General features: G+C 58.0%; 49 protein-coding genes and 1 pseudogene (2 of these 50 running past the window's edge). 24 read left to right on the forward strand and 26 right to left on the reverse strand.

Annotation, left to right across the window (positions count from 1 at the left end):
* From P346_RS06340 to cecR, 5 genes are all read right to left on the reverse strand, one after another.
* Positions 1-424, reverse strand: the 5' end (the start) of a protein-coding gene (locus P346_RS06340) for an ABC transporter permease (protein WP_023310860.1). The gene continues 683 nt to the left of window position 1, outside the view; the window shows 424 of its 1,107 coding nt (coding positions 1-424); it begins with the start codon at positions 422-424; the stop codon falls past the left edge of the window.
* Between the two features lie 97 nt (positions 425-521).
* The gene (locus P346_RS06335; protein ID WP_032661247.1) at positions 522-1,655 is read right to left on the reverse strand and encodes an ABC transporter permease; all 1,134 of its coding nucleotides are present in this window, start codon (positions 1,653-1,655) and stop codon (positions 522-524) included.
* Entirely contained in the window at positions 1,645-3,384 is a 1,740-nt protein-coding gene (locus tag P346_RS06330) for an ATP-binding cassette domain-containing protein (RefSeq protein WP_032661250.1), read from the reverse strand. The genes P346_RS06335 and P346_RS06330 overlap by 11 nt, the downstream gene beginning before the upstream one ends.
* Complete coding sequence (hlyD, locus tag P346_RS06325) at positions 3,377-4,372, reverse strand: secretion protein HlyD (RefSeq protein WP_032661252.1); 996 nt, start codon at positions 4,370-4,372, stop codon at positions 3,377-3,379. The genes P346_RS06330 and hlyD overlap by 8 nt, the downstream gene beginning before the upstream one ends.
* The gene (gene cecR, locus P346_RS06320) at positions 4,369-5,046 is read right to left on the reverse strand and encodes a transcriptional regulator CecR (protein WP_032661255.1); all 678 of its coding nucleotides are present in this window, start codon (positions 5,044-5,046) and stop codon (positions 4,369-4,371) included. The genes hlyD and cecR overlap by 4 nt, the downstream gene beginning before the upstream one ends.
* Positions 5,047-5,253: 207 nt before the next feature.
* On the opposite strand from cecR, the gene rhlE reads away from it, so the two are divergent.
* The 3 genes from rhlE (at position 5,254) to ybiB (ending at position 10,217) form a co-directional block, all read left to right on the forward strand.
* Positions 5,254-6,639: an ATP-dependent RNA helicase RhlE gene (rhlE, locus tag P346_RS06315; RefSeq protein ID WP_029739818.1), complete on the forward strand. Its 1,386-nt coding sequence runs from the start codon at positions 5,254-5,256 to the stop codon at positions 6,637-6,639.
* A gap of 97 nt (positions 6,640-6,736) precedes the next feature.
* The gene (gene dinG, locus P346_RS06310; protein ID WP_032661258.1) at positions 6,737-8,902 is read left to right on the forward strand and encodes an ATP-dependent DNA helicase DinG; all 2,166 of its coding nucleotides are present in this window, start codon (positions 6,737-6,739) and stop codon (positions 8,900-8,902) included.
* A 352-nt stretch (positions 8,903-9,254) separates the two neighbouring features.
* Positions 9,255-10,217: a DNA-binding protein YbiB gene (ybiB, locus tag P346_RS06305; RefSeq protein ID WP_032661259.1), complete on the forward strand. Its 963-nt coding sequence runs from the start codon at positions 9,255-9,257 to the stop codon at positions 10,215-10,217.
* Positions 10,218-10,333: 116 nt separating this feature from the next.
* On the opposite strand, the gene ybiJ is transcribed toward ybiB, so the two are convergent.
* The 3 genes from ybiJ to mcbA all read right to left on the reverse strand — a co-directional run bounded on the left by ybiJ (position 10,334) and on the right by mcbA (position 11,535).
* On the reverse strand, positions 10,334-10,594 hold the full coding sequence (ybiJ, locus tag P346_RS06300; protein WP_023310874.1) for a DUF1471 family protein YbiJ: 261 nt from the start codon (positions 10,592-10,594) through the stop codon (positions 10,334-10,336).
* Positions 10,595-10,879: 285 nt separating this feature from the next.
* The gene (locus tag P346_RS06295) at positions 10,880-11,146 is read right to left on the reverse strand and encodes a DksA/TraR family C4-type zinc finger protein (RefSeq protein ID WP_032661262.1); all 267 of its coding nucleotides are present in this window, start codon (positions 11,144-11,146) and stop codon (positions 10,880-10,882) included.
* A gap of 122 nt (positions 11,147-11,268) precedes the next feature.
* The gene (gene mcbA / locus P346_RS06290; protein WP_032661263.1) at positions 11,269-11,535 is read right to left on the reverse strand and encodes a DUF1471 family periplasmic protein McbA; all 267 of its coding nucleotides are present in this window, start codon (positions 11,533-11,535) and stop codon (positions 11,269-11,271) included.
* A 243-nt stretch (positions 11,536-11,778) separates the two neighbouring features.
* Here mcbA and rlmF point away from each other — a divergent pair, with 243 nt between their 5' ends.
* A complete protein-coding gene (rlmF, locus tag P346_RS06285; protein WP_032661266.1) occupies positions 11,779-12,690 on the forward strand; it encodes a 23S rRNA (adenine(1618)-N(6))-methyltransferase RlmF in 912 nt (303 codons plus the stop codon).
* 48 nt (positions 12,691-12,738) lie between these two features.
* On the opposite strand, the gene ybiO is transcribed toward rlmF, so the two are convergent.
* The 5 genes from ybiO to P346_RS06260 all read right to left on the reverse strand — a co-directional run bounded on the left by ybiO (position 12,739) and on the right by P346_RS06260 (position 18,634).
* Entirely contained in the window at positions 12,739-14,952 is a 2,214-nt protein-coding gene (gene ybiO, locus P346_RS06280; RefSeq protein ID WP_032661268.1) for a mechanosensitive channel protein, read from the reverse strand.
* 125 nt (positions 14,953-15,077) lie between these two features.
* A complete protein-coding gene (gene glnQ, locus P346_RS06275; RefSeq protein ID WP_023310879.1) occupies positions 15,078-15,800 on the reverse strand; it encodes a glutamine ABC transporter ATP-binding protein GlnQ in 723 nt (240 codons plus the stop codon).
* Positions 15,797-16,456: a glutamine ABC transporter permease GlnP gene (glnP, locus tag P346_RS06270; protein ID WP_003858462.1), complete on the reverse strand. Its 660-nt coding sequence runs from the start codon at positions 16,454-16,456 to the stop codon at positions 15,797-15,799. The genes glnQ and glnP overlap by 4 nt, the downstream gene beginning before the upstream one ends.
* Positions 16,457-16,540: 84 nt before the next feature.
* Entirely contained in the window at positions 16,541-17,284 is a 744-nt protein-coding gene (gene glnH, locus P346_RS06265; RefSeq protein ID WP_023310880.1) for a glutamine ABC transporter substrate-binding protein GlnH, read from the reverse strand.
* A gap of 609 nt (positions 17,285-17,893) precedes the next feature.
* On the reverse strand, positions 17,894-18,634 hold the full coding sequence (locus tag P346_RS06260) for an SHOCT domain-containing protein (RefSeq protein ID WP_233456509.1): 741 nt from the start codon (positions 18,632-18,634) through the stop codon (positions 17,894-17,896).
* An 86-nt stretch (positions 18,635-18,720) separates the two neighbouring features.
* Here P346_RS06260 and P346_RS06255 point away from each other — a divergent pair, with 86 nt between their 5' ends.
* A complete protein-coding gene (locus P346_RS06255) occupies positions 18,721-19,452 on the forward strand; it encodes a hypothetical protein (protein ID WP_032661271.1) in 732 nt (243 codons plus the stop codon).
* A 200-nt stretch (positions 19,453-19,652) separates the two neighbouring features.
* Positions 19,653-19,858 (forward strand): annotated as a pseudogene (locus P346_RS23315) (IS4 family transposase); the annotation flags it as partial.
* 45 nt (positions 19,859-19,903) lie between these two features.
* On the opposite strand, the gene dps reads toward P346_RS23315, so the two are convergent.
* A complete protein-coding gene (gene dps, locus P346_RS06250; RefSeq protein ID WP_032661273.1) occupies positions 19,904-20,407 on the reverse strand; it encodes a DNA starvation/stationary phase protection protein Dps in 504 nt (167 codons plus the stop codon).
* 299 nt (positions 20,408-20,706) lie between these two features.
* Entirely contained in the window at positions 20,707-21,594 is an 888-nt protein-coding gene (rhtA, locus tag P346_RS06245; protein ID WP_023334998.1) for a threonine/homoserine exporter RhtA, read from the reverse strand.
* 354 nt (positions 21,595-21,948) lie between these two features.
* Here rhtA and ompX point away from each other — a divergent pair, with 354 nt between their 5' ends.
* Positions 21,949-22,467, forward strand: coding sequence for an outer membrane protein OmpX (ompX, locus tag P346_RS06240; protein ID WP_023310884.1), 519 nt, complete (start codon positions 21,949-21,951; stop codon positions 22,465-22,467).
* A gap of 102 nt (positions 22,468-22,569) precedes the next feature.
* On the opposite strand, the gene P346_RS06235 is transcribed toward ompX, so the two are convergent.
* Both P346_RS06235 and mntS read right to left on the reverse strand, forming a co-directional pair.
* A complete protein-coding gene (locus P346_RS06235; RefSeq protein WP_032661275.1) occupies positions 22,570-24,153 on the reverse strand; it encodes a phosphoethanolamine transferase in 1,584 nt (527 codons plus the stop codon).
* 283 nt (positions 24,154-24,436) lie between these two features.
* Positions 24,437-24,565 carry a manganase accumulation protein MntS gene (gene mntS / locus P346_RS06230; RefSeq protein ID WP_014831181.1) on the reverse strand — a complete coding sequence of 43 codons (129 nt, stop codon included), beginning with the start codon at positions 24,563-24,565 and terminating at the stop codon, positions 24,437-24,439.
* A gap of 183 nt (positions 24,566-24,748) precedes the next feature.
* On the opposite strand from mntS, the gene mntR reads away from it, so the two are divergent.
* The 9 genes from mntR to P346_RS06185 all read left to right on the forward strand — a co-directional run bounded on the left by mntR (position 24,749) and on the right by P346_RS06185 (position 35,389).
* Positions 24,749-25,222 carry a manganese-binding transcriptional regulator MntR gene (gene mntR / locus P346_RS06225; RefSeq protein WP_023310887.1) on the forward strand — a complete coding sequence of 158 codons (474 nt, stop codon included), beginning with the start codon at positions 24,749-24,751 and terminating at the stop codon, positions 25,220-25,222.
* Complete coding sequence (locus P346_RS06220; RefSeq protein WP_032661278.1) at positions 25,219-26,328, forward strand: anion transporter; 1,110 nt, start codon at positions 25,219-25,221, stop codon at positions 26,326-26,328. The genes mntR and P346_RS06220 overlap by 4 nt, the downstream gene beginning before the upstream one ends.
* A gap of 101 nt (positions 26,329-26,429) precedes the next feature.
* Entirely contained in the window at positions 26,430-27,524 is a 1,095-nt protein-coding gene (locus tag P346_RS06215) for an HlyD family secretion protein (protein WP_032661279.1), read from the forward strand.
* Complete coding sequence (locus P346_RS06210) at positions 27,521-29,092, forward strand: DHA2 family efflux MFS transporter permease subunit (RefSeq protein WP_032661282.1); 1,572 nt, start codon at positions 27,521-27,523, stop codon at positions 29,090-29,092. The genes P346_RS06215 and P346_RS06210 overlap by 4 nt, the downstream gene beginning before the upstream one ends.
* The gene (locus tag P346_RS06205; protein WP_032661284.1) at positions 29,092-30,615 is read left to right on the forward strand and encodes an efflux transporter outer membrane subunit; all 1,524 of its coding nucleotides are present in this window, start codon (positions 29,092-29,094) and stop codon (positions 30,613-30,615) included. Before P346_RS06210 ends, P346_RS06205 begins: the two co-directional genes overlap by 1 nt.
* A 102-nt stretch (positions 30,616-30,717) precedes the next feature.
* The gene (locus P346_RS06200; protein WP_032661287.1) at positions 30,718-31,758 is read left to right on the forward strand and encodes an aldo/keto reductase; all 1,041 of its coding nucleotides are present in this window, start codon (positions 30,718-30,720) and stop codon (positions 31,756-31,758) included.
* A 148-nt stretch (positions 31,759-31,906) separates the two neighbouring features.
* Entirely contained in the window at positions 31,907-33,283 is a 1,377-nt protein-coding gene (locus P346_RS06195) for a glycoside hydrolase family 1 protein (RefSeq protein ID WP_032661289.1), read from the forward strand.
* A gap of 51 nt (positions 33,284-33,334) precedes the next feature.
* Entirely contained in the window at positions 33,335-34,657 is a 1,323-nt protein-coding gene (locus P346_RS06190; protein ID WP_032661291.1) for a PTS sugar transporter subunit IIC, read from the forward strand.
* A 15-nt stretch (positions 34,658-34,672) separates the two neighbouring features.
* Entirely contained in the window at positions 34,673-35,389 is a 717-nt protein-coding gene (locus tag P346_RS06185; protein WP_032661293.1) for a GntR family transcriptional regulator, read from the forward strand.
* Between the two features lie 42 nt (positions 35,390-35,431).
* Here the strand turns inward: P346_RS06185 and ldtB are convergent, their stop codons facing one another.
* Positions 35,432-36,352, reverse strand: a complete 921-nt coding sequence (gene ldtB / locus P346_RS06180) for a L,D-transpeptidase (protein ID WP_029740604.1) — start codon at positions 36,350-36,352, stop codon at positions 35,432-35,434.
* Between the two features lie 222 nt (positions 36,353-36,574).
* Between ldtB and P346_RS06175 the strand changes: the two genes are divergently transcribed.
* Positions 36,575-38,170, forward strand: a complete 1,596-nt coding sequence (locus P346_RS06175) for an ABC-F family ATPase (RefSeq protein ID WP_032661296.1) — start codon at positions 36,575-36,577, stop codon at positions 38,168-38,170.
* Between the two features lie 187 nt (positions 38,171-38,357).
* On the opposite strand, the gene P346_RS06170 is transcribed toward P346_RS06175, so the two are convergent.
* Together P346_RS06170 and P346_RS06165 are read right to left on the reverse strand one after the other, a co-directional pair.
* On the reverse strand, positions 38,358-40,721 hold the full coding sequence (locus P346_RS06170) for a glycoside hydrolase family 31 protein (protein ID WP_032661298.1): 2,364 nt from the start codon (positions 40,719-40,721) through the stop codon (positions 38,358-38,360).
* A 17-nt stretch (positions 40,722-40,738) separates the two neighbouring features.
* The gene (locus P346_RS06165) at positions 40,739-42,040 is read right to left on the reverse strand and encodes an MFS transporter (protein WP_032661301.1); all 1,302 of its coding nucleotides are present in this window, start codon (positions 42,038-42,040) and stop codon (positions 40,739-40,741) included.
* Positions 42,041-42,328: 288 nt separating this feature from the next.
* On the opposite strand from P346_RS06165, the gene P346_RS06160 reads away from it, so the two are divergent.
* On the forward strand, positions 42,329-43,402 hold the full coding sequence (locus tag P346_RS06160) for a LacI family DNA-binding transcriptional regulator (protein WP_032661304.1): 1,074 nt from the start codon (positions 42,329-42,331) through the stop codon (positions 43,400-43,402).
* On the opposite strand, the gene P346_RS06155 is transcribed toward P346_RS06160, so the two are convergent.
* From P346_RS06155 to P346_RS06140, 4 genes are all read right to left on the reverse strand, one after another.
* Complete coding sequence (locus P346_RS06155) at positions 43,399-44,655, reverse strand: DUF1479 domain-containing protein (protein WP_032661307.1); 1,257 nt, start codon at positions 44,653-44,655, stop codon at positions 43,399-43,401. The two genes, P346_RS06160 and P346_RS06155, sit on opposite strands and share 4 nt — an antisense overlap.
* Positions 44,656-44,804: 149 nt before the next feature.
* Complete coding sequence (locus P346_RS06150; RefSeq protein ID WP_032661310.1) at positions 44,805-45,620, reverse strand: Cof-type HAD-IIB family hydrolase; 816 nt, start codon at positions 45,618-45,620, stop codon at positions 44,805-44,807.
* 218 nt (positions 45,621-45,838) lie between these two features.
* Positions 45,839-48,271 (reverse strand): formate C-acetyltransferase/glycerol dehydratase family glycyl radical enzyme, encoded by a 2,433-nt coding sequence (locus P346_RS06145; RefSeq protein ID WP_032661312.1) that lies wholly within the window; start codon positions 48,269-48,271, stop codon positions 45,839-45,841.
* 4 nt (positions 48,272-48,275) lie between these two features.
* Positions 48,276-49,175, reverse strand: a complete 900-nt coding sequence (locus P346_RS06140) for a glycyl-radical enzyme activating protein (protein ID WP_032661315.1) — start codon at positions 49,173-49,175, stop codon at positions 48,276-48,278.
* 128 nt (positions 49,176-49,303) lie between these two features.
* On the opposite strand from P346_RS06140, the gene fsa reads away from it, so the two are divergent.
* Complete coding sequence (gene fsa / locus P346_RS06135; protein WP_032661317.1) at positions 49,304-49,966, forward strand: fructose-6-phosphate aldolase; 663 nt, start codon at positions 49,304-49,306, stop codon at positions 49,964-49,966.
* Between the two features lie 89 nt (positions 49,967-50,055).
* Here the strand turns inward: fsa and moeB are convergent, their stop codons facing one another.
* Both moeB and moeA read right to left on the reverse strand, forming a co-directional pair.
* Positions 50,056-50,808, reverse strand: a complete 753-nt coding sequence (gene moeB, locus P346_RS06130) for a molybdopterin-synthase adenylyltransferase MoeB (RefSeq protein ID WP_032661320.1) — start codon at positions 50,806-50,808, stop codon at positions 50,056-50,058.
* Position 50,809: 1 nt separating this feature from the next.
* Positions 50,810-52,042: a molybdopterin molybdotransferase MoeA gene (moeA, locus tag P346_RS06125; protein ID WP_032661322.1), complete on the reverse strand. Its 1,233-nt coding sequence runs from the start codon at positions 52,040-52,042 to the stop codon at positions 50,810-50,812.
* Positions 52,043-52,230: 188 nt separating this feature from the next.
* Here moeA and iaaA point away from each other — a divergent pair, with 188 nt between their 5' ends.
* The 5 genes in view from iaaA to gsiD are tightly spaced (at most 23 nt apart) and all read left to right on the forward strand, a layout consistent with a single transcriptional unit that may run on beyond the window.
* Entirely contained in the window at positions 52,231-53,169 is a 939-nt protein-coding gene (gene iaaA, locus P346_RS06120) for a beta-aspartyl-peptidase (protein ID WP_032661391.1), read from the forward strand.
* An 11-nt stretch (positions 53,170-53,180) separates the two neighbouring features.
* Positions 53,181-55,052 carry a glutathione ABC transporter ATP-binding protein GsiA gene (gene gsiA / locus P346_RS06115; protein ID WP_032661324.1) on the forward strand — a complete coding sequence of 624 codons (1,872 nt, stop codon included), beginning with the start codon at positions 53,181-53,183 and terminating at the stop codon, positions 55,050-55,052.
* A 23-nt stretch (positions 55,053-55,075) separates the two neighbouring features.
* Positions 55,076-56,614 (forward strand): glutathione ABC transporter substrate-binding protein GsiB, encoded by a 1,539-nt coding sequence (gene gsiB / locus P346_RS06110; RefSeq protein WP_032661326.1) that lies wholly within the window; start codon positions 55,076-55,078, stop codon positions 56,612-56,614.
* A gap of 5 nt (positions 56,615-56,619) precedes the next feature.
* Complete coding sequence (gene gsiC, locus P346_RS06105; protein ID WP_032661329.1) at positions 56,620-57,540, forward strand: glutathione ABC transporter permease GsiC; 921 nt, start codon at positions 56,620-56,622, stop codon at positions 57,538-57,540.
* A 1-nt stretch (position 57,541) separates the two neighbouring features.
* A protein-coding gene (gsiD, locus tag P346_RS06100) for a glutathione ABC transporter permease GsiD (RefSeq protein ID WP_024908682.1) crosses the window boundary here: on the forward strand, positions 57,542-57,671 show its start. 782 nt of this gene lie beyond the right edge of the window; the window shows 130 of its 912 coding nt (coding positions 1-130); it begins with the start codon at positions 57,542-57,544; the stop codon falls past the right edge of the window.

Below are 57,671 nucleotides of genomic sequence, written 5' to 3' on the forward strand. Positions count from 1 at the left end.
CCTTCACCACCTGCTGCAGGTAGTTGGCGGCTATCTGGGCGCTGTTGGAGTTACGCCCGTCGAGGATCAGCTGCATCGGCGCGGTCTGGAAGGTATCCAGATTGCGGGAGAAATCCGCCGGGAACCGCACCAGCAGCAGCGCTTTTTGCGTGTCGATGGTGGGCTGGATCTCCTGCGGGCTTTTCAGCAGCAGGATGTGGGTAAAGGCTTTCGCGCGGGCAAAACGCTGCGTTAGCTCGACGGAATGTTTGCCGTTGTCTTCGTTGTAAATGGCGATGGTGGCGTTGGTCACCTCAAGGGTGGCGGCAAACGGGAACAGTAAAACCTGGATCAGCACCGGCAAGACCAGAATGGCGCGGGTTTGCGGCTCGCGCAGCAGGGATTGCAGCTCTTTGCGTATCAACGTCCATAATCGGTGAAACATCGCATCGTCCTCCAGTCGGGTGGCGCTTGCGCTTACCCGACCTACAAATCGTAGGCCCGGTAAGCGTAGCGCCACCGGGCGAAATATTTGCACGGTGTTAATCTAACCGCCGTTTGGTTTTCATCCACGTCAACCCGATAAACATCACCGCCGACGCCATTAAAAACAGCGTGTTGACGATCAGCACCACCGGAATATTCCCCGCCAGGAACAGGCTTTGCAGCGTGCTCACGAAGTAGCGCGCCGGAATGACATAGGTCACGGCGCGGATCACCGCAGGCATACTGTCTATCTGGAAGATAAACCCGGACAGCATAATCGACGGCAGAAAAGCGGCGTTCAGCGCCACCTGCGCGGCGTTGAACTGGTTGCGGGTGATGGTGGAGATGAGCAGCCCCATGCCCAGCGTGCTGAGTAAAAACAGGCTGGTGATAAAGAACAGCACCACCAGCGAGCCGCGATACGGCACGCCGAGGATAAAGACCGAGACAAGCATACAGAGCAGCATCGCCAGCATGCCGAGGAAGTAGTAGGGGATGAGCTTGCACAGCAGCAGCTCGACGCGCGTCACTTCGGTAGAAAGCAGCGCCTCCATGGTCCCGCGCTCCCACTCGCGGGCGATCACCAGCGAGGTCAGGATCGCGCCGATTACCGTCATGATAATCGTCACCGCGCCCGGAATAATAAAGTGCTGGCTGATGGCGGCGGGGTTAAACCAGTAGCGCGTCTGCACGTCGATGAGCGGTTCAAACGTCTCGCCCCGGTCTTCCGCGCGCTGCATCTGCCAGAGCTGCCAGATCCCCTCCGCGTAGCCCTGCACGAAGTTGGCGGTGTTCGGCTCGCTGCCGTCGGTAATCACCTGGATTGGCGCATCGGTATTTGCCCGCGCCATATTGGCGGCGAAATCCACCGGAATGACGATCAGACCGCGAATTTTTCCGGCCTGCATTTTCTGGATCAACTCCTGCCGGCTGTCGCTGATGGTGGCGTCAATATAGGGCGACCCGGTCATGGCGTGAGTGAAGTCCAGCGCCTCTTCGCTCTGCTGCTCCAGCAAAATCCCGACCCGCAGCTTGCTGGAGTCCAGGTTAATGCCGTAGCCAAAGATAAACAGCAGCAGCAGGGGGATCACCACCGCGATCAGCCAGCTGCTGGGGTCACGCACGATCTGCCGCGTCTCTTTAACGCACAGCGCGCGCACCCGGCGCCAGGAAAGGGCATTACTGCGCATGGGCATTCTCCTTATCCCAGTCGTGGATGAGGGTGATAAACGCCTGCTCCATGGTTGGGTCCGGGACCTCATCGTCGGCGGCCTGGTTTTTCAGGTCGTCCGGGGTACCGTGGGCAATCAGCTTGCCGCGATACACCAGCCCGATGCGGTCGCAGTACTCCGCCTCGTCCATGAAGTGGGTGGTCACCATTACGGTCACCCCTTTTTCCACCATGCTGTTGATATGCAGCCAGAACTCGCGGCGGGTAATGGGGTCAACGCCCGAGGTCGGCTCATCCAGAAACAGAATATCCGGCTCGTGCATCAGCGAGCAGGCCAGCGCCAGCCGCTGCTTAAAGCCGAGCGGCAGCTCGTCGGTGGCGTGGGAGGCGATGTTGGTTAAGGCGAAGGCGTCGCTCATGCGGCGGATTTTTTCGTTCTGCGCCCGCCCGCGCAGGCCGTACACGCCGGAGAAAAAGCGCAGATTCTGCTCGACCGTCAGGTTGCCGTACAGGGAAAACTTCTGCGCCATATACCCGAGATGCTGGCGCGCCTTGCCGGAGCTGACCTTCAGGTCCATATCCAGCACCAGCGCCTTGCCGGACGTCGGCACCAGCAGGCCGCACATCATCTTAAAGGTGGTCGATTTTCCCGCGCCGTTCGGCCCGAGCAGGCCAAAAATCTCCCCGCGTTTTACCGCAAAATTGACGTTATCGGTGGCGGCGAAATCCCCGAACTTTTTGGTGAGGGATTTGGCTTCAATCACCGTTTCGCCCGGCGTGCCTTCCACCGTATGCAGAATGGCGGCAAGCGGCGACTCTGACGTACCCGCGCCGCCCAGCAGGTCGATAAACGCGTCCTCAAAGCGCGGCGCGGTCTCTTCCATCTCGATCTCAGGCATGCCTTGCGCCTGGCGAACGTCGTCGGCGGTGGCCTCTTTTTTGAGAATAATGCGCACCGAGCGGCCCTGGATCATCCCGTCGCTGACCTGCGGCAGCCTGAGCACCCGCTGCAGCAGCCTGCGGTTGGACTCCTGCGGGCTGTGCAGCAGGAAGCTGCGCCCGGCCATGCTCTGCGTCAGCGTCGTCGGCTCGCCCTGATAAAGCAGTTCGCCTTCGTTCATCAGCAGCACGTCCCGGCACTGTTCCGCTTCGTCGAGGTAGGAGGTGCTCCAGAGGATCAGCATCCCGTCGCCCGCCAGCTCGTGCACCATCTGCCACAGTTCGCGGCGGGAAATCGGGTCAACGCCGACGCCGGGCTCGTCCAGCAGCAGCACTTTCGGCTCGCCGACCAGCGTGCAGGCCAGCCCCAGCTTCTGCTTCATCCCGCCGGAGAGCTTGCCCGCCAGCCGGTCGGTGAACGGGCCGAGGGAGGTAAACTCCAGCAGACGCGCGAAGGTTTTCTGTCGCGTTTCGCCGGTGACGCTGCGCAGGTCGGCGTACAGGTTCAGGTTTTCCATCACCGTCAGGTCTTCGTACAGGCCAAACTTCTGCGGCATATAGCCGAGCATGGCGTGGAGCGCGCCGTCGTCTTTTATCGGGTCAAGACCGAGCACGCTGGCGCTTCCTTCATCCGGCTTGAGCAGCCCCGCCAGCATCCGCATCAGCGTGGTTTTCCCCGCGCCGTCCGGGCCGACCAGCCCGGTCACGTAGCCTTTCTGGATGGTGCAGTTCAGCGGCGCGACGGCCGGTTTGTCCATTCCCGCGAAGCGTTTGACCAGATTGTTGAGCTGAATAACCGCGTCATTCATGTCGTTCCCCGCTGTCTACTTTTACGGTGACAGGCATGCCCTGACGCAGCGCGTCGTCCGCATCGGTCACGATGATGCGCAGGCGATACACGAGGTCGGTACGCAGGTCCGGTGTTTCAACGGTTTTCGGCGTGAATTCGGCGGTGGGGGAGACAAAGCCCACTTTGCCGTGATACGGCTTGTCCGGGCGACCGTCGGTATAGAGCAGCAGCTCGCGGCCCGGCTGCATCTGGCCGAGGTTCGGCTCGTCAACGTAGGCGCGTACCCAGACCGGGCGGGTCAGGGATAGCGTTAAGACGGTGCTGCCCGCGCTGAGCATGCTGCCCGGCTCCACGGCGCGGGTCATCAGCATACCGTCAGACGGCGCGATTAAGGTGGTGTCGTGCAGATCCAGCTCAGCCTGAGCCAGCTGCGCCTGCGCCTGTTCAAGGCTGGCTTTCGCCTGGGCGATATCCTGCGGGCGGTTACCGGTGTGGTACTGGCTTAATTTATCCTGCGCGGACTTCAGCGTTGCCTGCGCCTGGTCGCGGGACGAGCGCGCATTTTCCAGATCGTTGGCGGAAATGGTGCGGCTTTTCCACAATCCCTGTTGGCGCGCGTAGAAGTTCTGCGCGTAGTCATAGGCGGCTTGCGCCTGCTTAACGGCGGCGGCGGCCTGGGCGATCTCTTCGTCGCGATAGCCTGCCAGCATCAGGTCATACTGCGCCTGGGCGACGGACACCCCCGCTTTGGCCTGCATCAACGCGTTCTCATAGGGCGCTTTATCCAGCATTCCCAGCGTCTGCCCGCTTTTAATGGCATCGCCTTCGTCCACGTTCAGCGAGGCGAGACGTCCGCCCACGCGGAAGCTCATGTTCACCGTGCGAATATCCACGTTACCGTACAGCGTCAGGCCTTTATCCTGATGGCTCTGATACCACAGCCATCCACCGACTCCAGCGGCAAGCAAAACAACAACCACCAGAATGATGGCGACAGGTTTTTTCATGACTTCAGGCTCCTTTGCGTTAAGCCTTGCAGGATCAGATCGACGTGACAGGCGATCACCTTGCTAATCTGCGCGGCTTTATCCTCATCAAATTGTGTCCAGCCGGTGCGTAACAGGATGGTTTCCCTGCCCAGACGAAAGGCAAGGATTTCACCCAGCAGGGCGTGGGTATGCAAAACCGTCTCGGTATCACTGGCGTCCCGCCCGGTATAGGCGGCGATCAGCCGGGTCAGGTGCGAGTGCATTGGCTCAATCACCCGATCGTGTACCCGCTGGTAGGCGACGGTCGGGGAGAGCTGCTCCCGGGAGATAAACTTGCTCAGGTTGAGCGTATCGTCGTGCGTCAGCAGGCGGATCATATCGTGGCAGGCATTGAGAATAAGCTGGCGAACGGCGGCGCGATCGGGCGACGGCTGGTCGAGCAGCGCGGTGGCTTCCTCAACGTGCGGGTGAAACTGCGTGCCGATAAAATCGGCGATCCACTCGGCGCAGGCGAGGTATAAATCCTCTTTTGAGCCAAAATAGTAGGTAATAGCCGCAATGTTCTGCCCGGCCAGCGCGGCAATATCGCGCGTGGTTGCATGCAGCCCATACTCACCAAACTGCGCCAGCGCGGCGGCGATAAGCTGATTTTTGGCCTGTTCACCTTTGGTTGTTGTGGGTGTCGTATTCATGGCGGCATTAAGAATTAATCAATCGATTGATTAAGATTATGCCTGATTCACGCTAACGTCGAGGGAACGCTGAGGGATATTTTATGCGCTACGTCACAAAAGCTGCTACACTCCGCTCCTTCGCGACATTGTGGTTTTTGTCCTCCCCTATTCGTTATATCTCCCTGAAAACTACACCTGTGATGGTCGGGGCGGTTCGGAGTTTTTATGTCTTTTGATTCCCTTGGCCTGAACCCGGAAATTCTGCGCGCGATCGCAGAGCAGGGCTACGTTGAGCCAACCCCAATCCAGCAGCAGGCTATTCCTGCCGTCCTGCAGGGCCGTGACCTGATGGCCAGCGCCCAGACCGGCACCGGTAAAACCGCGGGCTTTACGCTGCCGCTGTTAGAGCTGCTGGTAAAAAACCAGCCGCACGCCAAAGGCCGTCGTCCGGTTCGTGCCCTGATCCTGACCCCAACCCGCGAGCTGGCGGCGCAGATTGGTGAGAACGTGCGTGACTATAGCCGCTATCTCAACATTCGCTCGCTGGTGGTTTTCGGTGGCGTCAGCATCAACCCGCAGATGATGAAGCTGCGCGGCGGCGTGGACGTACTGATAGCAACGCCGGGCCGTCTGCTGGATCTCGAACACCAGAACGCGGTGAAGCTCGATGGCATTGAAATTCTGGTGCTGGACGAAGCCGACCGCATGCTCGACATGGGCTTCATCCACGATATTCGTCGCGTGCTGGCCAAGCTGCCCGCGCGTCGTCAGAACCTGCTCTTCTCCGCGACCTTCTCCGACGAGATCAAAGCGCTGGCGGAAAAGCTGCTGCATAACCCGCTGGAAGTGGAAGTGGCGCGCCGCAACACCGCCTCTGAGCAGGTGACGCAGCACGTTCACTTTGTGGATAAAAAGCGCAAGCGGGAACTGCTCTCCCAGATGATCGGTCAGGGTAACTGGCAGCAGGTGCTGGTCTTTACCCGCACCAAGCACGGCGCTAACCATCTCGCGGAGCAGCTGAACAAAGACGGCATTCGTAGCGCCGCCATTCACGGTAACAAGAGCCAGGGCGCGCGTACCCGTGCGCTGGCGGACTTTAAATCCGGCGATATCCGCGTGCTGGTGGCGACCGACATCGCTGCCCGTGGCCTCGACATTGAAGAGTTGCCGCACGTGGTGAACTACGAGCTGCCAAACGTGCCGGAAGATTACGTTCACCGTATCGGCCGTACCGGCCGCGCGGCGGCAACCGGTGAAGCGCTCTCTCTGGTCTGCGTGGACGAGCACAAGCTGCTGCGCGACATCGAGCGCCTCCTGAAGAAAGAGATCCCGCGCATCGAAACCCCGGGTTACGAAGTGGATCCGTCGATCAAAGCCGAGCCGATTCAGAACGGTCGTCAGGGCGGCGGTGGACGTGGTCAGGGCGGCGGCGGTCGCGGTCAGCAGCCGCGTCGTGCCGAAGGCGGCGCGCCGAAATCATCCGGCAAACCGCCGCGTCGTAACAACGACAGTAAACCGGCGGGGGAAAACCCGTGGCGCAGCGGCGAAGGGAAACCGGCAGGAGAAGGGCAGCGTCGACGCCGCCCGCGCAAGCCTGCTAACCCGCAGTAATCTGGAAGCCCGGTCGTAAAGCCGGGCTTTTCTTTTTGCGGCAGCGAAGAGAAAGTGCCACAATAGTGGCTGTTTATACAGTATTTCAGGTTTTCCGATGGCTTTAACCGCTGCGCTCAAGGCGCAAATAGGCGCATGGTATAAGGCGCTACAGCAGCAGATCCCCGACTTTATCCCCCGAGCGCCGCAGCGGCAGATGATTGCTGACGTGGCAAAAACGCTCGCCGGGGACGACGGACGACATCTGGCGATTGAAGCCCCGACCGGCGTCGGGAAAACCCTGTCGTATCTCATTCCCGGCATCGCGATTGCGCGGGAAGAGGACAAAACGCTGGTGGTCAGCACCGCCAACGTGGCCTTGCAGGACCAGATCTTCAGCAAGGATTTACCCCTGCTGCGCAAAATCATCCCCGACCTGCGGTTTACGGCAGCCTTTGGGCGCGGGCGTTACGTGTGCCCGCGTAACCTGGCGGCGCTGGCCAGCAGCGAGCCGAATCAACAGGATCTGCTCGCGTTTCTGGATGACGAGCTGACGCCAAACAATAAGGCCGAGCAGGAGCAGTGTGCAAAACTCAAAGCCGAGCTCGACGGCTATAAGTGGGACGGCCTGCGGGATCACACCAGCCAGGCCATCAGCGACGACCTGTGGCGCAGGCTCAGCACCGACAAAGCCAGCTGCCTGAACCGCAACTGTCACTACTACCGCGAGTGCCCGTTCTTTGTCGCCCGGCGCGAGATTCAGGAGGCGGAAGTGGTTGTGGCTAACCACGCGCTGGTGATGGCGGCGCTGGAGAGCGAAGCGGTACTGCCGGAGCCTAAAAACCTGCTGCTGGTGCTCGACGAAGGCCACCATCTGCCGGACGTGGCGCGGGATGCGCTGGAGATGAGCGCTGAAATCACCGCCCCGTGGTTCCGCCTGCAGCTGGATCTCTTCTGTAAGCTGGTGACGACCTGCATGGAGCAGTTCCGCCCTAAAACCACGCCGCCGCTGGCGGTGCCCGAGCGGCTGAGCGACCACTGTGAAGAGGTCTATAGCCTCATTTCATCCCTGAACAACATCCTGAATCTTTATCTTCCGGCAACCCAGGAAGCCGAACACCGCTTTGCGATGGGTGAGCTTCCGGAAGAGGTGATGGAGATCTGCCAGCAGCTGGCGAAGCATCTGGAAAAGCTGCGCGGGCTGGCGGAGATGTTTTTAAACGATCTCAGCGAGAAAACCGGCTCGCATGACGTGGTGCGTCTGCACCGCGTTCTGCTGCAGATGAACCGCGCGCTGGGGATGTTCGAAGCGCAGAGCAAGCTCTGGCGGCTGGCCTCGATGGCGCAGGCGTCCGGCGCGCCGGTCACCAAATGGGCGACCCGCGAAGTGCGGGACGGGCAGGTGCACCTCTTTTTCCACTGCGTGGGCATCCGCGTGGCCGATCAGCTGGAAAAGCTGATCTGGCGCAGCGTGCCGCACGTGGTTGTCACCTCGGCCACGCTGCGCTCCCTGAACAGTTTTTCTCGTTTGCAGGAGATGAGCGGGCTCAAAGAGAAAGCGGGCGACCGTTTCGTGGCGCTGGACTCGCCGTTTAACCACTGCGAGCAGGGCAAGCTGGTCATTCCGCGCATGAAATTCGAGCCGCTCATCGACAACGAGGAGCAGCACATCGCGGAAATGGCGGCCTACTTCCGCGAGCAGGTCGAGAGTAAAAAGTACCCCGGCATGCTGGTGCTGTTTGCCAGCGGGCGAGCGATGCAGCGCTTCCTCGAACACGTCACCGATCTGCGTTTACTCCTGCTGGTGCAGGGGGATCAGCCTCGCTACCGGCTGGTGGAAACCCACCGTAAGCGCATTGATAACGGCGAGCGCAGCGTGCTGGTGGGGCTGCAGTCGTTTGCTGAAGGTCTGGATTTGAAAGGCGACTACCTGACGCAGGTGCATATCCATAAAATCGCCTTCCCGCCCATCGACAGCCCGGTGGTGATCACCGAGGGGGAGTGGCTGAAAAGCCTCAACCGCTATCCGTTTGAAGTGCAGAGTTTGCCCGCGGCGTCGTTTAACCTGATTCAGCAGGTCGGGCGCTTGATTCGTAGCCACGGCTGCTGGGGCGAGGTGGTGATCTATGACAAACGTCTGCTCACCAAAAATTACGGCCAACGGCTCCTGAACGCGCTGCCGATCTTCCCGATCGAACAGCCGGAGGTGCCGGAAGTAAAAAAACAGCCGGTCAAACTGACCGCCGGGCGCAAGAAAAGCCTCCGCGCTAAGGGGCGCAGGTAAAGGCCGATCCAGACATAGCGGGGCCTGTGGTAATTGCGGTCCTCGTTTGGATATAGCGTACGCCGAACCCCAGAGCGCTAACCACCGTGCAATGGATTTGCTGAGACGATGTATACGCGGTGACAGGCTGCCTTGCTGGATATCTCATCGTGACCCTTAATGACTTTCCACTCTTTATTTAGACAAATAATGAAGCGTCAAGAATCTACTGTAGAAATCGCAACTAGCTGGAATAAGTCCAGCATGTCTTTTTTGTCATAAAAACAGAACCTTGATTCTGGAGAAAAAACTAACCTCCGGATATTCAACAGGGCTATATTGTTAACAAGATGATTTTTTCAGGAGTGATGCCGTGGATTATCGCAAGATTATCAAAGAGGTAGGCAGAGGCAAAAACCACGCCCGCGATTTGGACCATGAAACCGCTCGCGCGCTTTACACCCGCATGCTTAACGGCGAGGTTCCGGAGCTGGAGCTGGGCGGTATCCTGATCGCGCTGCGTATCAAAGGGGAAGGTGAGGCGGAGATGCGCGGGTTCTATGAGGCCATGCAGGCCCAAACGCTGCGCTTAACGCCGCCGGTGGCAAAACCGATGCCGATCGTGATCCCGAGCTACAACGGCGCGCGTAAGCAGGCAAACTTAACTCCGCTGCTCGCTATCCTGTTACACAAGCTGGGGTTTCCGGTGGTGGTGCACGGCGTCAGCGAAGATCCCACCCGCGTGCTGACGGAGACCATTTTCGGGATGCTGGGCATTGAGCCAACGCGTCATGCCGGCCAGGCGCAGGCGAAGCTGGATGGTCACCAGCCTGTTTATATCCCGGTCGGCACACTCTGCCCGCAGCTGGAAAAGCAGCTCGATATGCGCTGGCGCATGGGCGTGCGCAACAGCGCGCACACGCTGGCGAAACTGGCCACGCCGTTTGGTGAAGATGCCGCCCTGCGTCTCTCCAGCGTCTCGCACCCGGAATACGTGGCGCGCGTGGGGCAGTTCTTTGAGGCTATTGGCGGAAGGGCGTTGCTGATGCACGGCACGGAAGGCGAGGTTTATGCGAACCCGCAGCGCTGCCCTCAGGTGATGCTGATTGATTCTGCAGGCACGCGCGCCATTCTTGAGCGCGGGGAAGAGAATACCGGTGTGATATTGCCTGAGGCAAAAGATCCCCATACTACAGCCCACTGGATTGAGCAGTGCCTTGCCGGAAATGTTCCTGTTCCGCATTCGATCAAGCTTCAGATGGCATGCTGTTTGCTGGCAACCGGAGAAGTGGAATCCGTCCAGGCCGGGCTTGAACGCGTGGCGCAGGCGTTTTAGACAAAAAAAAGCCCGTCCAGTGGCGGACGGGCAAGCAAGGGTAACAACAACAGGGTCAATGAGGGTGGAGCAGCTCACCAGAGGGTATGGCGAGGGTACAGCATTCATTCAGACGATTATTTGTAGATAACCGCGGTACCGCTCAGCTTGTTATTGCCGTTAGCGGAGGTAATGGTGTATCCGCTTGCACCGGCAGCAGCGGCTTTCTCAGCCAGTTTCGCTTCCAGGCCGTCCAGGGTGGTGGCGCCATCAGCACTGACCACACCAACTTTGTTCATGTTCTGTGCCTGAGTAGAAGAGACAGGCTCTACGGCGAAAGCGCCGAAAGACAGAGCGGACAGGGCAACAGCAGCTACAGCATATTTGATGGTTTTCATAATTAATCTCTCGCAGGTGTTTCTGTTAAGGGGACGATGTTCCGTCGATGTGATAAGTATCACGTTATTTTGCGAGAGATAAAATCGAAGAGAATTGACGTGGTTGCTCAAAAAAATTGAATGACAAATAACTTATTGAATATTAATAAATTCGAAGTGCCGCTTTACACTTCTTGCGGATGCGCTTTACAGAAGCGATAACAAGGGCACGTTTTGCTACGCGTCTTGCTAAAAATCGTGAGCGTAAAGGAACATGCGGGCTCGGTTATCTTTGGTAAAGCAAAGTCAACGTAACTGACTATCCTTCGAACCTCTGCGATTATATCCCGAGTGTGATGCGTTTTTTGAATCTTTATGCTGCTGACACGTAATGCAAAACCGCACGCCGGGGATGGCTTTTCGGCGCGCCTCCGGAATGGGTTCTCCGCATTCTTCGCATTCCGTTAGGCTTTCACCGCGCGGAATTTCACCGCGCGCACGCGCAACCGCATCTTCAATTGTACTGTTGATCTGTTCGTTAACAGCGTCGTCATTTGCCCAGCCGGAAGCCATAGCGTCCTCCTGAAATCGGTTTAGGCCATACGTTTACTATGGGGTTAAAAAATGAACAATCAAGGCGAAGGGAGAAGAGAACTGCACCCGTTGGGCAGATGCAGTCTTGTGGAAGAGACAGGTTATTTATAAATGGTCGCAGTGCCGTACATATGGTTATCTCCGCCAGCGGAGTTCACTACGAATCCTTTTGCACCTTCCTGACGGGCTTTTTCGGCGAGCTTAGCCTGGAGATCGTCAAGGTTGCTGGCACGGCTTACCGAAACGGTGCCTGCAGGACGTAGCTGGCTCGTATCGGTACTCTGGGTGAGGGACTGAACGGCCATGGCAGAGAAGGACGCGGTCGCCAGGGCGGCTGCGATAACAGCAAGGGTCAGGTACTTTTTCATAATCACATCCTCATGAGGAAACAACAGGTGATTCCCTTTAAGTTTAGAAGCCTGACGAATGTGACTTAGCGCAAATATTTGATGATGATCTGCTTATTTTTTGAACGATATAAATTGACAATTCGCTGACGGATCATAGACATAAAGGTGTTTGATTTATGGCGCGTTTTTGAGCGTCGCAGAGAAAGATTTACCGTTGGGCCTGCAAAGGGTATCTTACGCCGCTGTTTAAAGGAGAATGCCATGACTGCCCAAAAGCCGGGATTGCACCCGCGAAATCGCCACCGCAGCCGCTACGACATGAACGCGTTATGCCTGAGCTGCCCGCCGCTGCAGGACTATCTTGTTCAGACCCCAGCGGGTGAACCCTCGGTTAACTTTGCTGACCCGCAGGCGGTTAAAATGCTGAACAAAGCCCTGCTGGCGCATTTTTACGGTGTGGCTCACTGGGATATTCCGGAAGGCTTTCTCTGTCCACCTGTGCCGGGCCGCGCTGACTACGTTCATCACCTTGCCGACCTGCTTGCCGAAGGCAATGAGGGTGTCGTTCCGCAGCAGGCCACCATTCTGGATATTGGCACCGGGGCGAACCTGATTTACCCGCTGATCGGGGCGCATGAATATCAGTGGCGTTTTACCGGAAGCGAAATCGGTGACGAGGCCTTTGCCAGCGCCCAGGCGATTATCAGCGCTAACCCGGGATTGAGCCGCGCCATTCGCCTGCGCCGTCAGAAAGACGCGGCGTCGATCTTCAACGGCATTATTCACAAAAACGAAAGCTATGACGCCACGATGTGCAATCCGCCGTTCCATGATTCGGCGGCATCGGCCCGTGCGGGCAGCGAGCGCAAGCGCCGTAACCTGGGTCAGGCTGAAGACGCCGCGCTGAACTTCGGCGGACAGCAGCAGGAGCTCTGGTGCGACGGGGGCGAAGTGGCGTTTATCCTGCGCATGATTGCGGAAAGCAAGCACTTTGGCCGTCAGGTTAAGTGGTTCACGACGCTGGTTTCCCGCGGGGATAACCTGCCGCCGCTCTACCGCGCGCTGACCGAAGCGGGCGCCGTAAAGGTGGTGAAAAAAGAGATGGCGCAGGGCCAGAAACAGAGCCGGTTTATCGCATGGACGTTTATGGACAATCACAAACGTCGCAAATAGCACTCCGTCGTAGGCCGGGTAAGGCGAAGCCGCCACCCGGCAACCAGGTTACAGCGTCGGCTCCTGCGGAGGGAGCGGCGATGCGGGCGGCGGCAATACCTGATACGTCTGCACGGGCATCCGCACGTTCGCCAGATCAAAGTGTTTTTTCACCATGCTGTCGAGGGCAAAGCGCACCGTCCACTGCTTCAGCGGCTGGGTGGTGAACGACACGCGCAGGGTAAACGCCGTGTTCGTCAGCCCGACGATGCCGGCAAATGACGGCTCTCCGATCACCAGCCCGCGAATATCCTCCATCTCCATCAGTTCTTCTACCGCATCGCGCAGCGCCTGCTTCGCTTTGTCCGCATCCTCGTGGCGATCCACATCGTAGTTCGCCACAACGGAACCAATGCCGCGCACAAAGTTGGCGAAGGTGGTGATCGAAGACCAGGGAATGATGTGGTACGCCCCGGTATCCTGACGCACGCCAACCGAACGGATGGACATCCTCTCCACGGTGCCGGTTAACGGCCCGATGGTCACCAGATCGCCCGTGTTCATCCCGTTTTCAAACTGAATAAAGATGCCGGTAATAATATCCTTCACCAGCGTTTGCGAGCCGAAGGAGATGGCCAGGCCCAGGGCACCGGCACCTGCCAGCAGCGGGGCGATATTCACGCCGATTTCCGACAGCACGATCATAATGGTGATGGTACTGATAATCACCGCCAGCGCGTTGCGGAACAGGGTTAACAGCGTTCTTGCCCGCGCGCTGGGCAGGGGCCTGCCGTGAATATCCGAGACCAGACGGTTCTCAATAAGGCTCGCCAGCAGCGTCCAGCCGACGGCGGAGAAGAACAAAATCAGCGCGATGCGAATCAGAATGTCGACCGTTTTTTCACCCGCACCGTTGTGCAGCCAGTTCCAGAAATCAAACAGGCTCCACGCGTTCAGGAGCAGCATAATCGCCACGCAGACGGTGAGAATGCGCGCCACTTTGAGCGATACCGACATCCAGCCGTTTACCCGCTTTTGCAGTTCCGGGTAACTCCGCTGGACCTGCGGCGACAGGGTGATGGTTTTCGAGATCCAGCGCGACAGCAGCCCCGACACGAATGCCGCGATGCCGATAATGGCCAGGCTTTTGAACGTCGCCCCCATCATAAATTTCAGGCTATTGCCCGGGTCAAACAGCGAGAAGAAGCACAGCACGATGAAGTAAGCGCTTGCCAGCCAGTGCCACACCAGGGCGAACGCGCGAATAAAGAGGCTAAAGAACGAGAGGGAGCGATCGGCCAGATTCAGCAGGCTTTGGGTAATGGTTTTTTTATTATGGAAGATAAGGTACAGCGACCAGACGGTAATGCAGATCATGATCAGCACGTTTGCCAGCGCCCCGAACTGGACGTTCACCTGGTTGGAGATGATCGGCACGGCAACCAGCAGGCCGTAGCCAATCAATCCGCTGAGCACGCTCAGGCGCAGCGCCCAGTACTTCGCGCTCGCATCCCGAATGGAGAAGGGACGCAGCTCCGGCACGTGCGGACAAAAGAGTAACCGCAGCAGCGCTTTGAAGAACTCAATCAGGGCAAAGGCGTTCAGGAAAAGTGACTGCTGGAAGGCGATGGTTTTGTTGCCTGCATTCAGCCTGTCGGCCAGCATCTGGCCTAAAAACAGCGTCAACGCCAGCAGCAGTAAATCGATGATAAACGCTGAGGCTATCATCAACGGCAGGTGCAGCCAGCTGCTTTTATGCTGATTCTTCCTGCGTCCCCATTGCCCCATTTTGCGGTACAGCGGCCACGCGCACAGGCGCACCAGCCAGTAAAAAAGAAATACTGCGCCCGCCAGCATCAGGAACTGCGTGGCGGCGGCGGTAAACGTTTGCGGGTTAAATGCCTTATGCGGTGAGCCAATCAGGTTGCGGTAAAGCTGAGCGAAGCGCGAGGAGAGCGCTTCCCCGTAGTGGCGGCTCACGTCGGTGACGTTTTCCAGCACCGTTTTTTGCTCCTCAACCTGCGGAGGGGTGAGGGTTGGCACCGACGCCTGCGGCGGTGTGGCGGCAGCTTTGCGCAGCTGGCCAATGAGCTCCTGCCGGGAAGTGTCGTTTTCAAGGACGTCGGCAAGCGCACCGTAGGCGGCTTTTTTCTGTTCAACATCGGGTTCCGGAGGCGGAGTACTTTGCTGGGTAGCGGTGTTTCCGGTGGTCACTCCGGGGATCGCGACTGCGAACGATGGCGCACTAAACAGGCTTATCAACAGCAACAGGATCCACGGCACGGCGTCCTCCGGTGAAAATGTCGAACAAAATGATAAGTATAGAAGTCGGGGCGCGGCGGGGGATTTTTGGGAACAATCTGGCGTAAAAAAGCCGGGCATGCCCGGCTTACGTGTGAAGCGAACGATCAGGAGACGTGCTGCAGGAACTCCTGCAAACGCTGGCTTGGCGGGTTCGCAATCAGCTCCTGCGGGTTACCGTCTTCCGCGATACGGCCTTTATCAATAAAGATCAGGCGGGACGCCACTTTCTCGGCAAAGCCGATTTCGTGGGTCACGATCACCATCGTCATCCCTTCTTCCGCCAGATCCTGCATGACTTTCAGCACCTCGTGGCGCAGCTCCGGGTCGAGTGCGGACGTAGGCTCATCAAACAGCATCATTTTCGGTTTAACCGCCAGGGCGCGGGCAATCGCCACACGCTGCTGTTGACCACCGGACAGCTCGGAAGGGTAGTGGTGCGCGCGTTCTGCCAGACCGACTTTCGCCAGCAGATCTTTTGCCAGCGCTTCCGCTGCCGCTTTGCTGGCACCGCGCACGCGCAGTGGGCCAAACATCACGTTTTCCAGCGCCGTGAGGTGCGGGAACAGGTAGAACTGCTGGAACACCATGCCCGCTTCCTGACGAATCAGACGGTCGTCCACTTTTGGGTCGTTTACCTTCAGGCCATCGACGATCAGATCGCCGCTGGTGATCTCTTCCAGCTTGTTGATGCAGCGCAGCAGGGTGGATTTACCAGAGCCGGATGGCCCAATAATCACCACCACTTCACCCTGTTTGATGTTCAGATCGATATTGTGCAGCACCTGGGTTGGGCCAAAGTGCTTGGAAACGTTTTTAAATTCAATCACAGGATTTTCATCCTTCTTTCAAGACGACGCAGAACGAAGCTCAGAACCAGAGTAATGATCAGGTAGACAACGGCTACCGCACTCCAGATTTCCAGCGCGCGGAAATTGCCAGCAATGATCTCCTGACCCTGACGGGTCAGCTCGGCCACGCCGATAACAATGAACAGCGACGTATCTTTAATGCTGATGATCCACTGGTTACCGAGCGGCGGCAGCATGCGACGCAGCGCCAGCGGTAGAATAACGTGGCGGATCGTTTCGCGACGAGAAAGACCTAGCGCCAGACCGGCTTCACTGAAACCTTTATGAATCGACAGCACCGCACCGCGGGTGATTTCCGCAATGTAGGCGCCTGAGTTGATCATAATGGTGACGACGGCCGCGCTGAACGGATCGATGCGCAGGTCGGTGAACGCCATAGGCAGGGCGAAGTAGATGAACATGACCTGCACGACAATTGGGGTGCCGCGGATCACTTCGATGAAAACCAGTGCGATGTGGTTTGCGATCCAGCCGCCGTAGGTGCGGGCGAAACCGGCGACAAGACCGATAATCAACCCACCAACCAGACCCAGGACCGAAATCCACAGGGTCATTTTAGCGCCTTCAAGCAAGAGTGGAATGGCAGGCCAGATGGCGCTCCAGTCAAACTGCATGATAATTTCCTGTTACTGTTACCGTGTTTCAAAAATAGCAGGGGCGAAAGGTCGCCCCCGAGTGAACGTCATTTTTACGTCTTATTATTTAGGCTCGGTACCGAACCATTTTTTGTAGATTTCGTTATAGGTGCCGTTCTCTTTCAGCGTTTTCAGCGCGCCGTTAACCTTCGTGCGCAGGTCGTCGCTGCCTTTCGGGAATGCGATACCGTACTGCTGCGCTTCCAGAGACTCGCCAACGGCTTTGAACTTGCCGTTACCGGCTGTCTTGATGAAGTACAGGATGTTAGGCGTGTCGTGCAGAACAGCGTCAGCACGGTTGGTGCCGAGTTCCATGTACGCGTTGTCGATGTTCGGGAACTGACGCAGGTCTTTGGTTTTGATATTTGCTTTCGCGTAATCAACAGAACCGGTGCCGCTCTTCACTGCCACCACTTTGCCGTCGAGATCTTTCACGCTTTTTACGTCGTTATTATCGGCTTTGACCATAACCAGCAGGCCGCTTTTGTAGTAGCCGTCAGAGAAGTCGATCGCTTTTTTACGTTCATCGGTAATGGTGATGCCTGCCAGCGCCAGATCAACGTTTTTGGTTTGCAGTGCCGGGATGATGCCGCTGAAGTCCATAGGCTTCAGGGTGTAATCCAGCTTGAGTTCTTTTGCGACAGCGGCCCACAGATCCACATCAAAACCAACGTATTTATCACCCTGTTTGAATTCAAACGGAACGAACGCCGTGTCGGTCGCCACAACCAGTTTGTCGGCAGCCTGAGAGGACACTGCAAAAGCCAGGGTAAGTGCAGCCAGTGAAACTTTTAATACAGACTTCATAGCATTTCCTTTTATATCCACGGGGCGATCCCCTGCGAGAACAGGTGGCACAATGAAAAAATCGTGCCAACTTTACAAGCTATTGTTTTGCAAAGGGGATGATGTCATGCATTGCACAATAAATGGGGCAATGAGGTGTTATTGCACCAAAGTGGAGCACCGTTTTGGTGCGCTTCGTTTGGCACAACTGACGGGGAGATATTTAGCGTAAATTCTGACGAAAAAACAATCTTCCGTTAACGGTTGTGTGAGGTGATTATTACATTTCGTTCACTTTTGCAGGTGTGCAGGCAAAAACTGTGCACCATAGATGTGCGAAACCCTCACCAATGGCACTGAAGACAGGCAGCTGAAACTGAAAGTGTCAAAACAGGCACGGAAAGAGAAACCTTCACTGCCAGAGTACTGATATATCCGAGGGATATCTTGTGAGGTGCACGACGTGGAGAAAATGGTGCTGACATCGCTCCCGCGGACCGCTATTACGGCGTGAGGCAACAAACGCCCCCGACCAGCAAGGCCGAGGGCGATTAAGATAGCAAAAACCGTTCTCCGGTGAATTGGCTGCGGAATCCAATAATTTCCCCTGTTAAACCGGAGGAAGGAACGTTAAATCAGCTCCATTAATTTGCTTTTTTTGGCCTGGAATTCTTCTTCCGAAATGATCCCGCTCTCTTTGAGTTCGGAAAGCTTTTTGAGCTGCTCATAGGGATCCTGATGGGTCATAGCCGGTTCGGCTATTGGTGTTTCCGTCTTCACTCCGCGGCCAGCTTCAATCGCCTCAATCAGGGCGAGTTCTGCATCCTTGCTGAACATCTTAAATTCCAGATCGTCGTGGGAAGTATGGATCCGAATGACCCGGTGACCCAGCGTGGACTTGCGTTCAATCGACGTAATGGATTTTAACGGGATAGTCTCAATCACCTCGCCGAGAAAACCTTTACGGTAGAATGCCACTCGCTGGCCCGTAACGATCAGTACACCGTTGTGCTGTTTGTCCTTACCCTGTCCCATCACTTTGCCGATATAGCCTTCTCCCCACTGCAGAACGGCTTCACTAGGATTGAGATGGTTTGCTTCGAATTTGCTGACGTGCTTATTTTCTTTCATCAAAAAACTCCCTTTAAGAAGACCGATGCATTTGGCCTGCATCGGATTGAAGTCACTGCAAAATGAATTATCTATCATATTGCATACCCGGGATAACTGCACTTCTTGAAAGGCGATTGTGTACACGGTATTTACCGGATGATCTGCTTCAGACGCGGAGAGGTCAGCGAGCGGATGCGAAGAAAGAATCCTGCCGGCAGAATGAAGACGACCGCCACGTCTCTTCCGGTGCTGGCGCATGAGAGTGAATTACTCCCTAATTAGATCTTATTTTCTGATAATATGACGTTGTTTTTTAATGGATATATACAGTCAAAAGGATAACGATGAGCACTTTTCTTTCTTTAATCGCATTTATTCTGTTTGTGGCCTTTATTATTGGCCTGATTAAACCCTCGCTGGTCAAAATGCCCGGTCGTAAGCAAGCCAGTGCCGTTTATCTGGGCGGTTTTCTGGGCCTCTGCGTAATCAATGCCATCCTGCTACCGGCCGACCGCAGTCCGGCCGTCGTGAAAAAACAGGATCAGCCGCAGAATGCGGATGTCTCTCCGCCGCCTTTCAAATATGCCGATAAAACCCTTACCGAGTATCGTAGGGAGCGTAAGGATACGCGACACAAGATTGTGGCTGCTTATATGGCATATCGTCAGGTGCCCGTCGCGTCAGAAGAGGGGTTTTACGCCTGCGTGAGCCAGAACAGCTACACCACGCAGGGTGACACACCGTTTGGCGTGATAGCGAACTGGTGTTTCACTGAATACCGTTCCAGTCCTGAGATGCTGGCAAAACGCATCAACTTCGATACATTTCAGGATAATTTTAGCGGTTGGAACGGGGCTTATCGTCCGTTAGAGGCCATGATCAAAGCCGACATGCATGATGATTCCTCCTACAAACACCTCTCCACACGGTATCATCTGGTGCTGACCGACGATCCGCATGCCACGATAGATACCACATTCCGTGGCACCAACGCCTTTGGTGGCGTAGTCAAAGAGACTGTCTCTGCGCGGGTAGATCTGCGAACCGGGAATGTTATTTCGATCGTTGAACAGTAAGGGCAGCAAGCTTCCTCGTCTGTTCGGGCGAGTGAAGGGCCAACAGCGAGGCTGCTTTTTTAACATTCATTGAAAATATGATTTGTATCATATGTCTTGCTCTCTTTTTTCGCCGAAAAATTAAGCATTAGCGTTTGGCGGCAGAGCGATTATGCGCTCTGCCGTTTTTTTATCCTCGACCCGACGTTAACACCTTGCTCAAGATCGCCTCCTGGCTTATAGCGACGGACAGGCTAGTGCTGGAAATAGAGCGTCACCAGGAACCATCTCGAAAAAGCTGGAACATCTGCGTGAAAATCTGGAAGCGTTGTTCATAATAAAACGCCCCCGACCATGAAGGCCGCGGGCGGTTAAGATATCAAAAACCCTTTATTCACTGAAACACAGTGCCGTTCCGCTTATGTGAACGGCATCGCGTCATGGCGAGGGGTTAATAGAGCAATTATATGAATTACTCGATGTTAGATTCGATAAACCACAGGAACTGGTCCAGGTCGCGGGACGCGGCGGTGAAAATGTCTGCGGTATCTTCGTCTTTGGTTTCGCTAATGGCTTTGCGCACGTCATTAGCCACAATCGCGTAGCGGTCCGCCAGCTCTTTCAGGTGATCCTGAACGGTATGGATATCCAGCGGATAACTCTTCAGTGGCGTTTTGCTGTTGATCACCTGCGTGGTACCCAGCGCTACGCCGCCTAACTGAACGGCACGTTCAGCCATCGTATCGAGGTGGGTAACCAGTGCTGTACGGAAGCCATCCAGCATTTCATGAACGGCAATAAAGTTTGCACCGCGCATATTCCAGTGGGCCTGTTTGGTGATCAGCGAAAGATCGATGAACTGGATCACCTGGCGATTCAGCAACTCAATGGTCGCCTTTTTGTCGCTATCCGATACATCGTTACGGGTATAAAGCAGATTAGACGCTTTCGTTTTCACCAGTTTAGCGGTACTCATAATCTCATATCCTCTTGATGTTTATGTCCCAGGTAATTACGGAACTAAGTATAGCACCGGATTTTTTGTCTGCGGTTTGGCTGTGCCTATCGGTTTAATAGTGAGAAGATGGTTGAGAATTTAATTTATTGAAATTAATGGGTAATTTTTAAATTGATACAGATCAATCTTAATTGCTGGAGGGGGGCGTAAACGCAGAGGGATATTTCGAAAATAGAACAAAGTGTGTAAAGAATTATAATCTATCTCTTTCTGGCCTTTATTCTGCATGGCGTGGAAGCCATGCAGAATATATGGCCTTAGCTGATATCCACTTTCTCAACTTTAGGTTCGGGGCGCATGGTGAGCGTCGAGCCCATTGATGCCGCGATAATCGAGCAGAGCGCCAGCGTCTGGGTCAACGTGAGGGTTTCGCCGAGAAATACCATCCCGGAAATGGCGGCTAGCGCAGGCTCCATGCTCATAAGGGTGCCAAATATGCGCGTCGGCAGACGCGTAAGGGCAATCATCTCCAGAGAGTAGGGGAGTGCGGTAGAGAGAATCGCGACCGCCAGCCCGATGGGCATGACGGACCATTGCCAGATAGATTCGGTAGCCTGCGCCATGCCGATGGGCACAAAGACGATGGCTGCGATCAGTGACCCCAACGCGACGGTCGCCGGACCGTGCTCTTCTCCCGCACGCTGGCCCGTAAGTATATAGACGGCCCAGCAGGCGCCTGCACCCAGCGCCAGGGCTGCGCCCGTCAGATCGATCTCAGCGACGCTCTGGCCCAGCGGCAGCAGGAACCATAGGCCCAGAACGGCTAACACGACCCAGATAAAATCGACCGGACGTCGCGAGGAGAAAAGCGCCACCGCCAGCGGACCGGTGAACTCCAGCGCGACGGCGATCCCCAGCGGTATCGTCTGAATAGAGAGGTAGAACAGATAGTTCATTGCCCCAAGGGAAAGTCCATAAAACAGCAGGGGTAAACGCTGCTCCTTTTTGAAGCGCAGACGCCAGGGTTTGAAAATGACCACCAGTATCGCCGTGCCCAGCACGATACGCAGGGCGGTGACCCCGGGCGCGCCAACCAGCGGAAAAAGTGATTTTGCCAGCGAAGCACCGCTTTGAATGGACAACATGGCAATGAGTATGACTGCGACCGGCAACCAGACCGACGACGTGCGGGATAACCCAGGCATCCTTTCTCCTGTCAGCTTATGTCAAATGAGGTAAAGGTTGCAGTGTAAAGGAAATAAGCGGCGACGGTTGAGGCGCTGTTGAAAAAAAACTGCGTTAAATCCGTAAAATGATTAAGCGCTGGTGGATTTATCGCCTGATAGATTAGGAATAATCTGGATGAATGTAACGGCGCGTACGCGCAATATGCGCATTTAGTAGTGAAAATTGCATGTGATTTGAAAGAGATAGCTGACGCTGGAAACGTTCTGTTACAGGAAAGGTTTCATTAGACATCACGAATCACAAAGAGTTTCGCAAATTTTTTTGATATATTTAAAACTTACGGACTTACTTGAAGCACATTTGAGGTGGTTATGAAAAAAATTGCATGTCTTTCAGCACTGGCCGCTGTACTGGCTGTTTCCGCAGGTACCGCTGTAGCTGCTACTTCTACTGTTACTGGTGGTTACGCTCAGAGCGACTATCAGGGCGTGATGAACAAAGCTAACGGCTTCAACCTGAAGTATCGCTACGAGCAGGATAACAACCCACTGGGCGTGATCGGTTCTTTCACCTACACCGAGAAAGATCGTTCTGAAAACGGCGCATACAACAAAGGCCAGTACTACGGCATCACCGCTGGTCCAGCTTACCGTCTGAATGACTGGGCGAGCATCTACGGTGTTGTAGGTGTTGGCTACGGTAAATTCCAGCAGACTGAAAACCAGAGCGAAAGCCGCACTGCAAGCAACAGCGACTACGGTTTCTCCTATGGCGCAGGCCTGCAGTTCAACCCAATCCAGGACGTTGCTCTGGACTTCTCCTATGAGCAGAGCCGTATCCGCAACGTTGACGTTGGCACCTGGATCGCGGGCGTAGGTTACCGCTTCTAATCACTCCGGTGATTAAATAAAAAATCCGCCCATTGTGGCGGATTTTTTTTTGGCTTTTCCCCTCTCCCTGGGGGAGAGAGCCAGGGTGAGGGCATCGGACCGCTACTTACTCTTAATATCGAAAATATCCGTACCCAGATGGTTGTAGTCAACTTTCTGTAACTTGAAGTTGGTAACGTACACTGGGGGAGCTTTCTTGTTAGAGACAAACGGGTAAGCCGTTTTTATCTGCTCGGCCTTAATCCCCGTCCACTGCGAGAAGAACTGCAGGAAATCATTTGCCGAACGGCGCGCTTTAATCACGCGATGCGTTTTATCATCACTCGACAGCACCATAAACGGCACCTGGAAGTTCTGCTGGAACTTGTCATCGTGCGCCAGGTACTGCACCTCTTTACCACGCTCTTTAAACGCCAGCCCGTGATCCGAGAAATAGACCATGGAGAAGCTGTCGCCCGTATTGCGTAGCTGATCGTACAGCTTGCTCAGCAGGTCGTCGGTTTGCGTCATGGTGTAGAGATAGCAAGAGGTCTCTTTGGACTGCACGAACTCCGCGTACTTCCCGCCGGTCCGATCGCAGGCCTGCGGGTGCGACCCCATCAGGTGCAGGACGATCAGCTGAGGCTGGGTGCGCGGGGTGGCGAAGACCTGTGCCGTCATTTTCAACAGCGCTTCGTCTTTGGTGTTTTTGTCGGCTTCAAAGTCGCCGTTCTTCAGGAACTGCACTTCGTCGGCACGTTTGGCGATACTGGCGATGGCCGTATCGTATTCGCCAATTTGCCCCTGATTGGAGAACCACCAGGTCTGATAACCCGCGCGGTTTGCCAGGGTGACAAAATTATCCTGATACTGAGGTTTGCCGTCGACGACCCGGTTAAGCGTCAGGCCGAGCGATTTCTGCGTCGAGCCGCTGGCCGCGACATAATCGGTAAACAGCGTGCCTTTGACCGAACTGGCAAACGGTGTGTTATCCCAGTGTCCGCCGAAGGCTCCCATTGCATCGCGACGTGCACTTTCGCCAATCACCACCACATAGGTGTGGTATTTCGGCTTAACGGCCAGCACGTTCCAGGTGTCTTTCATATTGGAAAGCTCAGCCATGCGCGCCTGCTCGTCGAGAACCTCTTTATTATTAACAACGACGTCCTTCACGAAGCGGAAAACCGGATAGCCGATATTAGTGAGCCTTAGCTTACCGTCCCAGGGAATATTCTGGATGGGGGCGACAAACGCCACGGCAACGCTGAACACCAGACAGAGTATTTCGATCTTACCCCAGGATTTTTTCTCGGCCGGCTGACGACGGAGGGCGATAACGCCCAGCGCGAAGATAAAGATCCCGACCACGTAGCTGTACCACGGGAAGATCGTCAGGATCTCCGTCGACTCTTCCATATTGGTCGAGTGCAGCGCCAGCAGGGTATTAAAGTTTGGCGCGCCGTAAGCCTGGCCAAACGGGAAATAGAGTGCAGCGACCAGCGAGCAGATCCCGATTAACGCTTTTTGCACGCGCGGTGCGGCTCGCCACAGCACATGCAGAACGCAGGTGAACGCCACCGCGTAGAGCAGACTAAAGGGATAACCCAGCGCAAAGTTAATCAGTAATGACTGCAAAAAGTAAAAACCCGTCCACGGGCTTAAGGCCCGGCTGCGGGTAACAACGGTATCTATCAGGGTTACATTCATAGGTCACTATCATGGATGAAAACGCCATGTGCTCACCCTGGCGTCAAGGGTCATAACCTGCCTGACAGTGCGTGGAGAGGGAATGAGGGTCCGCTTCAGCGAGCCGCAAATTGTGCAGGGCTGCAAGAAGATAGTGCGAGCGCTAAATAATATCAACAGTTGCTAAGCAGATGTTTTGCGAAGGGGATTGCAAATCCGTAAAAAAGATCGGGAATAAGGCGGCTGGAAGCCAGTTTACAGCGAGATTGTGACGGGAAAATGAAGCGGCGTACCGCAACGCCGCTTAGTGGGAAGGTTTGTCGTCCTGATGCGGTTTGTTGTTAAACATATCGCACAGCATGTTCAACAGCATTAAGCGCACTTTAAAGGGAGAGTGGGTAAACACGGTCATGCACCTCTTGAATTCGTTCATAAGACCTCCTGAGTTTTGATCCCTTCGATCCGTGAAGGGTGACTGCATTACATACAGATATAGCACAGGCTATATTGTATAGCTATGGCTATTTCGTTAATTTTTTGTGCTTGCGGAGCTATGGTTTACAATGTGCGCTCTCCAAACCGGGCGCTGGAAGCGTCACCCCACTGAGGAAGTACAATGAACCGTCGCGCAGGTCATCCGACAATGAGGAAAACGACGCAACTGGTGAATGTTGAAGAACATGTCGAAGGTTTTCGCCAGGTCCGTGAAGCGCACCGGCGTGAACTGATTGATGATTATGTTGAACTCATTTCCGATCTGATCCGTGAGGTCGGTGAAGCGCGCCAGGTCGATATGGCCGCCAGGCTGGGGGTTTCACAGCCTACTGTCGCTAAAATGTTAAAACGCCTGGCCTCCGTGGGCTTAATTGAAATGATCCCCTGGCGCGGTGTTTTTCTGACGCCGGAAGGGGAGAAACTCGCGCAGGAGAGCCGCGAGCGCCATCAGCTTGTCGAGAATTTTTTACTGGTGCTGGGCGTTAGCCCGGAGATCGCCCGCCGGGATGCGGAAGGCATGGAACACCACGTCAGCGAAGAGACGCTGGTGAAGTTTCGTGAATTTACCCTTAAATATGGTCCCTCCGCTGAATGAAAATCCCCGGACTGCAGGCCCTGGCACGCGATCGTTTCTTCCATCTCTTATTAATCATTGGCGCAGCGTTAAGCCTGTTTGTGCCGTTTGCCCCACACGCCTGGCCCGCCGCGATTGACTGGCGCACCATCATTACCCTGAGCGGCCTGATGATGCTCACCAAAGGGGTCGAGCTGAGCGGCTATTTTGACGTTCTGGGCCGTAAAATGGTGCGCCGCTTTGCCACCGAGCGCAGGCTGTCCCTGTTTATGGTGTTCTCCGCCGCGGTGCTGTCGACGTTTCTGACCAACGATGTGGCGCTGTTTATCATCGTGCCCCTCACGCTCACGCTGCGTAAGCTGTGCGAGATCCCGGTCAGCCGCTTAATCATCTTTGAAGCGCTGGCCGTCAATGCAGGCTCGCTTCTGACGCCAATCGGCAACCCGCAAAATATCCTTCTGTGGGGACGGTCCGGGCTGTCGTTCGCCGCCTTTACCTGGCAGATGGCCCCTCTGGCGCTGGTGATGATGCTGTCGCTGTTGGCGGTATGCTGGTTCGCGTTTTCGGATAAAAAGCTGCAGTACCACAGCGGCGCAACCGGCCCGCAGTGGCAGCCGCGCCTGGTGTGGAGCTGTCTCGGGTTATACATCGTCTTTCTGTTCGCGCTGGAGCTGAAGTATGAGCTGGCGGGCGTGCTGCTCGTTGCCGCAGGCTTTGTCGTTCTGGCGCGTCGCGTGCTGGTGAGCGTGGACTGGACGCTGCTGCTGGTCTTTATGGCGATGTTTATTGATGTGCATCTCCTTATCCAGCTTCCGGTACTGCAGAACGTTCTGCACAGCGTCAGCACGCTGTCTCAGCCGGGACTGTGGCTGACGGCGATTGGCCTGTCGCAGTTTATCAGCAACGTGCCTTCCACCATTCTGCTGCTCAACTATGTTCCGCCCGATACGCTTCTGGCCTGGGCGGTCAACATCGGCGGGTTTGGGCTACTGCCCGGCTCGCTGGCAAACCTGATTGCCCTGCGTATGGCCAACGACCGTCGAATCTGGTGGCGTTTCCACGTCTGGTCGATTCCGATGCTGGTTTGGGCTGCGGCGATCGGTTTCGGAATATTCCTTCTCATATAGTGCGCAATTTGTCAGTTTTTCCTGGCAAACGTATAGCAACGTCCTAGCTTTAGTGAACGGCATAGTGTGATGCCGCTCACTGACAGGACCGTTGCTGAACTATGGCTGAAGATCAAAACCCGCCTGCTGACGAGCAGGACAAAAACAATAATGAGCGTAAGCGCCCGGGCAAGAAACCGTTAATTATCCTCGGCATTGTCGTGGTGGTAATGGTCGTCGTGGCGCTGGTCTGGTGGTTCTTAACCCGTAACGAAGAGACGACCGACGACGCCTTTACCGACGGCGACGTGGTGACGATTGCCCCCAAAACGGCGGGTTACGTTACCGAGCTGCGCGTGCGCGATAACCAGCGCGTGAAAAAGGGCGATCTGCTGGTGGTTATCGATCCGCGGGACACCACCGCGCAGCGCGATCAGGCTCAGGCCCAGCTTGGGCTGGCTATCGCGCAGCTGCATCAGGCCCAGGCGCAGCTGGCGCTTTCAAAAGTCCAGTATCCCGCCCAGCGTGACGAAGCCAAAGCGCAGGTGCTGAAAGCGCAGGCCGATCTGGCGAACGCGCAGGCGGAGTACCGTCGTCAGCGCGGCGTCGACCCGCGTGCGACCACCCAGCAAAGTATTGATTCCGCGAACGCTCAGCTGCGTAGCGCCCAGGCAGGGCTGGCCAGCGCTCAGGCGCAGCTGGAAGTGGCAGAGCAGGTCCAGTTGCAAATCCGCCAGCAGGAAACCAACGTTGAAGCGCGCGAGCGTCAGGTCGATCAGGCTAAAGCGCAGCTGGAAACCGCCAACCTCAACCTCTCCTATACCGAAGTCCGCGCCCCGTTCGACGGCGTTGTCACCAAACGCAACGTGCAGCCCGGCACGCTGGTGCAGGCGGGGACGGCGCTGTTCTCGCTGGTTTCCCCGAACGTGTGGGTGGTCGCGAACTTTAAAGAGTCGCAGCTCGAGCGCATGAAGCCGGGCGATAAGGTCACCGTGTCCGTCGACGCGTGGCCGGATATGGAGCTTGAGGGGCACGTAGACAGTATCCAGCAGGGCAGCGGCTCGCGCTTCTCCGCCTTCCCGGCAGAAAATGCCACCGGTAACTTCGTCAAAATTGTGCAGCGCGTGCCGGTCAAAATCGTGATTGATAAGGGCCTGGATCCGAACAAACCGCTGCCGCTGGGGCTGTCGGTTGCACCGAAGGTGACGGTGGAATGACGGATCACAGCCACGACAGCTGGAAGCCCGCCAGCAATCCGTGGGCGGTGGCGATTGTCGTCACCCTGGCGGTGTTTATGGAAATTCTGGACACCACCATCGTTAACGTGGCGCTCCCCCACGTGGCAGGCTCGCTCTCGTCCAGCTATGACGAATCCACCTGGGTGTTAACCAGCTATCTGGTCGCGAACGGTATCGTGCTGCCCATCTCGGCGTTTCTGAGCCGGGTGTTTGGGCGCAAGCAGTTCTTCCTGATCTGCATCGTCATGTTCACCGTCTGCTCGTTCCTGTGCGGCATCGCTACCGAGCTGTGGCAGATCATCCTGTTCCGCGTGATGCAGGGCTTCTTTGGCGGCGGGCTGCAGCCCACGCAGCAGTCGGTGCTGCTCGACTACTTCAAACCCGAAGACAGGGGCAAAGCCTTTGGTCTGTCCTCCATTGCCATTATCGTTGCGCCGGTCCTCGGCCCGACGCTGGGCGGCTGGATCACCGACAACTATTCCTGGCGCTGGGTGTTCTTTATCAACATTCCGGTGGGGATTGTGACGGTGCTGGCGATCTACCAGCTGCTGGAAGATCCGCCGTGGGAGAGCAAATCAAAAGAGAAGCTGACTATCGACTGGACGGGGATCGGCCTGATCGCGCTGGGGCTGGGCTGTCTGCAGGTGATGCTCGACCGGGGAGAAGACGAGGACTGGTTCTACTCGAACTTTATCCGCACCTTCGGCGTGTTGACGCTTGTCGGCATTATCGGCGCCATCTACTGGCTGGTATATGCCAAAAAGCCGGTGGTGGATCTGCACTGCATGAAGGACCGCAACTTTGCCATCTCCAGCCTGCTGATGGCGGGGATGGCGATGATCCTGTACGGCAGCTCGGTGGTGATCCCGCAGCTGGCGCAGCAGGACCTGGGCTACACCGCCACCTGGTCCGGGCTGGTGCTGTCGCCCGGCGCGGTGCTGATTGTGTTAACCATTCCGCTGGTGCTGAAGCTGATGCCGGTGGTGCAGACGCGCTGGATTATTGCCTTTGGCTTTACCTGTCTGGCGGTGTCGTTCTTCTGGTCGCGCACGCTGACGCCGGATATCGACTTCGAAACGCTTGTGCTGTTCCGCAGCGCCCAGTCGATAGGGCTGGGGTTCCTGTTTGTGCCGCTCACGACGATTGCGTTTATCTCGATACCGAGGCGGCTGAATGCCGATGCGGCGGCGCTGTTTACCATGTTCCGCAACGTAGCGGGTTCGGTTGGCATATCCCTTTCGACGGCGGCCATCACCGAACGCGCGCAGGCGCACAGCGCGCATCTGGCGTACCACGCCTCGCCGCTTAACGAGCAGTTCCAGCTGGCGATACGCGAAAGCGCCCAGGCGATCCAGAACTTCACCATCCAGGTGGGCGACCCCACCGGCATCGCCACCGGGCGCATGTACCAGACGATGATCGAGCAGTCGCGCTTCCTGGCCTACATCGACGTTTTCACCATCCTGAGCGCGGTGGCCTTGTTACTGATTCCGTTTTGTTTGTTGCTCTCGCCGGTTAAGAGCGAGGGGAGTGCAGGAGCACATTGATGATACACAGACGTTTACACCCCCTGATGATAATGATGCTGCTGGCGGGCTGCGCCGTCGGGCCTGACTACCAGCAGCCTGCGCCGCCCGCCGTTACGCACTGGAACGATAAGGGCGACAGCGCGGTGAAGTCGCAAACCACCTCCGCCGCGACCAACCCGCGCTGGTGGAAGACCTTCGGCTCGCCGCAGCTCGACAGCCTGGTTGAGCGCGCCATCGCCGGAAACCTGACGCTGCAGCAGACGGTGCTGCGCATCGCCGGGGCGCGAGAGCAGATTAACCAGGCGGGCGGGGCGTTTTATCCGTCGGTGAACGGCAATCTGCAGGCGACGCGCCAGCAGCTTGGTCTGGAAGGAGAGCTGAAATCCCACGGCGTGTATGACCAGGTGGATAGTATCGATCCAAACCTGAAGGGCGCGCTGGGGTCGCTGACGCAGCCGGTTAACCTCTACCAGGGCAGCTTCGACGCCCAGTGGGAAATCGACCTGTGGGGCAAGGTGCGTCGTCAGGTGGAAGCCGCCGAAGCGCAGCAGAAAGCCGCCATCGAGCAGCGTAACGACGCGCTGGTGTCGCTGGAAGCCGAAGTGGCGCGCGCGTGGCTACAGCTGCGCGGGGCGCAGAGCATTATCGCCACGCTGAACACCCAGATTAAAAGCGCGCAGCAGACTCTGGATCTCACCGAAAGCCGCCAGCGGGGCGGGCTGTCGCCGCAGATGGACGTGGAAAACGCCCGGGCGCAGTTAGGCAACCTTGAGGCGCAGCTACCGCAATATCAGGCTCAGGAGCGGCAGGCGATGAACGGCCTGGCGATCCTGCTCGGCAAGCCGCCGGGGGCGCTGGATGCGGAATTGCAGAGCGTGCAGCCGATGCCTGCCCTGCCGGATATTGTGCAAACGGGCATTCCGTCCACGCTGGCGCGACGTCGTCCGGACGTGCGCGAAGCGGAGGCGAACCTCCACGCCGCGACGGCGCAAATCGGCGTCTCGGTGGCGGAGCTGTTCCCGAGCTTTACGCTCTCCGGGCAGTTTGGCCTGCGCAACAGCGAAACCAACTGGCTGACCGACTGGAGCAGCCACTTCTACAGCTTTGGCCCGCAGGTCTCTATTCCCATCTTCCAGGGCGGTCGACTGGTCTCCAGCGTGAAGGTGGCGCGCGCGCAGCAGGGAGCGGCGGTGCTGGACTATCGCCAGACGGTGCTGACCGCGCTCGGGGATGTCGAAAACGCGCTGGTGAGCTATCGCACCGACCAGCAGCGTGAAGCGGGTCTCGCAAAAACGATCGACGCCCTGCAAAACGCCTTTGATTTAGCGAGCGACAGCTACCGGCAGGGGATCGCCAGCTTTATCGACGTGCTGGACGCCCAGCGACAGCTGGCGCAGGCCCAGCAGCAGCGCGCGCAGGCGCAGGTGCAGAGCGCGCTCGATCTGGTGGCGCTCTACAAGGCCCTCGGCGGCGGCTGGGAGCCGTATCAGCAGGTGCAATTACCGGACTACAGCGTCTTTGGCGACGCCCCGCGCGGATAAATTCAGAGGATTGGGCAAGAAACGGACAGGAACGCCACATTCGCGATGGTTGAGGGGCGGGTATAACTATCGGGTACCCAATCGACATGCGAGGAATAACTTATGCGTTATCAAAAACTGGGCAACACCGGTCTGTTTGTTTCTGAACTATGCCTCGGCACCATGACCTTCGGCGGTGAGGGCGGCATGTGGGGCAAGATTGGCCAGCTCCAGCAAAGTGAAGCCGAGCAGCTGGTGGGCCGCGCGCTGGATGCCGGGATTAACTTTATCGACACCGCGGACGTTTACTCGGAAGGGCGCTCGGAGGAGATCACCGGTCAGGCGCTGAAAAACCTGAAAATCCCGCGCGAGAACGTGGTGGTCGCCACGAAAGTGTTCGGCGAAACGGGAACGGCAGGGGTGAACTCGCGCGGCAGCTCGCGCTATCACATCATCAGCAGCGTGAAGGAGAGCCTGCGCCGCCTGCAGCTCGATCATATCGATCTCTACCAGCTTCACGGCTTCGACCCCGCAACGCCGATTGAAGAGATGCTCTACGCGCTGGATAACCTGGTGCAGCACGGCCACGTGCGCTACATCGGCGTCTCGAACTGGGCGGCGTGGCAGATTGCCAAAGCGCTCGGTATTTCTGAACGTCTTGGGCTGGCGCGTTTCGCGTCGCTGCAGGCGTATTACACCATCGCCGGGCGCGATCTGGAGCGCGAGCTGGTGCCGATGATGCAGAGCGAAGGCGTCGGGCTGATGGTCTGGAGCCCGCTGGCGGGCGGCCTGCTGAGCGGGAAATATGGCCGCGACGGGCAGAGCGAAGTCGGTGGTCGCCGTCTGGAGTTCGACTTCCCGCCGGTGAATAAAGACCGCGCCTTCGACTGCGTGGACGTGATGCGCACTATCGCCGAAAGCAAGGGCGTCTCCGTCGCGCAAATCGCGCTGGCCTGGCTGCTGCATCAAAAAGCGGTGACCAGCGTGATTATTGGTGCGAAACGCGTCGAACAGCTGGATGACAACATTGCCGCGACCGGGATCCGCTTAAGCGAAGACGAGCTTAAGCAGCTTGATACGGTGAGCGCGCTGCCGCGTGAATACCCGGGCTGGATGCTGGAGCGACAGGGTGAATATCGCCGCAATCAGCTCGCGCAACAATAACCTTCCTCGCCCCGGTAGTGCATCGCTAACCGGGGCTTTTTTTTCCGCACTGCTCACAAAAAACGATCCTCCTCTTTGATCCCCATTTCATCTTCGCCTATATGACTAGTCATGAAATCTTAAATGACTAGTCATATAGGGAGAGAGCATGAACAATTCGCTGCCGACCAATTTTTTATGGGGTAATTCGGTGTCCAGCATGCAGACGGAAGGGGCCTGGAACGAGGGCGGGAAAGGCATGTCGGTGTACGACATTCGTGAAGCGGGGAAAAACGTCTCCGACTGGAAAGTCGCGACCGACTCCTACCACCGCTACCGGGAAGATTTCGACCTGATGCAGGATCTGGGCATGAACTGCTACCGCTTCCAGATCTCCTGGAGCCGCGTCTGCCCGCAGGGCGACGGCGATTTTAACGACGAAGGCATCGCGTTTTACGACCGTTTTATCGACGATCTGATCGCCCGCGGCATCGAGCCGATGGTTTGTCTTTACCATTTCGATATGCCGCTGGCGCTGGCGCAGGAGTACAACGGCTTCAACGACCGCCGCGTGATGGAGGCCTTTATCCGCTACGGCAAAAAGATGATCGACTGCTATGGCGACCGCGTGAAGTACTGGCTGACCTTCAACGAGCAGAACATCTTCCATATGCCGGAAGCCTTCCGCATTTCCGGCTATATGAAAGGCGAGAAAACCCTGCGCGAGCTGTACGAGCTGCAGCACCATACGATGGTGGCGCACATGGCGCTGACCGAATATCTGCACCAGACCAGACCGGGCCAGCTGATGGGCGGCATGCTGGCGCACCAGCTGATCTACCCGGCCACCTGCAAACCGCACGATATCTTCTGCGCCCAGCAGTACGACGAGTTCCTTAACCAGAACCTGCTGCGCGTCTTCGCTGGGCAGGGCTACAGCCCGGCGGTGATGGCGGTGGTGGAGCAGGAGGGCTTTGGCGATATCTACCGCGCCGAGGATTTAGCGCTGCTGGCGCGCACCAGAAACGACTTTATGGCCTTCAGCTACTACGCCAGCAAAACGCTGGACAGCGATGCGATCCCGGAAGGCACGCCGGTGAACTATTACCTGCTGCACGGCGAGAAAAACAACCCGTACCTGAAGGCCACCGAATGGAACTGGCAGATCGATCCGCTGGGCTTTCGCACCATCATCACCCGCTACGCCAACGACTGGCGCCTGCCGGTATTCCCGATCGAGAACGGCATCGGGGTGATTGAGTCCTGGGACGGCGTGAACCCGATTGATGACACCTACCGTATCGACTACCACCGGGCGCATATCGAGGCCATGAAGGAGGCGATGTTCGAGGACGGGGCGGAGGTGATCGGCTACCTCGGCTGGGGGTTGATCGACATTCTCAGCTCCCAGGGCGACATGCGTAAGCGCTACGGCGTGGTCTATGTCAACCGGGAAAACCACGACCTGAAAGACCTGAAGCGCGTGCCGAAGAAAAGCTACGCGTGGTTAAAACAGGTTATCCATACCAACGGACGCGAGATGTAAGCCGTACGCTGCCGGGCCGTTTTTGTGACTGATTGATGGGAACTATCCGCTATGTCTGAAGCAAAAATAACACCGCACATGCAGTCCTTTGTCGATAAGTTTGTTGAGTTCTCGGCGCGCCTGGCAAACCAGGTGCACCTGCGCTCCCTGCGCGACGCCTTCGCCACGGTGATGCCCATTTTCATCCTCGCCGGTCTGGCGGTGCTGGTGAACAACGTGGTGTTTCCGTGGATTTTTCACGGCGACACGCTCGCGCAGTTTAAGGTGTGGGGCGAGGCGATTATCAACGGCACGCTGAACATCGCCGCGCTGCTGCTGGCGCCGATGATTGCCTGGTCGCTGGCGCGCAACAAAGATTTCGACAATCCGGTCTCGGCAGTGGTTATCGCCGTCAGCAGCTTCATCATCATGATGCCGATGCGCCTGCAGCTTACGCCCGTCGGCAGCGACGCCGCGGTGAACGTCACCCAGGTGCTGATGTTCGCCAACATTGGCTCAACCGGGATTTTCGCCGGGGTGCTGATCGGGCTGCTCTCAACGGAACTGTTTATCGCTATTTCGCGCCTGAAGGCGCTGCACATTTCCCTCGGGGAAAACGTGCCTCCGGCGGTGAGCAAATCCTTTACCGCGCTGATCCCGACCATCCTCACGCTCTCCCTGTTTGCGGTGCTGGCGGCGATACTGGCAAACGTGCTGCACACGGACCTGATCCATCTTATTACCACCTTTATCCAGCAGCCGCTGCGGCTGATCAACACCAGCCTGCCGGGGACGATCTTCATCTACAGCTTCGGTAACTTCCTGTTCACGCTGGGTATTCATCAGTCTGTCGTCAACAGCGTAGTGCTGGAGCCGTTCCTGCTGATCAACACCAACGAGAACATGCTGGCCTTCGCCAACGGCCAGCCCATTCCGCACATCATCAACAACATCTTCGTGCCGACGTTTGGCATGGTGGGCGGCACGGGCAGCACGATCTCGCTGCTGATCGCCATCTTTATCTTCTCCCGTCAAAAATCGGCGAAGCAGGTGGCGCGTCTGTCGCTGGCGCCCGGTTTATTCAACATCAACGAGCCGGTGATTTTCGGCCTGCCGATCGTGTTTAACCTGCCGCTGATGATCCCATTCGTGCTGCTGCCCGCCATCGGCATTTACTTTGCCTGGCTCTGTACCACGCTGGGGTTAATGTCGCGCTGCGTGGTGATGATCCCGTGGACCACGCCGCCCATTCTCAGCGCCTGGCTGGCGACGGCAGGGGACTGGCGGGCGGTGGTGGTGCAGTTGGCAATCATCGTATTTGGTGTATTCTTCTACCTGCCTTTCCTCAAGATTGCCGAGAGAGTGGCGTTGAAAAACAGCGGGATAGAAAACTAACTGAAAGGAAGGACGATGGCGGCGAAGTACATCACCATAGCGCGGGAAATTAAGAAACGCATTATCAGCCAGCAGTACGCCGCCAACGAACCCCTGCCGGACCAGTTTGCGCTGGCGGCGGAGTTCAACTCCAGCCGGATGACCATTCAGCAGGCGATGCGCCAGCTGATCGTCGAAGGTCTGGTCTATACCCGCCAGGGGCAGGGCACGTTCATCCGCAAAAACTTCCTTCAGCTCTCGCAGTGGGATCTTTCCGGCAGCGACTACTTCGGCGCGACCAAAACCTGGGAACATCTGGGCACGGTGACCAGCCGGGTGGTGCATTTCGAGCTGCGCTTCCCGAACGAAAAAGAGCAGGCGTCGCTGATGATTAACGCCGATGCGCCGATCTACGACTTCATTCGACTCCGCTTGCTGAACGGCGAACCGATGTCGCTGGATTCCACGGTGATGCCGATGAATCTGGTGCCGGGCCTGACGAAAAACCATCTTGAAGGTTCAGTGTTCCAGTACGTGCAGGAGACGCTGGGGCTGAAAATTATGGGGTCGTATCGGGTGGTGCGGGCGCTTAAGCCCAACGCGCTGGACAGGGAGCATCTGGTCTGCGAGCAGACCGATCCCGTACTGGAAGTAGAGCAGGTGATTTATCTGGAGGATGGTACGCCGCTGGAGTATGCCCACTGCCACTATCGGTACGACCACGGCGGGATCGTGATCGTGAATAACGGATAAAAAAAAGCGGGCAACGAGGCCCGCTTTTTTAATGCTTCGCTATCAGTTCAAGCGCACCGGCATACCGGAGCGGTTCTGCACGGCCTGGTCAACAATCGCCGTTTCTACGTCTGGCTGAGAAGTCACCGCCTGCACCGCGCTGTTCAGCGTAACAGGGACGATTTCGTTATTGTTGATCTGGTCTTCGCTGGTGGACAGCGGGTTGTGCACTTCGATGTAGCGGCTGCCGTCTGGCTCAGAGGTCGCTTTCACCGGTTCGTTGATGAACTGCACGCGCGTACCGACCGGCACGTTTTCGAACAGGAACTTGATGTCGTCGTTACGCAGGCGCACGCAGCCGTGGCTTACGCGCAGGCCGATACCGAAGTTGGCGTTGGTGCCGTGGATAGCGTACAGGCGGCCAATGTACAGCGCGTACAGACCCATTGGGTTATCCGGGCCTGCCGGCACAACGGCTGGCAGCGGTTCGCCCGCAGCGATGTATTCCGCGTGCATTTTGGCAGTCGGCGTCCAGGTTGGGCCCGCTTTCTTACGCTCAACTTTGGTGGTCCAGTTCATTGGGGTGTCTTTGCCCAGCTGGCCGATACCGATTGGCAGCACGATAACGGTGTTGGTGCCTTTCGGGTAGTAATACAGACGCATTTCGGCGCTGTTAATCACGATACCTTCATGAACGGTATCCGGCAGGATCAGCTGCTGAGGAATATTCAGCACGGTACCCGCTTTCGGCAGATACGGGTCAACGCCCGGGTTCGCTTCCAGCATGTTAGACAGGCCCAGCTGGTACTGCGCAGCGAAATACTCCAGCGGCTGAGAGTTACCTTCTGGTACCGTCACAACCTGGTTCTGGCCCACCAGACGGCTACCGTCTGTTGGCAGGGGATACGTCACCGCAGACGCGGTCTTACAAAAACCTACTACGGCTAACGCCGCCGCAAAAAGCGTTGTTAATTTCATGTTCATGTTGTGCGAGGTATCTAAGCCATTCTGGCGATGAGTTGATAAGTCTGAATCTGTGATGGGAGCGCATTATATGTGCATTCCCGCTCACAGGGAATTCAGATGTGTACGAAATCACATTTTTTTCGATTTTGTTAAAGTTTAGTGGATTGCCGCAACACGGGATCTCAATTCGGAATTGTGGCATAATGCCATGTTTATCACACTTTTCGCAGGAATCTCCCCGTGTTAGTTACCAGCAACGTCACTATGCAGTTTGGCAGTAAGCCGCTGTTCGAAAACATTTCCGTCAAATTTGGCGGCGGCAACCGTTACGGCCTGATTGGTGCCAACGGTAGCGGAAAATCCACCTTTATGAAGATCCTCGGCGGTGACCTGGAGCCGACGCTCGGCAACGTATCGCTCGACCCTAACGAGCGTATCGGTAAGCTGCGTCAGGATCAGTTCGCCTTTGAAGAGTTCACCGTGCTCGACACCGTGATCATGGGGCATGGGGAACTGTGGGAAGTGAAGCAGGAGCGCGATCGCATCTACGCGCTCGCCGAAATGAGCGAAGAAGACGGCTATAAAGTGGCCGAGCTGGAAACGCAGTACGGCGAGATGGACGGTTATTCTGCAGAAGCGCGCGCGGGCGAGCTGCTGCTGGGCGTGGGCATTCCGGTTGAACAGCATTACGGCCCGATGAGCGAAGTGGCGCCAGGCTGGAAGCTGCGCGTGCTGCTGGCACAGGCGCTGTTCTCTAACCCGGACATCCTGCTGCTCGACGAACCGACGAACAACCTGGACATCGACACCATCCGCTGGCTGGAGCAGACGCTGAACGATCGCGACAGCACCATGATCATCATCTCGCACGACCGTCACTTCCTGAACATGGTCTGTACGCACATGGCGGATCTGGACTACGGCGAGCTGCGCGTTTATCCGGGCAACTACGACGAATACATGACGGCGGCCACCCAGGCGCGTGAACGTCTGCTGGCGGATAACGCCAAGAAGAAAGCGCAGATTGCTGACCTGCAGTCCTTCGTCAGCCGCTTTAGCGCCAACGCCTCTAAGTCGCGTCAGGCGACCTCGCGTGCGCGTCAGATCGACAAAATCAAGCTGGACGAAGTCAAAGCCTCCAGCCGTCAGAACCCGTTCATCCGCTTCGAGCAGGACAAGAAGCTGTTCCGTAACGCGCTGGAAGTGGAAGCCCTGGCAAAAGGCTTTGAGAACGGCCCGCTGTTTAAAAAATTCAACCTGCTGCTGGAAGTGGGCGAGAAGATTGCCATCCTCGGTGCCAACGGCGTGGGTAAATCCACCATGCTGAAAACCCTGGTCGGCGAACTGCAGCCGGACAACGGCACCGTGAAGTGGTCTGAAAACGCGCAGATTGGCTACTACGCGCAGGACCATGAGTATGAGTTCGAAAACGACCTCACCGTCTTCGACTGGATGAGCCAGTGGAAGCAGGAAGGCGACGACGAGCAGGCGGTGCGCAGCATTCTGGGTCGTCTGCTGTTCAGCCAGGACGACATCAAAAAGCCGGCTAAAGTGCTCTCCGGTGGCGAGAAGGGCCGCATGCTGTTCGGCAAGCTGATGATGGAAAAACCGAATATCCTGGTGATGGACGAACCGACTAACCACCTGGACATGGAATCTATCGAATCCCTGAACATGGCGCTGGAGATGTATCAGGGCACCCTGATCTTCGTCTCTCACGACCGTGAGTTCGTCAGCTCGCTGGCGACCCGCGTGATCGAAATTACGCCAGAGCGCGTGGTGGACTTCACCGGGAACTACGAAGATTACCTGCGCAGTAAAGGTATCGACGGCTAATTTCCCGTCGTCTTTCACGCTGCAGATGCGTTGGCTTCACCTGTTCACCCCGGTCACTTACTTATGTAAGCTCCCGGGGATTCACAGATTTGCCGCCTTCCTGCAGCGCGAAATACTTAGGGAAAGGCGTCGTGCCTTTATTCCCTCTCCCCGTGGGAGAGGGTTAGGGTGAGGGCATCAGGCCGCACTACACCACCCACTCGCCCCCTTCAGCCCCGTTCACCAGCAGCGTACGTTTTTCCCCTGCAGGCAGCGACACCTTCAGCGCTTTCCACGCCGGACGATAATCCCCGCGCGCGTTGACCTTCAGGTTGATGGTTGCGCCGTCGCACACCATTTCCCACTCCACCCACAGCGCATTGCCGTTCTGGTAGCCCCAGCTTTCGCCGTCGTCTTCAAACAGCATGCCGTTGGTCGTGCCGACGCCCTTCACCGGGAACAGCTTCAGCTCGCGGGTGTTGTCTTTTTCAGCGGACACGTGGGTAATGCGTTCGCTCAGCGGCAGACCGGCACCGGCGCGCACCAGCAGCGGCAGTTTTTCCAGCGGCGCGTCGAGAACGATCGACTGGCCGCCCGCATACCACGCGTGGGTGTAAAAATCGTACCAGCCGGTGGCGTTATCCGGCAGCCAGACGCGGCGCTCGCGCTGCCCGGCTTCGACGACGCTGGCGACCAGCAGGTCGCGGCCCAGCAGGAAGTCATCGCACTCTTCGAAGGTCTGCGCATCGTGCTCGTGGTCAAGGAAGGTCGGACGCAGCATCGGCTCGTCGTCGGCATGCGCCTGCCAGAGCAGGGTGTAGAGGTACGGCAGCAGGCGGTAGCGCAGCTCAACCGCGCCGCGAATGGCTGGCGTGACGCCCGGGTACATCCACGGCTCGTTTACGGTGTGGTCATCGTTCCACGAGTGAATGGTAAAGCGCGGGTGCATCACGCCGTTCTGCACCCAGCGCACGAACAGCTCGGCGTCCGGCTTGTCGCCGGAGAAACCGCCGACGTCGTGACCGACGTTGAACAGCCCGGACAGGCTCATGCCCAGCCCCATGCGGATGTTATAGCGCAGGGTGTCCCAGCTGGTGCGGTTGTCGCCGCTCCAGGTCTGAACGTAGCGCTGCATCCCGGCGCAGCCGGAACGGGAGATGAGATACGGACGTTTTTCCGGCGCGAAACGCTGCTGCGCTTCCAGCGAGGCGCGCATCATCAGCAGCGGCATCACCGGGCGAATGTGCTTGATGGCGATCTCCTTGCCGAAGCCAAAGCAGCGCGCTTCCCCGTCCCATACTTCATATTCGTTGTTGTCGTTCCAGGTAGAGTCGATGCCCATTTCCAGCAGCTGCGTGGTGACGCCGTTCTGCCACCACTGCACCGTCTGCGGGTTGGTAAAGTCGAGGTGCGAGCCTTCGTCATCCCAGAAGCTGGAACGTTCCGGTGCATCGGTTTCTGAATCGCGAATGAACAGGCCGCTTTTCGCCACTTCGTTATAGCGCGGATGGTCCTGCAGCAGGCACGGCTTGATGTTGGCCGCCAGCTTCAGCCCCGCGTCGTGGAACGCCTGGCTCATCACCTTCGGCTGCGGGACCTTGTCGTAGTTCCAGTTAAAGACGTAGCGCTTGCCGTTGATGGAGGTATAGCCGGAGGAGAGCTGGAACGAGTCGCACGGAATGGCGTGCTCTTCGCACAGGCGGATGAAGTTCATCAGCTGGTTTTGCGCGTCCGGCGCGTCGGTGTAGTGCATGGTCGAGCCGCTGTAGCCCAGGCTCCACTTCGGTCCGAACAGCGTTTTCCCGGTCAGGCGCACGAAGGCTTTGGTGACGTCCAGCACGCGCTTGCCGGTAAAAATGTAGTAATCGATGTCGCCCGCTTCCGCCTGCCAGCGACGATAGGCGGTGTGGTAGTTGTCGATTTCGTTACCCAGATCCAGCCAGCAGCTGCTCAGGTTGTCGTAGAACAGGCCGTAGCTGACGTCATCGCGGCGGGCGATAGTGAACGGAATATGCTTGTAGAGCGGGTCGGTGCTGGCCGCGTTGTACCCCATGGCGTCAAGGTTGCGCATCTCATAGCGCTTGCCGTTGCGCTGCAGATCGCCCGCTTTTTCGCCAAGGCCATAGAAACGCTCGTCCTTGCGGCGGCTGAGGTAGTGCGCCACGCCGTCGCCGTGGGCGTTCAGCAGGTAGGCGCTGGTTGGACGGTCGTTGACCAGCGGCTGCCACTCGCCCGCCTCATTGCGGTAGTGCCACTCCAGCCACAGCGGCTGGTGGACCGTCACGCGCAGCCGTTCGGTTGCCACGGCGAGCGTCTCATCCTGCTGCGTCAGGGTCCAGGCCGGGCAGGAGAAACCGCTTATATCGTCACGACGGCGGCCTTCCCACGGCACGTCTTTTTCCGGCGCGATACTCCAGGTGCGGTCCAGCGCCAGCTCGCCTTTGCGTTTGATCAGCACGCGGAACAGGTTCTCTTCCAGCACATACAGGCACAGGCGGTGCTGGTTATCGACCAGCAGTTCCAGATGGTTTGCCGACTGCTTATCTACGGTCCAGTTTTTCAGGGTTTTCATATGCAATACATCCACTATCAGGCGCGCTTGGCGCGACGTTCAGCAATAAATGCTACCAGGAAGACAGCGCCAATCAGGTCAAAGAAGCCCATGGCGATAAAGAGCGGGTTAAAGCCGATTTTGTCGGCGGTCACACCGATTAACAGCGAGAACAGGAAGCTGGCGATCCACGCCGCCGAGCCGCGCATGCCGTTGACGGTCGCCATCTGGCCTTTGTCGAACGACTCCACGACCAGGGCGCTCAGCATGCAGGAGATGATCTGGTGCCCGAAACCGCCGATGGAGATCAGCACGATGGTGATATACGGGTCGCGGGTAATGGCGACGATGCCGAGCGAGATCATCAGGAACGCGCCCGTCACGGAGCTGGCAACGACCGAGTTAACGCGGGAGCAGCCGAACAGGCGGGTGTACAGACGCGTCAGGTAGCCGCTCGCCACGCTGCCGAGGTCGGCGGCGAGAAACGGCAGCCAGGCAAACATCGCAATCTGCTTCAGATCCATGCCGTGCTCTTTGGCGAGGTACAGCGGCACCCAGAAGCTCAGCACCGCCCAGGCCGGTTCGGCCATAAAGGCCGGAATGGCGATACCGTAGAAGCGTTTGTTTTTCGAGACGGTTTTCAGCGCGGTCAGGAAGGGTAGTCTCACCGCTGGCGGCTCATTATCCTGCTTGATAAACGCCAGCTCGTCCTTGCTCAGGTTCGGGTGCTGCTCCGGGTTGTGGTAGAACGCCCACCAGAGGAGAACCCACAGCAGCGCCAGCACGCCGGTAAACATAAACGCGCCCTGCCAGCCGAACGACGCGTGAGCAAAGTAGATGATAGGCGGGGCCAGCATCGCGCCGATGGAGAAGCCCACGCCCGCCCAGCCGGCGGCAACGGGGCGCTCTGATTTCGGGAACCATTCGCCGATGGTTTTGGCGTTCGCTGGGGTAGCCGCAGCCTCAGAGGCACCCATAAAGAAGCGCAAAATAGCCAGGTGCAGCCAGCTTCCGGCGCCCGCGTGGAAAATACACATCAGCGCCCAGATCCCGGCGCAGACCATAAAGCCAATCTTCAGGCCGATGACGTCAATCAGCCAGCCGCACAGGGGCTGGAAAATGGTATAGGCGATCTGGAACGCGCCGACGATCCAGGAGTATTGCTCGGTGGTGATCCCGAGGCTCTCTTTCAGTTCCGGGGCGAGGATCCCGAGTGAGTTTCGGGTGATGTAGTTAACGGTGACGCCAAGTAAGAACAGCACCAGCACGTACCAGCGCAGGTTCTTAATGACGCGACGGGTTTTGCTTGCCGCAACGGTGTTATTGATGTCCTGACTCATTTTACTCTCCACAAGACGGACGGTAAGGGGACGGAGGTTCAGGTGTCACACGGATTTTTATGCCTTTGATTTCTATCCGTTTAAAATGCTTAAGTTGGTATACAACTAGTATGGAAGTTGTGTGACAAGTTCACCTTAAGGAAGAAAATGAGTGGGCAAAAGTGGATTTTGTGCAAAATTTCTCATAACTGACATAAACCCTCTGGCATGATGGCCTTTATGTCAGCTATTGCCTGACCAATACGCTATGAAAATTTTTTCATTTCGCAAATGGAGCCAGATCACAAAATGGACAAAAGGCTAAAAATCACCGAAATCGCGGCCCGGACGCAGCTATCTATCAGCACCGTGTCGCGGGTGCTGGCGGGGAAAGCGAATACCAGTGAAAAAGCACGCGCGAAGGTGCTGGCATGCGCGCGGGAGCTGGGGGTGATGGACGGCATGGCGGCAGGGCGTCTGCTGCTTAATAGCCTGGTGGTTTTTGCCCCGCAGCGGGCGTTTGACGAGCGGTCCGACATCTTTTACTACCGCGTGATCCAGAGCGTGAGTAAAGGCCTGGCCTCACACGATGTACGCCTTCGCTACTGCGCGCTGGAGGAGAACGACAGCGACGCCCAGCTGTTTCTGGCACGGATGAACGAAGCGGACACTCAGGCGGCAATCCTTCTTGGCATCGACGATCCCCATATCCACGATCTGGCAGTGGACGTCGGTAAACCCTGCATGCTGATTAACTGCCGCGACCGGCACATGCGTCTGCCTGCCGTCGCGCCGGATCATCGCGCCATCGGCGAGCGGGCGGCGGAATATCTGTTCGAAATGGGACACCGTGAGGTGATGAACGTGCTGTGCCTGCGTCGCTACACCATGGAGCTGCGCCTGGCGGGGATCCGCGACGCGTGGCAGTCTCACAACCTGAAATTCAACGATAAACGCGATCTGCTGGTGGTGCCCAGCTTCAGCGCGCGCGAAACGGAACAGATGGTCAGCGAGTGGCTTAACCAGCAGAAGGGAAAAGACCTGCCGACGGCGTTTCTGGTCGGCGGCGACTTTATGGCGGCGGGCACCATTAGCGCCTTACAAAACCACGGTCTGCGCGTGCCGCAGGACGTGTCGGTGATGAGCATTGACGGCTTTAACCTGGCGGCAATCCAGGATGTGCCTCTGACGGCCGTGCACGTTCCCCGCGATGAGCTGGGAACAGAAGCGGTTTATATGCTCCAGCAGCGGCTCATGCGCCCTGACGCGCCGGTGGGAACATTGCTGCTAAACGGCACGCTGGCCGTGCGGGAATCGGTACGGCGGATACGTCAGGGGAAACGACGCACCGCCGTGGAGCGGGAAGGGCTGTACGACAGTTAAGCCATGCCCAGCGCGCGCTTGCCGTGGATGTTGAGATCGTTCACGGTAAAGCGGTCCTGCCAGCTCTTTTCATAATCCTCGCGCGGGAAGTCTCCCGGCGACGCGCCGGTTTCCAGCGCTTCCTTGACCTTCTTCGCGTAGGCGAGGTTTTTCTCGCACATCGGCGCGGCAGGAATGTACATCACGTTGCCCCAGCCCTGCTGATTTTCCACCGGCGCGACGGAGTGGATCACATCGCAGTGCCACCACACGGAATCGCCCGCCTCGAGTGCCGGAATGCTGCTTAATGCCTCGATGAGCAGCGGGTGCCACTTCTCGGAAACCGGCAGCACGCGCCCCGGCGCCACGCCGCACAGCTCGTCCTCCGGCACGTCATCCAGCAGCGGACGCAGCAGAATGTAAGCCATCGCTTCCGGGATTGGCACCACGTGCAGCAAGCCCTGTCCGGGGATCATGTCCGACAGCGCCGTCCAGCCCTGGAAGGTGCGGAACACCGAGCATTTGGTGGTGTTATCGACGGTGTACTCTTCCACTTCGGTACGGTGCGCGGCGTTCCACGGATCGTACTCATCGACGTTGCCGTCAAACACGCGGGCAAACACCTGCTGATAGGCCGTAAGCAGCCAGCGCTCCAGTGCGCCGGAGTCGGTATGCGCGCCCAGCCCTTTCGAGGTGGTTCCCGGCGGACGGCGGCGGATACGGTCCGGGTAAATCACGCTCACGTCCGGGTTGAACCACTGCTTGCCGTTGCTCTCGAATGTCCATAAACGGTTCAGGAACGACTGCACCTGCGCCATCTCTTCACTCTGGCGCGCCTGCATCTGCGCCTGCGACCAGTAAATCGGGTAAATCTCCGGACGGGAGGCCGTCAGGGTGCCGAAGAAGTTATCGCCTGGCCCTTTGTACACGTCGTCAAACTTATTCAAATCGAGGTAGTCGAGCATCGACTGATCCCACGCCAGCGCCTGTTCGCGCGGGAAATGACCTTTAATCACCGCGCAGCCGCGGCGCTTAACGGCTTCGCGCTGTGCATCGGTAATGGTGCCGTTTTTCACATCCGCAAACGGAATCACCGGCCAGACGGATTCGCCTTTGTTCTTAAGAGCGTTGATTTCCGCCACGCGGGTGGCAATTTTGTCGCTGAGCTTATTAAACACCGCCTGCACGTCGCCGATCTGGGCGCGCAGCACACGTTTTAACTGACGGATTGCCGCTTTGTGATCCGCTGGCAAAGTTTCACTGGTATAGGTCATAACCGCCTCGCATCTTTCATTCGAAAGTAAAAGTGTCTACAAGTGATACTTTAAGTTAAAAATAAGTTAATGCAAGTTTAAAAACTTGACGCAAGCCACAGGACGGAAAAAGAGTGAGAGGCCGGAGCGATGCTCCGGCGAGGAAAGGATCAGACGTCGAACGGGGAATGGTTGTCGAGCACGGCCTGAATGACGTTCAGCGCGCCCTGATGGTTGTTGTCGTCGGTGCCGTAGCGGCTGATTTCTTTGATGCTCTCTGCCGCGTTGCCCATCGCAAAGGAATATTTCACCAGCTTCAGCATCTCGGCATCGTTGCCGCTGTCGCCAATGGCCACGCACGCCTGCGGGGAGATTTTCCAGCGTTTCAGCAGACGGCTAATGCCGTTGGCCTTGTGCAGGCCGGGGATAATCAAATCGACAAAACCAAAGCCGCTGGTGACCGGCTTCATGATGCCGTCCAGGGAGACATGGAGTTTATCCACCAGATTAGGGATATCGCTGTCCGGCAGGTTCAGGGAGAACTTAAACAGCACGTCGTCAATGTCGCGGTAATCGCTGATGCGCTTTAAGCGGTGATAGTGCTTTGACATCAGCGCCACGAACGCGTCCGGCGCTTTATCGCTGACGTAGGCACTCTCCAGCCCGCAGGCCACGAAGTTCAGCCCTTTATCTTTCAGCAGTTCGCCAATCACGATCTGCGATTCATGACGCGTCAGCTCGCCGTGGAAAATCTGTTCGCCGCGATCGAACACCAGCGCGCCGTTTTCCGCCACGAAGGAGATCCTGTCTTTCAGCTCAGGAAAGAAGGAGATGAGCTGGTAATACTGGTTGCCGCTGGCGACAACGAATTCAATGTCGCGGGCTTTAAGCTGTTCAAACTGTGCCTGGAAGCGGTCACGATCGTACTGCTTGGCATCATCAAGGAAAGTTCCGTCCATATCGGTGACGATAACTTTAACGGTCATACTGTGCTCCTGGGTCACTGCGTTTTGAAACATTCTAATAACAAGGTGACGGAGAGCACAAATTTAATTTCATTCGAAAGTAAAAGCAAAACGGCAACCTGGGTTGCCGTTTTTAGTGTTTTCTCCCTCTCCCTGTGGGAGAGGGGCGGGGTGAGGGCATCAGCGTGCGCATTTCCCCTCACCCTAACCCTCTCCCTCAAGGGAGAGGGGATATGCCGTTACAGCGTATGCTCAGTACGGGCGATAATGTCGTCCTGCGCATCCGGCGACAGGGCGGTGAAGAACGCCGAGTAGCCCGCCACGCGCACCACCAGGTCACGATACTGGTCAGGATGTTTCTTCGCTTCGAGCAGCGTTTCGCGCGAGACGATGTTGTACTGAATATGCCAGCCTTTATGCACCTCGAAGAAGGTGCACAGCAGCACCATCAGCTTCTGGCGATCGCTGTCGTTTTCCAGCGTCGACGGGTTCAGCTTCTGGTTCAGCAGCACGCCGCCGAGAATCGCTTCCGTCGGCAGTTTACCCACTGAGCCAATTACCGCCGTCGGGCCGAGGTGGTCCGTACCGGAAGCCGGGCTTGCCCCTTCCGCCAGCGGGGTGTGCGCCTTACGTCCGTCCGGAGTGGCCATTGTCGCCGCGCCAAACGGCACGTTTGCTGAGATGGAAGAGGTGCCCGCGTAGTAGTTACCGCCAATCGGGCCGCGGCCGTGGCGCGGGTTGTGATACTGCTTCAGCTCTTCGATGTAGGTCCGGTAGGCGCGCGTCAGCAGCATGTCCACGCTGTCGTCGTCGTTGCCGTACTTCGGCGCGCCGTTGATCAGGCGCTGGCGCAGCTGCTCGTGGGTCAGACCGTCGAAGTCATCCGCCAGGGCGGCCGCCAGCTGCTGCTGACCGATAGTACCCTGTTCGAACACCAGCTTCTTCACCGCCGCCAGGCTGTTGCCGAGGTTGGCGATGCCCACCTGCAGGCCGGAGACCCAGTCGTACTTCGCGCCGCCCTGCTTGATGCTTTTCGCACGCTCGATGCAGTCGTCCACCAGCGCCGAGCACAGAATATCGTGGACGTTCTCTTCCAGCATGGTGTCTACCACGTACTCAATCTCGATGGATTTGCGGGTGTAGTAGCGGATCTGGCTATCCCAGGCCGCCATCACCTCGTCGAAGTTGTCGAAGTTACCGGCAGAGAGCGCTTTCTCCTGCGGCAGGAACACCTTGCCGCTGGTGGCGTCGCGCCCGCCTTCCAGCGCGGCCAGCATCACGCGGGCGAAGTTGATAAAGCTCATGCCGGTGCAGCGGTAGCCCCACTTGCCGCCCACCGCGGTTTCGATACAGCCGATGGCGGCGTAGTCGTAGGCGTCGTCGCGCTCAACGCCGAGCTTGATGAATTCCGGAATGACGATTTCATCGTTGTTGAACGCGGGCATGCCGAAGCCGCAGCGGATCACCTGCACGCAGGCGTCGAGGAAGTCGTTGCTCATGCCCGCATGGTAGCGCACGCTCAGGTTCGGCTGGGTGGAGCGCAGGCGACCGCACGATTCCAGAATTGCGTAGGAGAGCGGGTTCACCGCGTCCATCGGCTCGCCGTTGACCAGCTTCTGGCCGCCGATGGTGACGTTCTGGTACAGCGGGCTACCGGCGGAAGCCTTGGAGTGAGAGCCGGAGCGGATCTTGTTCACTTCCAGCAGCTTCAGCCAGCAGCTGTGCAGCAGCTCGATGGCGTGTTCGCGATCCAGGCTCTGGTCAAGCTCCACGTCGCGGCGGTAGTACGGATAGAGATACTGGTCCATACGCGCGAAGGAGACGGAGTGGCCGTTGGACTCAATCTGCAGGATCAGCTGAATGAAGTAGCACAGCTGCAGCGCCTGCCAGAAGGTTTTTGGCGGCTCGTGAGCAATCACGTCGCAGTTTTCCGCCATCGCCAGCAGCTCGTCGCGGCGGCTTGCGCGGGTTTCGGTAGACGCCATTTCACGCGCCAGATCGGCAAAGCGTTTGATGTGCAGGCTTACGGCTTCCAGCACGATATCGATCGCCTTCAGGAACTGGTCGCCGTGCAGGTCTTCCAGCACCGTCAGGTTGATGCGCGAGCGGCGCTCGGCCACCTTGGCGCGCAGGCCGTCGAGGCCTTTCTCCAGCACCAGCGGGAAGTTGACCGCCAGGTGCGCGTCGCCGGAGGTCATGTTGCCTTCGGCTTTGATAATGCCGGTTTCCAGCAGGCCTTTCTGCTCGTCGGTGAACATGCCGTAGCAGCGATCCTGCACCGTCTGGCCGCGCCACCACGGGCAGATCTCATGCAGCACGCGCTTGTTCTCTTCGCTCACCGCAAAGCCCGCGCCCGGGCGGTCCGCCAGATCGTCGATCTCTTTCTCAATCCAGGAGACGGCGTATTCCGGGAAAATCGGCGCGGCGCGCACTTCGCTTGCCTGGTTACCGATAATCAGCTCGTCATGTTTGATCCAGATGGTTCGCTCGGCCAGGTGATGCGCCAGCGCCAGAGCGCGACGCACCGGGATCGGCTTGTCCATGTGCTGCTGGTACATTTCGGTGTAATGCTGGGCGCGCTCGGTACAGACCGGCGGCTTAACGATATGCACCAGCGCCGTTTTGTGCGCCTTAATGCGCTCGCAGAGGGTGTTGAGATTCAGGGTCGTCATAGGTTTATCCTCGTAAGGTCGCGGTTAACCCTTTCTTGCAGGCGTACTGCTGCGCGAAGTCCAGCAGGGCAGGGTTATCCAGCGGTTTGTCAGGGGCAGAGTAGGGTTGGCCGAGCAGGGTGTATTTGTTCATGCCCAGCGTGTGATACGGCAGAAAATGAATATCGTCGACGCCGAGTTCGTCGGCGGCGAAGTTTGTAATGGCGGTGATGGACGCTTCGTCAGCGTTAAAGCCCTGGATCAGCGGCACGCGAATGGTGATTTTTTTCCCGGCGGCGGCAAGGCGCTTCAGGTTATCCAGGATCCGCTTGGCCGAACCGTCCGTCCACTGTTTGAACACCTCACCGTCGACGTGCTTCAGGTCGGCGAGGAACAGATCGACGTAGGGTAATGACGGCTCAATATAGTGCCACGGCACGTGAAGGCAGGTTTCCACGGCGGTGTGGATCCCCTGTTCGTGGCTGGCTTTAAACAGGGCGTGCGCCAGCTCAGGGTTCATAAACGGCTCACCGCCGGAGAGGGTGATCCCACCGCCGCTGCGGTCGTAGAAGGGTTTATCGCGCAGTACGGTCGCCATGATCTCCTCGACCTGCTGTTCTTCACCGCAGACGGTCAGCGCCTGCGTCGGGCAGCAGTCGGTAAGGGCGTTGAGCGTGGCGTCATCAAGCTTCTCACGATGAATGATCAACCCGTTCAGCGCGCGTTCGATGCAGCCCGGCGCCGCCTGCTGGCACAGGTCGCAGCCGTCCAGGCACAGGCGCGCATCAAACAGCACGTCCCGGCTGCGGGAGCGGCTTTCCGGGTTCTGGCACCAGCGACAGCCCAGCGAGCAGCCTTTCAGGAACACCACGGTTCGAATACCGGGGCCGTCGTGGGTAGAGTAACGCTGAATATTGAAGATCATGATTTCGCCTCTCATGTTGCATATGAAGATTAAATGACTTTCGAATGAAAGTTATCTTGATGCAGGTCAACTACTGAGCAGGTTTTGTCGTGATAGGGTAAGTGCAGGCTAATTTTGAGGGTGACATCATGGAACTTTATCTCGACACATCTGACGTTGCGGCAGTTAAAAAGCTGGCGCGTATCTTCCCGCTGGCGGGCGTGACCACTAACCCAAGCATTGTGGCGGCAGGTAAAACGCCGCTGGACGTGTTGCTGCCAGAGCTGCGCGACGCGCTGGGCGGCAAAGGCCGTCTGTTCGCCCAGGTGATGGCGACCACCGCCGAAGGGATGGTGGAGGACGCGCGCAAGCTGCGCGCCATCATTAACGACCTGGTGGTGAAAGTGCCGGTGACCGCAGAAGGGCTGGCGGCAATCAAGATGCTGAAAGCCGAAGGGATCCCGACGCTGGGCACGGCGGTGTACGGCGCCGCGCAGGGGATGCTGTCCGCGCTGGCGGGAGCAGAGTATGTGGCCCCTTACGTTAACCGCGTGGACGCGCAGGGCGGGGACGGGATCCAGACCGTGGTTGAACTGCAGCAGCTGCTGACGCTGCACGCCCCGCAGTCAAAGGTGCTGGCCGCGAGCTTTAAAACGCCGCGTCAGGCGCTGGACTGCCTGCTGGCAGGGTGCGAGTCCATCACGCTGCCGCTGGACGTGGCGCAGCAGTTTATTACCTCTCCGGCCGTGGATGCGGCGATTGTTAAGTTTGAGCAGGACTGGCAGGGGGCGTTTGGACGGACGTCGATCTGACGGGTGCGGCCTGATGCCCTCACCCCAACCCTCTCCCACAGGGAGAGGGAGCAAACACTAAAACGGCAACCTGAAGGTTGCCGTTTGCTTTAACCTCCGCAAACCTCACACCCCGGGTTACGCATCAGCTTCATCTCGCGGAACTGGCAGGTCATCGCGTCATACATCACGATTTTCCCCGCGGCAGGCGTGCCGTAGTGCGCCAGAACTTTGATCGCTTCCATCGCCTGCAGGGAGCCAATCACGCCGACCAGCGGCGCCATCACGCCCGCCTCAACGCAGGTCAGCGCGTTCTCGCCGAACAGGCGGCTCAGGCAGCGGTAGCAGGCTTCACCTTCCGCGTACGTGAAGACGCTGATTTGCCCCTCCATGCGGATCGCCGCGCCGGAGACCAGCGGGGTTTTGTGGGCAAAACAGCCCGCGTTCAGCTGGTTACGGACGGCGACGTTATCGGTGCAGTCCAGCACCAGGTCGTGCTGCGCAATCTGCGCCGACAGCGCGTCGTCATTCAGCATCGCGTCAATCAGGGTAAACTGAACGTTGGGGTTGATGCGCGCCAGCGCCGTGCGGGCAGAGTCCACTTTCGGCTGGCCAACCGTCGCGTCGCTGTGCAGCGTCTGGCGCTGCAGGTTGGACACCGAAACGGTATCGAAATCCAGCAGCGTCATCCTGCCCACGCCCGCCGCCGCAAGATACTGCGCGGCGGCGCAGCCCAGACCGCCGAGCCCGACAACCAGCACGCTTGCTGCTTTAAGCGCTTCCTGGCCCTCGAAGTCAAACCCGCGCAGCACAATCTGGCGGTTGTAGCGCATCATCTCCGGGTCGCTCAGCTCCACCGTCATGTCAGCCTCCGAACAGGTGGTTAAAACGTTCTACCTCAACCCACTCGCCTGCTTCCACATTGCCGCGCTCGCGCTCCAGGACGATAAAGCAGTTGCCCTGGCTGAAGGAGCTGAAAATGTGCGAGCCCTGGTGCCCGGTGGTGCTCACTTCCAGCTCGCCATCCGCGCTGCGCGTCAGAATGCCGCGCTGGAAATCGAGACGACCCGGTGATTTTTTCAGGCGCGTGGCGGCGCGCACGCGCTGGCGTTCCGGCAGCGGGCTGGTGCTGTTGCCGGAAAGCTTCGCCAGCAGCGGTATCACCAGCTGGTAGAAGGTGAGCGCCGCCGAGACCGGATTACCCGGCAGGCCGCAGAACCAGCCGTGCGTGAGCTTGCCAAACGCGAACGGTTTGCCCGGCTTGATCGCCAGCTTCCAGAAGGCGATTTCGCCCAGCTCTTCGAGGATGGTTTTGGTGTAATCCGCTTCGCCCACGGAGACACCGCCGGAGCTGATAACCACGTCGGCAGCGTTATCCGCCTCGATAAACGCGGCGCGCAGTTTTTCCGGATCGTCAGGAATAATGCCGAGGTTAATCACCTCGCAGCCCAGCTGCTCAAGCATCAGGTGTACCGCCAGGCGGTTGGTGTCGTAAATCTGACCGTCCTGCAGTGGCTGGCCCGGAAGCTGCAGTTCGTCGCCGGTGGAGAAAACGGCGACGCGCACTTTACGGATAACGTCGATTTCCGCCACGCCGAGCGAGGCCAGCACCGGCAGTTCACCTACAGTCAGCTTCTGTCCGGCGGCAAAGACCGTTGCGCCAAGGGTGATATCTTCGCCCGTGCGGCGGATGTTCTGGCCCGCTTTAACGTCCGCGGTAAAACGCACGCCGTCGTCGGTCTGTTCGGTCTCTTCCTGCATTACCACGGCGTCGCAACCGGCCGGAACCGGCGCGCCGGTCATGATGCGTACGCAGGTGCCCGCAGGCCATTCACTGCTAAACGGCTGGCCTGCAAAGGCTTTACCCGCCACCGGCAGGGCGTTACCCGTCTGGAGATCCGCCAGGCGTACCGCGTAACCGTCCATCGCGGAATTATCAAACCCCGGCACGTTAAGCGGAGAGACGATATCACGCGCGGCAATACGGCCAAAACAGCGCACGAGGGGCAGCGTCTCAACGTCATGCAGCGGGGAAACTCGGTCAAGCATTTGCGTGAGTGCCGTCTCAAGCGGCATCAGTCCGGCGGTAAAATCCATGGTGGGCTCCTGCGGAGTAACAACGAAAGCGCTCATTATGGCAGAAAAGTGCGGCTAACTGTATGACCCGATGGGTGTACGCTTTACATCACAGTTACGTCTTTCTATATTCAAAAATCATCTGAAGTTTCATCGACGATAATGATATTTATAGAAAAAGCCGCAAATCAGGCTAACGGGTGATGCGAATGGTTAATGCGGTAATCGCGATTCATGGTGGCGCCGGGGCAATCACCCGAGCACAGCTCAGTCCCGAGCAGGAAAAGCGCTATATCGACGCGCTGTACGCCATTGTGGAAACGGGCCAGAAAATGCTGGAAGCGGGCGAAAGCGCGCTGGACGTGGTCACCGAGGCGGTGCGCCTGCTCGAAGAGTGTCCGTTATTTAATGCGGGGATCGGTTCGGTCTTTACCCGGGATGAAACGCACGAGCTGGATGCCTGCGTGATGGACGGCGTCACCCTGAAAGCGGGCGCCGTGGCGGGGGTGAGCCATCTGCGCAATCCGGTGCTGGCCGCGCGTCTGGTGATGGAGGCCAGTCCGCACGTGCTGCTGACGGGGGCCGGGGCAGAGGCGTTTGCCTTCGGGCACGGGATGGAACCGGTATCGCCGGATCTGTTTTCCACGGAGGAGCGCTATCAGCAGCTACTGGAAGCCCGTTCGGCGGGCATGACGCAGCTTGACCATAGTGCACCGCTGGATGAAACCACCAAAATGGGCACGGTCGGCGCGGTGGCGCTCGATAAGGCCGGAAACCTCGCGGCGGCGACCTCAACGGGCGGGCTGACCAACAAGCTGCCCGGACGCGTCGGCGATAGCCCGCTGCCGGGCGCCGGCTGCTATGCCAATAACGCGACGGCGGCGGTGTCGTGTACCGGAACCGGAGAAGTGTTTATCCGCGCCCTCGCGGCCTACGACATCACCGCGCTGATGGATTACGGCGGTTTAAGCCTCAGCGAAGCCTGCGAGCGCGTGGTGATGGAGAAACTGCCTGCCCTGGGCGGCGTCGGCGGGCTCATTGCGGTGGATCGTGAGGGCAACGTGGCTCTGCCGTTCAACAGCGAAGGCATGTATCGCGCCTGGGGTTATGCCGGTGATGAACCGAGCACGGGCATCTATCGTGAATAAGGGGGCAGCGCGTGCCGCACAGTGAAGAACTGGACAACCGCGAAGTGCTGGCTGTCCATCAGCTCAATATTGCGTTTCAGGAAGAGCGGCAGTTCATCCCCGCAGTACAGAATTTATCGTTCACGCTCAGGCGCGGCGAGACGCTGGCGATTGTTGGCGAGTCCGGCTCCGGTAAATCGGTCACCGCGCTGGCGCTGATGCGCCTGCTGGAACAGACGGGCGGGAAAATCAGCAGCGAGAAAATGCTCCTGCGCCGCCGCAACCGTCAGGTCATTGATTTAACTGAGCTGAGCGGTTCGCAGATGCAGGGCGTGCGCGGGGCGGATATTGCGATGATCTTCCAGGAGCCGATGACCTCCCTGAACCCGGTTTTTCCGGTCGGGGAACAAATCGCCGAGTCCATCCGCCTGCATCAGGGGCTGAGCGGTGATGAAGCGCTCAACGAGGCCCGACGGATGCTGGAGCTGGTGCGCATTCCGGAGGCGCAGGCCATTCTGGGGCGCTATCCGCATCAGCTTTCCGGCGGCATGCGCCAGCGGGTGATGATTGCCATGGCGCTCTCCTGCCGTCCGGCGGTGCTGATTGCCGATGAACCGACGACGGCGCTGGACGTGACGATTCAGGCGCAGATCCTGCAGCTCATCAAGGTGCTGCAGCAGGAGATGGAGATGGGGGTGATTTTTATCACCCACGATATGGGCGTGGTCGCCGATATCGCCGATCGGGTGCTGGTGATGCACAAGGGCAGCGCGGTGGAAACGGGCCCGGTTGAGCAGATTTTTCACGCGCCCGTGCATCCTTACACCAAAGCGCTGCTGGCGGCGGTTCCGCGCCTGGGGGCGATGAACGGCAGCGATTTGCCGCGCCGCTTCCCCCTGATTTCTCTCGAGGCGTCCGAGCAGCAGGAGGATGAGCGCGAGCAGGACACCGTGGTGCCGGGTAAGCCCATTCTGGAAGTGCGCGATCTGGTCACCCGTTTTCCGCTGCGCAGCGGCGTGTTGAACCGCGTAAAGCGCGAAGTGCACGCGGTGGAAAACGTCAGCTTCGATCTCTGGCCGGGCGAAACGCTGGCGCTGGTGGGCGAGTCCGGCTGCGGTAAATCCACCACCGGGCGCGCGTTGCTCCGTCTGGTGGAATCACAGGAAGGCAGCATAACCTTTAACGGTGAGCGCATTGATACCCTTCCGGACAGCAGGCTGCAGGCGGTGCGGCGGGATATTCAGTTTATTTTCCAGGATCCGTATGCCTCCCTCGATCCGCGCCATACGGTGGGGTATTCGATCATGGAGCCGCTGCGGGTGCATAACCTGCTCGACGGCGAAGCGGCACAGCGTCGCGTGGCCTGGCTGCTGGAGCGCGTCGGCCTGAAGCCGGAGCACGCCTGGCGCTATCCGCACGAGTTTTCCGGCGGACAGCGGCAGCGTATCTGCATCGCCCGCGCGCTGGCGCTAAACCCGAAAGTGGTGATTGCCGATGAGTCCGTCTCGGCGCTGGATGTCTCTATCCGGGCGCAGATCATCAACCTATTGCTGGATTTACAGCGGGATATGGGCATTGCCTTTCTGTTTATCTCGCACGATATGGCGGTGGTCGAGCGCATCAGCCATCGCGTGGCGGTGATGTTTATGGGGCAGATCGTGGAGATTGGGCCGCGAAGGGCGGTGTTTGAAAACCCGCAGCACCCGTACACCCGCAAGCTTATTGCGGCGGTCCCGGTTGCCGATCCCGCGCATCGTCACGGCCAGCGCGTGCTGCTGCAGGATGAAATGCCGAGCAATATTCATAAACGCGGCGAGGCCGTGGAGCGCGTGACGCTGCGCGAGGTCGGGCCGGGTCATTTCGTCGCTCCCCCGCGTCAGGACAACGCTTTTTCGCGGTTATAACTTACAACAGGCAGGAGAACACAATGGTTACTTTTGTAGCGCGTAGATGGTTGTTAGCCGCGAGCGTGACGGCAGCCCTGGCCGCTGCCCCCGCGTTCGCTGCCAAAGATGTGGTGGTTGCCGTCGGCTCGAATTTCACCACGCTCGATCCGTATGACGCCAACGACACGCTCTCTCAGGCGGTGGCGAAATCGTTCTATCAGGGCCTGTTTGGCCTCGATAAAGAGATGAAGCTCAAAAACGTGCTGGCGGAGGGGTACACCGTGTCCGACGACGGGCTGGTGTATATCATTAAGCTCAGGACCGGCGTGAAGTTCCAGGACGGGACAGACTTCAATGCGGAGGCGGTGAAGGTTAACCTGGACCGCGCCAGCAATCCGGAAAATAGCCTCAAGCGCTATAACCTGTATAAAAATATCGCCAGCACCGAGGTGGTCGACCCGGCGACGGTCAAAATCACCCTGAAAGAGCCGTTCTCCGCGTTTATCAATATCCTGGCGCATCCGGCAACGGCGATGATTTCCCCTGCCGCGCTGAAGAAGTACGGCAAGGAGATCGGCTTCCACCCTGTTGGCACCGGCCCTTACGAACTGCTCACCTGGAACCAGACCGATTTTGTGAAGGTGAAGAAATTCGCCGGATACTGGCAGCAGGGCTTGCCGAAGCTCGACACCATTACCTGGCGTCCGGTGGTGGACAACAACACCCGCGCGGCGATGCTGCAAACCGGCGAGGCGCAGTTTGCCTTCCCGATCCCGTACGAGCAGGCCGCCATTTTGCAGAAAAACAGCAAGCTGGAGCTGGTCGCCAGCCCGTCGATCATGCAGCGCTACATCAGCATGAACGTCACGCAAAAGCCGTTCGATAACCCGAAGGTGCGCGAGGCCATCAACTACGCCATTAACCGTCAGGCGCTGGTGAAGGTCGCCTTTGCCGGCTATGCCACCCCGGCGACCGGCGTGCTGCCGCCGGCAATCGCCTATGCGCAAAGCTATCAGCCGTGGCCGTACGATCCGGCCAAAGCGCGCGAGCTGCTGAAAGAGGCGGGCTTCCCGAACGGGTTCAGCACCACGCTGTGGTCGTCGCATAACCACAGTACCGCCCAGAAGGTGCTGCAGTTCACCCAGCAGCAGCTGGCGCAGGTCGGCATCAAGGTGCAAGTGACCGCGATGGATGCCGGACAGCGTGCGGCAGAAGTGGAGGGGAAAGGGCAGAAAGAGAGCGGCGTGCGGATGTTCTATACCGGCTGGACGGCCTCGACCGGTGAAGCCGACTGGGCGCTGTCGCCGCTGTTCGCCTCGCAGAACTGGCCGCCAACCCTGTTCAACACCGCGTTTTACAGCAACCCGCAGGTGGACAAAGACCTGGCCGATGCCCTAAAAACCACCAAACCGGAAGAGAAAGCGCGCCTCTACAAAGACGCGCAGGATATTATCTGGAAAGAGTCACCGTGGGTGCCGCTGGTGGTGGAGAAACTGGTGTCAGCCCATAACAAAGCGTTGACCGGGTTCTACATCATGCCGGACACGGGCTTTAGCTTTGACGATGCGGATTTAAAATAAACCTCATGCTGAATTATGTTTGTAAACGCCTGCTGGGGCTTATTCCGACGCTGCTGATTGTGGCGGTCCTGGTGTTTCTGTTTGTCCATATGCTGCCGGGCGATCCGGCGCGTCTGGTTGCCGGGCCTGAGGCGGATGCCACCGTTATTGACCTGGTGCGTAAGCAGCTTGGCCTCGACCAGCCGCTGTATATGCAGTTTATCCACTATATCTGTAACGTTCTGCAGGGCGATTTTGGTATTTCGATGGTGTCGCGCCGTCCTGTGTCGGAGGAGATTGCCAGTCGCTTTATGCCGACATTCTGGTTAACGATAGCCAGCATGAGCTGGGCGGTCGTGTTTGGGCTTGGCGCCGGGATTATCGCGGCCGTCTGGCGCAACCGCTGGCCGGACAAGCTCGGCATGGCGCTGGCGGTGACCGGCATCTCCTTCCCGGCGTTCGCGCTGGGGATGCTGCTGATGCAGGTCTTCTCCGTCGAACTGGGCTGGCTGCCGACCGTCGGGGCCGATACCTGGAAGCATTACATCCTGCCTTCCATGACGCTGGGCGCTGCCGTTTCGGCCGTGATGGCGCGCTTTACCCGCGCCTCGTTCGTTGACGTGCTGAGCGAAGATTATATTCGCACCGCGCGGGCGAAAGGGGTCAGCGAGAAGTGGGTCATTCTCAAGCACGGCTTTCGCAATGCGATGATCCCGGTGGTGACGATGATGGGGCTGCAGTTTGGCTTCCTGCTCGGCGGCTCGATCGTCGTGGAAAAGGTCTTCAACTGGCCGGGGCTGGGACGCCTGCTGGTCGATTCCGTCGAGATGCGCGACTACCCGGTGATCCAGGCGGAAGTCCTGCTTTTCTCGCTGGAGTTTATTCTTATCAACTTAGTGGTGGACGTGCTCTACGCCGCCATTAACCCGGCCATCAGGTACAAGTAAGATGCGATTGTTGAACTGGCGACGTCAGGCCGTTTTAAACGCGATGCCGGGGCTAAAACCGGACCACGTCCGCACCCCGTGGTCTGAATTCTGGCGGCGTTTTCGCCGTCAGCCGGTCGCGATGACCGCGG

Origin of the sequence: Enterobacter sp. DC1 (assembly GCF_000568075.1) — a bacterium.
GTDB classification, from domain to species: Bacteria; Pseudomonadota; Gammaproteobacteria; order Enterobacterales; family Enterobacteriaceae; genus Enterobacter; species Enterobacter asburiae.

Excerpts from the sequence above, each read along its gene's own strand:
- P346_RS06295 (WP_032661262.1), bottom strand. The coding sequence starts at position 11,146 with ATGGCTTCCGGCTGGGCAAATGACGACGCTGTTAACGAACAGATCAAC.
- P346_RS06195 (WP_032661289.1), top strand. The coding sequence starts at position 31,907 with ATGAACAATTCGCTGCCGACCAATTTTTTATGGGGTAATTCGGTGTCC.
- glnH (WP_023310880.1), bottom strand. The coding sequence starts at position 17,284 with ATGAAGTCTGTATTAAAAGTTTCACTGGCTGCACTTACCCTGGCTTTT.
- P346_RS06190 (WP_032661291.1), top strand. The coding sequence starts at position 33,335 with ATGTCTGAAGCAAAAATAACACCGCACATGCAGTCCTTTGTCGATAAG.
- P346_RS06255 (WP_032661271.1), top strand. The coding sequence starts at position 18,721 with ATGAGCACTTTTCTTTCTTTAATCGCATTTATTCTGTTTGTGGCCTTT.
- P346_RS06335 (WP_032661247.1), bottom strand. The coding sequence starts at position 1,655 with ATGCGCAGTAATGCCCTTTCCTGGCGCCGGGTGCGCGCGCTGTGCGTT.
- rlmF (WP_032661266.1), top strand. The coding sequence starts at position 11,779 with ATGACTGCCCAAAAGCCGGGATTGCACCCGCGAAATCGCCACCGCAGC.
- mntS (WP_014831181.1), bottom strand. The coding sequence starts at position 24,565 with ATGAACGAATTCAAGAGGTGCATGACCGTGTTTACCCACTCTCCCTTT.
- P346_RS06160 (WP_032661304.1), top strand. The coding sequence starts at position 42,329 with ATGGACAAAAGGCTAAAAATCACCGAAATCGCGGCCCGGACGCAGCTA.
- P346_RS06330 (WP_032661250.1), bottom strand. The coding sequence starts at position 3,384 with ATGAATGACGCGGTTATTCAGCTCAACAATCTGGTCAAACGCTTCGCG.
- fsa (WP_032661317.1), top strand. The coding sequence starts at position 49,304 with ATGGAACTTTATCTCGACACATCTGACGTTGCGGCAGTTAAAAAGCTG.
- dps (WP_032661273.1), bottom strand. The coding sequence starts at position 20,407 with ATGAGTACCGCTAAACTGGTGAAAACGAAAGCGTCTAATCTGCTTTAT.
- rhlE (WP_029739818.1), top strand. The coding sequence starts at position 5,254 with ATGTCTTTTGATTCCCTTGGCCTGAACCCGGAAATTCTGCGCGCGATC.
- ybiJ (WP_023310874.1), bottom strand. The coding sequence starts at position 10,594 with ATGAAAACCATCAAATATGCTGTAGCTGCTGTTGCCCTGTCCGCTCTG.
- rhtA (WP_023334998.1), bottom strand. The coding sequence starts at position 21,594 with ATGCCTGGGTTATCCCGCACGTCGTCGGTCTGGTTGCCGGTCGCAGTC.
- P346_RS06145 (WP_032661312.1), bottom strand. The coding sequence starts at position 48,271 with ATGACGACCCTGAATCTCAACACCCTCTGCGAGCGCATTAAGGCGCAC.
- P346_RS06155 (WP_032661307.1), bottom strand. The coding sequence starts at position 44,655 with ATGACCTATACCAGTGAAACTTTGCCAGCGGATCACAAAGCGGCAATC.
- P346_RS06165 (WP_032661301.1), bottom strand. The coding sequence starts at position 42,040 with ATGAGTCAGGACATCAATAACACCGTTGCGGCAAGCAAAACCCGTCGC.
- hlyD (WP_032661252.1), bottom strand. The coding sequence starts at position 4,372 with ATGAAAAAACCTGTCGCCATCATTCTGGTGGTTGTTGTTTTGCTTGCC.
- mntR (WP_023310887.1), top strand. The coding sequence starts at position 24,749 with ATGAACCGTCGCGCAGGTCATCCGACAATGAGGAAAACGACGCAACTG.
- P346_RS06170 (WP_032661298.1), bottom strand. The coding sequence starts at position 40,721 with ATGAAAACCCTGAAAAACTGGACCGTAGATAAGCAGTCGGCAAACCAT.
- P346_RS06235 (WP_032661275.1), bottom strand. The coding sequence starts at position 24,153 with ATGAATGTAACCCTGATAGATACCGTTGTTACCCGCAGCCGGGCCTTA.
- dinG (WP_032661258.1), top strand. The coding sequence starts at position 6,737 with ATGGCTTTAACCGCTGCGCTCAAGGCGCAAATAGGCGCATGGTATAAG.
- P346_RS06205 (WP_032661284.1), top strand. The coding sequence starts at position 29,092 with ATGATACACAGACGTTTACACCCCCTGATGATAATGATGCTGCTGGCG.
- P346_RS06215 (WP_032661279.1), top strand. The coding sequence starts at position 26,430 with ATGGCTGAAGATCAAAACCCGCCTGCTGACGAGCAGGACAAAAACAAT.
- mcbA (WP_032661263.1), bottom strand. The coding sequence starts at position 11,535 with ATGAAAAAGTACCTGACCCTTGCTGTTATCGCAGCCGCCCTGGCGACC.
- P346_RS06140 (WP_032661315.1), bottom strand. The coding sequence starts at position 49,175 with ATGATCTTCAATATTCAGCGTTACTCTACCCACGACGGCCCCGGTATT.
- glnP (WP_003858462.1), bottom strand. The coding sequence starts at position 16,456 with ATGCAGTTTGACTGGAGCGCCATCTGGCCTGCCATTCCACTCTTGCTT.
- P346_RS06185 (WP_032661293.1), top strand. The coding sequence starts at position 34,673 with ATGGCGGCGAAGTACATCACCATAGCGCGGGAAATTAAGAAACGCATT.
- ldtB (WP_029740604.1), bottom strand. The coding sequence starts at position 36,352 with ATGAACATGAAATTAACAACGCTTTTTGCGGCGGCGTTAGCCGTAGTA.
- ompX (WP_023310884.1), top strand. The coding sequence starts at position 21,949 with ATGAAAAAAATTGCATGTCTTTCAGCACTGGCCGCTGTACTGGCTGTT.
- cecR (WP_032661255.1), bottom strand. The coding sequence starts at position 5,046 with ATGAATACGACACCCACAACAACCAAAGGTGAACAGGCCAAAAATCAG.
- gsiB (WP_032661326.1), top strand. The coding sequence starts at position 55,076 with ATGGTTACTTTTGTAGCGCGTAGATGGTTGTTAGCCGCGAGCGTGACG.
- P346_RS06220 (WP_032661278.1), top strand. The coding sequence starts at position 25,219 with ATGAAAATCCCCGGACTGCAGGCCCTGGCACGCGATCGTTTCTTCCAT.
- iaaA (WP_032661391.1), top strand. The coding sequence starts at position 52,231 with ATGGTTAATGCGGTAATCGCGATTCATGGTGGCGCCGGGGCAATCACC.
- gsiC (WP_032661329.1), top strand. The coding sequence starts at position 56,620 with ATGCTGAATTATGTTTGTAAACGCCTGCTGGGGCTTATTCCGACGCTG.
- moeA (WP_032661322.1), bottom strand. The coding sequence starts at position 52,042 with ATGGATTTTACCGCCGGACTGATGCCGCTTGAGACGGCACTCACGCAA.
- P346_RS06210 (WP_032661282.1), top strand. The coding sequence starts at position 27,521 with ATGACGGATCACAGCCACGACAGCTGGAAGCCCGCCAGCAATCCGTGG.
- P346_RS06150 (WP_032661310.1), bottom strand. The coding sequence starts at position 45,620 with ATGACCGTTAAAGTTATCGTCACCGATATGGACGGAACTTTCCTTGAT.
- P346_RS06260 (WP_233456509.1), bottom strand. The coding sequence starts at position 18,634 with ATGCGCCAGCACCGGAAGAGACGTGGCGGTCGTCTTCATTCTGCCGGC.
- P346_RS06200 (WP_032661287.1), top strand. The coding sequence starts at position 30,718 with ATGCGTTATCAAAAACTGGGCAACACCGGTCTGTTTGTTTCTGAACTA.
- moeB (WP_032661320.1), bottom strand. The coding sequence starts at position 50,808 with ATGACGGTGGAGCTGAGCGACCCGGAGATGATGCGCTACAACCGCCAG.